44 protein-coding genes, 9 tRNA genes and 6 rRNA genes (2 of these 59 only partly in view) are annotated in these 57671 nt (G+C 40.6%); 3 read left to right on the plus strand and 56 right to left on the minus strand.

The annotated features are described in order from the left end of the window. The 46 genes from rlmB to OC533_RS07455 form a co-directional block, all read right to left on the minus strand. Window positions 1–257: the 5' portion of a 23S rRNA (guanosine(2251)-2'-O)-methyltransferase RlmB gene (gene rlmB, locus OC533_RS07230; RefSeq protein ID WP_194323110.1), read on the minus strand. 499 nt of this gene lie to the left of the window's left edge; the window shows 257 of its 756 coding nt (coding positions 1–257); the start codon lies at window positions 255–257; its stop codon lies off the left edge, out of view. Further along, complete coding sequence (locus OC533_RS07235) at window positions 257–667, minus strand: Mini-ribonuclease 3 (RefSeq protein ID WP_185590357.1); 411 nt, start codon at window positions 665–667, stop codon at window positions 257–259. Before OC533_RS07235 ends, rlmB begins: the two co-directional genes overlap by 1 nt. A gap of 3 nt (window positions 668–670) precedes the next feature. After that, on the minus strand, window positions 671–2086 hold the full coding sequence (cysS, locus tag OC533_RS07240) for a cysteine--tRNA ligase (protein ID WP_010990303.1): 1416 nt from the start codon (window positions 2084–2086) through the stop codon (window positions 671–673). A gap of 6 nt (window positions 2087–2092) precedes the next feature. Beyond that, window positions 2093–2707 (minus strand): serine O-acetyltransferase EpsC, encoded by a 615-nt coding sequence (gene epsC, locus OC533_RS07245; protein ID WP_003760085.1) that lies wholly within the window; start codon window positions 2705–2707, stop codon window positions 2093–2095. Window positions 2708–3106: 399 nt separating this feature from the next. Next, window positions 3107–4582 (minus strand): glutamate--tRNA ligase, encoded by a 1476-nt coding sequence (gene gltX, locus OC533_RS07250; protein ID WP_070752811.1) that lies wholly within the window; start codon window positions 4580–4582, stop codon window positions 3107–3109. 18 nt (window positions 4583–4600) lie between these two features. After that, the gene (ispF, locus tag OC533_RS07255; protein ID WP_003760080.1) at window positions 4601–5074 is read right to left on the minus strand and encodes a 2-C-methyl-D-erythritol 2,4-cyclodiphosphate synthase; all 474 of its coding nucleotides are present in this window, start codon (window positions 5072–5074) and stop codon (window positions 4601–4603) included. Further along, complete coding sequence (gene ispD, locus OC533_RS07260) at window positions 5067–5765, minus strand: 2-C-methyl-D-erythritol 4-phosphate cytidylyltransferase (RefSeq protein WP_003760078.1); 699 nt, start codon at window positions 5763–5765, stop codon at window positions 5067–5069. The genes ispF and ispD overlap by 8 nt, the downstream gene beginning before the upstream one ends. Window positions 5766–5784: 19 nt before the next feature. Then, entirely contained in the window at window positions 5785–6858 is a 1074-nt protein-coding gene (locus tag OC533_RS07265; protein ID WP_194323109.1) for a PIN/TRAM domain-containing protein, read from the minus strand. 133 nt (window positions 6859–6991) lie between these two features. Beyond that, on the minus strand, window positions 6992–8365 hold the full coding sequence (radA, locus tag OC533_RS07270) for a DNA repair protein RadA (RefSeq protein WP_003765058.1): 1374 nt from the start codon (window positions 8363–8365) through the stop codon (window positions 6992–6994). 155 nt (window positions 8366–8520) lie between these two features. Continuing rightward, window positions 8521–10983: an ATP-dependent Clp protease ATP-binding subunit gene (locus OC533_RS07275; protein WP_003770116.1), complete on the minus strand. Its 2463-nt coding sequence runs from the start codon at window positions 10981–10983 to the stop codon at window positions 8521–8523. Between the two features lie 28 nt (window positions 10984–11011). After that, the gene (locus OC533_RS07280) at window positions 11012–12034 is read right to left on the minus strand and encodes a protein arginine kinase (protein WP_194330329.1); all 1023 of its coding nucleotides are present in this window, start codon (window positions 12032–12034) and stop codon (window positions 11012–11014) included. Continuing rightward, window positions 12031–12549: a UvrB/UvrC motif-containing protein gene (locus tag OC533_RS07285; RefSeq protein ID WP_185343809.1), complete on the minus strand. Its 519-nt coding sequence runs from the start codon at window positions 12547–12549 to the stop codon at window positions 12031–12033. The genes OC533_RS07280 and OC533_RS07285 overlap by 4 nt, the downstream gene beginning before the upstream one ends. Window positions 12550–12561: 12 nt before the next feature. Beyond that, on the minus strand, window positions 12562–13020 hold the full coding sequence (locus tag OC533_RS07290; protein WP_003760062.1) for a CtsR family transcriptional regulator: 459 nt from the start codon (window positions 13018–13020) through the stop codon (window positions 12562–12564). Between the two features lie 144 nt (window positions 13021–13164). Continuing rightward, window positions 13165–13280 (minus strand): 5S ribosomal RNA (rrf, locus tag OC533_RS07295). Window positions 13281–13357: 77 nt separating this feature from the next. Continuing rightward, window positions 13358–16289: ribosomal RNA gene (locus OC533_RS07300) — 23S ribosomal RNA — on the minus strand. Between the two features lie 247 nt (window positions 16290–16536). Continuing rightward, window positions 16537–18086: ribosomal RNA gene (locus OC533_RS07305) — 16S ribosomal RNA — on the minus strand. Between the two features lie 277 nt (window positions 18087–18363). Further along, window positions 18364–18439 (minus strand) — tRNA-Ala (locus OC533_RS07310). Window positions 18440–18458: 19 nt separating this feature from the next. Continuing rightward, a tRNA-Pro gene (locus OC533_RS07315) sits at window positions 18459–18532 on the minus strand. 10 nt (window positions 18533–18542) lie between these two features. Further along, window positions 18543–18616: transfer RNA gene (locus OC533_RS07320), tRNA-Arg, on the minus strand. Between the two features lie 12 nt (window positions 18617–18628). Further along, window positions 18629–18714: transfer RNA gene (locus OC533_RS07325), tRNA-Leu, on the minus strand. Window positions 18715–18735: 21 nt separating this feature from the next. Next, a tRNA-Gly gene (locus tag OC533_RS07330) sits at window positions 18736–18807 on the minus strand. A gap of 11 nt (window positions 18808–18818) precedes the next feature. After that, window positions 18819–18900: transfer RNA gene (locus tag OC533_RS07335), tRNA-Leu, on the minus strand. Window positions 18901–18905: 5 nt separating this feature from the next. Next, window positions 18906–18978, minus strand: a tRNA-Lys gene (locus OC533_RS07340). Window positions 18979–19018: 40 nt separating this feature from the next. After that, a tRNA-Thr gene (locus OC533_RS07345) sits at window positions 19019–19094 on the minus strand. Window positions 19095–19102: 8 nt separating this feature from the next. Further along, window positions 19103–19175 (minus strand) — tRNA-Val (locus tag OC533_RS07350). A 12-nt stretch (window positions 19176–19187) separates the two neighbouring features. Then, a 5S ribosomal RNA gene (gene rrf, locus OC533_RS07355) occupies window positions 19188–19303 on the minus strand. A 77-nt stretch (window positions 19304–19380) separates the two neighbouring features. Next, window positions 19381–22312 (minus strand): 23S ribosomal RNA (locus OC533_RS07360). A gap of 247 nt (window positions 22313–22559) precedes the next feature. Then, a 16S ribosomal RNA gene (locus OC533_RS07365) occupies window positions 22560–24109 on the minus strand. Together the 16S, 23S and 5S rRNA genes with 9 tRNA genes alongside form the textbook arrangement of a ribosomal RNA operon. Before the next feature lie 448 nt (window positions 24110–24557). Further along, the gene (lysS, locus tag OC533_RS07370) at window positions 24558–26054 is read right to left on the minus strand and encodes a lysine--tRNA ligase (RefSeq protein WP_185511147.1); all 1497 of its coding nucleotides are present in this window, start codon (window positions 26052–26054) and stop codon (window positions 24558–24560) included. A gap of 114 nt (window positions 26055–26168) precedes the next feature. Then, window positions 26169–27164 carry a tRNA dihydrouridine synthase DusB gene (gene dusB, locus OC533_RS07375; protein WP_010990300.1) on the minus strand — a complete coding sequence of 332 codons (996 nt, stop codon included), beginning with the start codon at window positions 27162–27164 and terminating at the stop codon, window positions 26169–26171. A 75-nt stretch (window positions 27165–27239) separates the two neighbouring features. Beyond that, window positions 27240–27719 carry a 2-amino-4-hydroxy-6-hydroxymethyldihydropteridine diphosphokinase gene (gene folK / locus OC533_RS07380; protein ID WP_045552620.1) on the minus strand — a complete coding sequence of 160 codons (480 nt, stop codon included), beginning with the start codon at window positions 27717–27719 and terminating at the stop codon, window positions 27240–27242. After that, the gene (gene folB / locus OC533_RS07385; RefSeq protein ID WP_003760053.1) at window positions 27712–28086 is read right to left on the minus strand and encodes a dihydroneopterin aldolase; all 375 of its coding nucleotides are present in this window, start codon (window positions 28084–28086) and stop codon (window positions 27712–27714) included. The genes folK and folB overlap by 8 nt, the downstream gene beginning before the upstream one ends. A 13-nt stretch (window positions 28087–28099) precedes the next feature. Beyond that, window positions 28100–28915 carry a dihydropteroate synthase gene (gene folP, locus OC533_RS07390; RefSeq protein ID WP_185547545.1) on the minus strand — a complete coding sequence of 272 codons (816 nt, stop codon included), beginning with the start codon at window positions 28913–28915 and terminating at the stop codon, window positions 28100–28102. 896 nt (window positions 28916–29811) lie between these two features. Next, window positions 29812–30738, minus strand: a complete 927-nt coding sequence (cysK, locus tag OC533_RS07395) for a cysteine synthase A (RefSeq protein ID WP_010990298.1) — start codon at window positions 30736–30738, stop codon at window positions 29812–29814. Between the two features lie 115 nt (window positions 30739–30853). After that, entirely contained in the window at window positions 30854–31738 is an 885-nt protein-coding gene (gene hslO / locus OC533_RS07400; protein ID WP_003760045.1) for an Hsp33 family molecular chaperone HslO, read from the minus strand. Window positions 31739–31752: 14 nt separating this feature from the next. Further along, window positions 31753–32532, minus strand: coding sequence for a type III pantothenate kinase (locus OC533_RS07405; protein WP_003772472.1), 780 nt, complete (start codon window positions 32530–32532; stop codon window positions 31753–31755). Window positions 32533–32647: 115 nt separating this feature from the next. Further along, window positions 32648–34720, minus strand: a complete 2073-nt coding sequence (gene ftsH / locus OC533_RS07410; RefSeq protein ID WP_185501640.1) for an ATP-dependent zinc metalloprotease FtsH — start codon at window positions 34718–34720, stop codon at window positions 32648–32650. Between the two features lie 347 nt (window positions 34721–35067). Continuing rightward, window positions 35068–37014, minus strand: coding sequence for a bifunctional tRNA lysidine(34) synthetase TilS/hypoxanthine phosphoribosyltransferase HprT (locus OC533_RS07415; protein WP_194322840.1), 1947 nt, complete (start codon window positions 37012–37014; stop codon window positions 35068–35070). 110 nt (window positions 37015–37124) lie between these two features. Further along, window positions 37125–37553: a S1 domain-containing RNA-binding protein gene (locus tag OC533_RS07420; RefSeq protein WP_003718298.1), complete on the minus strand. Its 429-nt coding sequence runs from the start codon at window positions 37551–37553 to the stop codon at window positions 37125–37127. A 150-nt stretch (window positions 37554–37703) separates the two neighbouring features. Beyond that, the gene (locus tag OC533_RS07425; RefSeq protein WP_003760032.1) at window positions 37704–38090 is read right to left on the minus strand and encodes an FtsB family cell division protein; all 387 of its coding nucleotides are present in this window, start codon (window positions 38088–38090) and stop codon (window positions 37704–37706) included. Between the two features lie 224 nt (window positions 38091–38314). Beyond that, complete coding sequence (locus OC533_RS07430) at window positions 38315–38581, minus strand: RNA-binding S4 domain-containing protein (protein ID WP_003760031.1); 267 nt, start codon at window positions 38579–38581, stop codon at window positions 38315–38317. 34 nt (window positions 38582–38615) lie between these two features. Further along, window positions 38616–40205, minus strand: a complete 1590-nt coding sequence (locus OC533_RS07435; protein WP_112120360.1) for a polysaccharide biosynthesis protein — start codon at window positions 40203–40205, stop codon at window positions 38616–38618. A 30-nt stretch (window positions 40206–40235) separates the two neighbouring features. Continuing rightward, complete coding sequence (gene mfd / locus OC533_RS07440) at window positions 40236–43775, minus strand: transcription-repair coupling factor (RefSeq protein WP_194323762.1); 3540 nt, start codon at window positions 43773–43775, stop codon at window positions 40236–40238. 124 nt (window positions 43776–43899) lie between these two features. Further along, on the minus strand, window positions 43900–44454 hold the full coding sequence (pth, locus tag OC533_RS07445) for an aminoacyl-tRNA hydrolase (RefSeq protein WP_194323764.1): 555 nt from the start codon (window positions 44452–44454) through the stop codon (window positions 43900–43902). 106 nt (window positions 44455–44560) lie between these two features. Then, a complete protein-coding gene (locus tag OC533_RS07450; protein ID WP_194323766.1) occupies window positions 44561–45145 on the minus strand; it encodes a GNAT family N-acetyltransferase in 585 nt (194 codons plus the stop codon). Window positions 45146–45234: 89 nt separating this feature from the next. Continuing rightward, entirely contained in the window at window positions 45235–45858 is a 624-nt protein-coding gene (locus OC533_RS07455) for a 50S ribosomal protein L25/general stress protein Ctc (RefSeq protein ID WP_003760021.1), read from the minus strand. Between the two features lie 293 nt (window positions 45859–46151). Between OC533_RS07455 and OC533_RS07460 the strand changes: the two genes are divergently transcribed. The 3 genes from OC533_RS07460 (at window position 46152) to OC533_RS07470 (ending at window position 48242) form a co-directional block, all read left to right on the plus strand. Continuing rightward, on the plus strand, window positions 46152–47093 hold the full coding sequence (locus OC533_RS07460; RefSeq protein ID WP_003772488.1) for an L-lactate dehydrogenase: 942 nt from the start codon (window positions 46152–46154) through the stop codon (window positions 47091–47093). A gap of 76 nt (window positions 47094–47169) precedes the next feature. Next, window positions 47170–47844, plus strand: coding sequence for a DNA alkylation repair protein (locus tag OC533_RS07465; RefSeq protein ID WP_194323768.1), 675 nt, complete (start codon window positions 47170–47172; stop codon window positions 47842–47844). 65 nt (window positions 47845–47909) lie between these two features. Further along, window positions 47910–48242: a putative heavy metal-binding protein gene (locus OC533_RS07470; protein WP_003725735.1), complete on the plus strand. Its 333-nt coding sequence runs from the start codon at window positions 47910–47912 to the stop codon at window positions 48240–48242. A gap of 48 nt (window positions 48243–48290) precedes the next feature. Here the strand turns inward: OC533_RS07470 and OC533_RS07475 are convergent, their stop codons facing one another. From OC533_RS07475 to chbG, 10 genes are all read right to left on the minus strand, one after another. Beyond that, entirely contained in the window at window positions 48291–48752 is a 462-nt protein-coding gene (locus tag OC533_RS07475; protein WP_194322838.1) for a YehR family lipoprotein, read from the minus strand. Window positions 48753–49101: 349 nt separating this feature from the next. Then, window positions 49102–50058, minus strand: a complete 957-nt coding sequence (locus OC533_RS07480) for a ribose-phosphate diphosphokinase (protein WP_003764989.1) — start codon at window positions 50056–50058, stop codon at window positions 49102–49104. Window positions 50059–50108: 50 nt separating this feature from the next. Continuing rightward, on the minus strand, window positions 50109–51482 hold the full coding sequence (gene glmU / locus OC533_RS07485; protein WP_010990291.1) for a bifunctional UDP-N-acetylglucosamine diphosphorylase/glucosamine-1-phosphate N-acetyltransferase GlmU: 1374 nt from the start codon (window positions 51480–51482) through the stop codon (window positions 50109–50111). Window positions 51483–51870: 388 nt separating this feature from the next. After that, complete coding sequence (gene spoVG, locus OC533_RS07490) at window positions 51871–52179, minus strand: septation regulator SpoVG (protein WP_003722726.1); 309 nt, start codon at window positions 52177–52179, stop codon at window positions 51871–51873. Between the two features lie 118 nt (window positions 52180–52297). Continuing rightward, entirely contained in the window at window positions 52298–52606 is a 309-nt protein-coding gene (spoVG, locus tag OC533_RS07495; protein ID WP_003728886.1) for a septation regulator SpoVG, read from the minus strand. 686 nt (window positions 52607–53292) lie between these two features. Next, window positions 53293–54501, minus strand: coding sequence for an ABC transporter permease (locus OC533_RS07500; RefSeq protein ID WP_010990290.1), 1209 nt, complete (start codon window positions 54499–54501; stop codon window positions 53293–53295). Further along, a complete protein-coding gene (locus OC533_RS07505; RefSeq protein ID WP_185539058.1) occupies window positions 54498–55190 on the minus strand; it encodes an ABC transporter ATP-binding protein in 693 nt (230 codons plus the stop codon). Before OC533_RS07505 ends, OC533_RS07500 begins: the two co-directional genes overlap by 4 nt. Before the next feature lie 48 nt (window positions 55191–55238). Then, the gene (locus tag OC533_RS07510) at window positions 55239–55916 is read right to left on the minus strand and encodes an efflux RND transporter periplasmic adaptor subunit (RefSeq protein WP_010990288.1); all 678 of its coding nucleotides are present in this window, start codon (window positions 55914–55916) and stop codon (window positions 55239–55241) included. Window positions 55917–56088: 172 nt separating this feature from the next. Next, a complete protein-coding gene (gene purR / locus OC533_RS07515) occupies window positions 56089–56907 on the minus strand; it encodes a pur operon repressor (RefSeq protein ID WP_003759983.1) in 819 nt (272 codons plus the stop codon). Between the two features lie 163 nt (window positions 56908–57070). Further along, window positions 57071–57671: the 3' portion of a chitin disaccharide deacetylase gene (chbG, locus tag OC533_RS07520; RefSeq protein WP_010990287.1), read on the minus strand. The gene runs 137 nt beyond the window's last position; the window shows 601 of its 738 coding nt (coding positions 138–738); the start codon falls outside the window, past its right edge; the stop codon is at window positions 57071–57073.

Here is a 57671-nt window from a genome sequence, read left to right on the forward strand (position 1 = left end):
TCCAGTTCAGCATATTGATAGGCCGCAACTTGAGCTGCAACCCCTTGATGTGCGCCGCTTACAACCTTCTCAATTTTTTGTTTTGGTACAAATTGAACTTGAATTTTACGTTCTTTTGCTAAAGTTAATACTTGTTTTAAAACGCCTTTTTGCGAACCTTCTTGTACATAGATTTTGTGAATATCTCTATCAGATCGTAATACTTCAAGGACAGGATTTCTCCCACCAATCCACTCTTGCTCATTTTCTTGTTCCATTAGTTATTTCCCACTCCTTTTTCTACTATTTCTAGCGCTTTTTCCATCCATTCTTGAAGTCGTTCCATGTCACCTGCTAAATAAAGATAACCAAGTACAGCTTCAAAAGAAGTAGACATGCTATATGTCCCAGGATCTGTATTTTTCGGTATTGTATAAGATTTGGCATTTCGGCCACGCTTTGCAATCCGATCTTCTTCATCTGTCAAAAAACCTTCTGCAATCATAGCTTTAAGCGCTACAGCCTGCCCTTTTGCAGAAACGAATTTTGTCGCGGTTTTATGCAGTTGATTCGGCTTTGTTTTACCAGCAGCAAGTAAATATTCGCGGATAAATTTCTCGTACACCGCATCGCCCATGTAGGCAAGCGCGAGGCCATTAAGTTGCTTGTAGTCTTTCACTTCTGCCATGATTTACCCCCGTCTAAACCGCGTACCTTGCGCAGTATCTTCCAAAATAATATCTTTTTCTTTTAAAATGTCACGAATTTCGTCAGCTCGTGCAAAATTGCGTTCATTTCTCGCTTGCAGACGCTCTTCAATTAATGCTTCTACTTCGCTATCATCCAGTGAATCAGTTTGCGTATTTTCTAATTTCAAGCCTAGTACTTCTGCAAATAAACGCATCATACTTAAAAATTCACGCAAAACATTAATGGAAACTGTTTCTTTTGAAAGATAAATATTCGCACGTTTCGCAAGCTCATGGAAAGTAGTAATCGCATTGGCAGTATTAAAATCATCATCCATATCATCTTCAAATGCTTGTTTTAATTCTGTCAGTTGCTCCAACCATTCATCTTCGTGGGTTTCTTCCACGTATTCTCCGTCATCTGTTTGAATGCGGTGGTCAATATTTTGATAGGCAATCATCAAACGCTCTAGCCCATTTTTCGCATCTTCTAAAATAGCATCATTTAATGTAATCGGCTTACGGTAATGTACGGACAACATGAAGAAGCGAATCACATTTGGATCATTGTCTTTTAGCACATCATGAAGCGTAATAAAATTCCCAAGTGATTTAGACATTTTTTCCCCGTCAATATTTAAAAAGGCATTGTGCATCCAGTATTTTGCGAACGTTTTTCCAGTCGCCGCTTCGGATTGAGCAATCTCATCCTCATGGTGAGGAAATACTAAATCTTGCCCGCCCGCATGAATATCAATCGTGTCACCAAGATATTTTTTCGCAAGCGCCGAGCATTCTATGTGCCAACCAGGACGACCATTTCCAAACGGACTTTCCCAGAAAATTTCACCCGGTTTAGCAGCTTTCCAAAGTGTGAAATCAAGCTCATCTTGCTTACGCTCATTATATTCAACCCGCGCTCCGTGTTGTAGTTCCGATAATTCTTGCCCAGATAGTTTCCCGTAATCTTTGAATTTTTTCGTACGGAAATATACATCGCCAGCTGACTCATAAGCATAACCTTTTTCAATTAGCGTGCTGATTAATTGAATAATTTCATCCATATTTTCTGTTACACGCGGATTCACAGTCGCTTTCGCCACATTCAGTTGATCCACATCATCAAAGTAAGCCCCAATAAAACGATCCGCCACTTCTGGAACCGTCAACTTCAGCTCATTTGCCGCACGAATCAATTTATCATCCACATCCGTAAAATTAGACACGAATTTCACATCGTAGCCACGATACGTAAAATAACGTCGAACTGTATCGAAAACAATAATCGGCCGCGCATTTCCGATATGAATGTAGTTGTACACAGTCGGTCCGCAAACGTACATTTTCACTTCGCCATCTTTGAGTGGTTTAAAAGGCTCTTTCTCTCGTTTTAACGTATTAAAAATTTGTATCGACAATCAGATCTACTCCTTTTCCTTTAAAAGTTTTTCTACTATATTTTCTAATTCTGCAATTCGTAACGTCAGTTCATCCATTTTAGGAACCGCGTGCCCTACCGTACGCCCATTAAGCCGAACAACTTTAGCTGGAATGCCGACAACAGTTGCTCCTGGTGGTACGTCTTTTAAAACAACCGCACCCGCACCAATTCGCGCATCTGCTCCAATATCAACCGGCCCAAGTACTTTGGCTCCCGCTGAAACAAGCGCTCTATCGCCGACCGTTGGATGGCGTTTCCCGCAGTCTTTCCCGGTTCCACCAAGCGTAACTCCGTGAAATATCGTAACATCATCACCAATTTCAGCAGTTTCTCCAATGACAATCCCTGCACCGTGATCTATAAAAAGCCTTCTACCAATTGTTGCGCCGGGATGAATTTCTATATTAGTCCAGAAACGAGCAGTCTGCGATAATACTTTTCCAAACAAAACCATTTTGTGACGATAAAAAAAGTTCGCCACACGATGCCACCATAGTGCGTGCAATCCAGGATTCGTTAAAAAAGCATCAAAAAAAGTCTTCGTCGCAGGGTCATTCTTTATAATTGTTGCAATATCTTCTTTTAAGCGAGTTGGCATTTTGTTGCCTCCTTATTCAAGTTCGTACATTTTTTCATTGGAACCTACGCCAACAAAAAAAGCCCCTCTAATACAGAGACGCTTTGCGCGGTTCCACTCTGACTTGAGTATTGCTAATTTTAGCAGATACTCCAACTCTAGGGGTGGGGGTAACGACCCACATTTCGTCTGACGATACTAAATTTCCCATCAGAATTCAGGGAGGCATTTCAGGAGTGTTCAGCTAAGTCGCTTCCAGCCGCGGCGACTCTCTCTATAAGCTTAGAATTCCGTACTTCTTCCCATCAGCACTTTTTCCGTATATTTAGTTCTATTATAACAGCAATAAAATTCCTTGCAACTGAAATATATCAAAATAAAAAAGTGCCCCGTAAATAGCCGAGGCACTTTTATTTAAAATCAATTATTTTGCAACCATGTATCTAAACGATTTAGTACTTTTTCAAGACCAAGGACTTCGATTGCAAGTGGCAATTCAGGACCATGCATTTCGCCAGTTGTCACGATACGAATTGGCATAAATAAACCTTTACCTTTTACGCCAGTTTCTTTTTGAACACGTTTGATGGCAGCTTTTACTTCCGCCGCTTCAAGAACATCTAGCGCTTCTAATTCTTTTTTGAAGGCAGAAATAACTGTCGGCACTGTTTCTTCAGCAAGAACAGCCTTTTCTTCTTCGTCAAAAGTAATCGATTCAGCATCAGCGAAAAACATTTCTGAAAGTGGCACAATTTCAGCACCATAACTCATTTGCTCATGATAAAGCGAAACTAATTTGTGCACCCAGTCAAGTTCTGCTTGATCTAAATCAGTAGATACAACACCGGCTTTTTGTAAATGCGGTAAAGAAAGTTCCACTACATCATTTAGCGGTAATTTTTTCACATATTGGTTATTAACCCAAGTCAATTTAACATTATCGAACAATGCTGGCGATTTAGATAAACGCTTCGGATCAAACATTTTAATAAATTCTTCTTTAGAGAAAATTTCTTCTTCCCCTTCAGGAGACCAACCAAGCATTGCAATAAAGTTAAATAACGCTTCTGGTAAATATCCAAGGTCACGATACTGCTCGATAAATTGAATAATCGAACCGTCACGTTTACTTAATTTACGTCTGCTTTCATTCACAATAAGTGTCATATGACCGAAAATTGGAGGTTCCCAGCCAAAAGCATTATAAATTAAAATTTGTTTTGGTGTATTCGAAATATGGTCATCACCACGAAGAACATGCGAGATTTCCATTAAATGATCATCCACTGCTACAGCAAAATTATAAGTAGGAATTCCATCTTTTTTCGCAATAACAAAATCACCAATACCATTCGATTCAAAAGAAACATCATCTTTAACCATATCGTTAAAAGTAATTGTTTCATTAGCTGGTACTTTGAAACGAATACTTGGTTTAAAACCTTGTGCTTCTTTTTCTGCTTGTTGCTCTTTTGTTAAATGACGGCATTTCCCGCTATAACGCGGCATCTCACCATTTGCTTTTTGTTTTTCACGTTCTGCTTCTAATTCTTCTTCCGTACAATAACATTTGTACGCCAAGCCTTTATCTAAAAGTTGTTGAATTAATGGTTCATAAATTGATTGACGTTCTGATTGACGGTAAGGACCATATTTCCCAGGAACATCAACACCTTCATCCCAGTCCATACCTAGCCATTTTAGGTTTTTCATTTGACTTTCTTCGCCGTCAGCTACGTTACGTTTCGCATCCGTATCTTCAATTCGAATAATAAAGTCTCCATCATTATGTCTTGCAAATAAATAGTTAAATAAGGCAGTACGCGCATTCCCAATATGCAAAAATCCAGTTGGACTAGGCGCATAACGTACACGTACTCGTTTTGTTTCACTCACAATTATTCACTCCTTTAATTATTTTTCAAGTAAGACTACCGCTAAACTAGCGATTCCTTCTTCTCTACCTGTAAATCCTAATTTCTCCGTCGTGGTTGCTTTTACATTTACTTGGGATGGTTCTGCGTGAAGTAACTCAGCAATCCGGCGTTTCATCAACTCCACATAAGGAGCCATTTTCGGTTTTTCAGCGATAATAGTCGCATCTAAATTTCCAAGCTTGAACCCCTCTGCTTCCACCTGTCGCCAAATTTCCGCAAGAAGCTCTGCTGAATCCGCGTCTTTATAAGCCATATCCGTATCCGGGAAAAAATGACCAATATCCAAAGCACCAATTGCACCAATGATGGCATCTGTAACTGCATGAAGTAGTACGTCGGCATCACTATGACCTAGCAGACCTTTTTCGTAAGGAATCTTAATCCCGCCAATAATCAGTTCACGGTCATAATCAAGTTTATGTACGTCATATCCTTGGCCAATCCTAATCATTTAATTTCCCTCCAAGTTCTCCTAAAATCGCCTTCGCAAGTGGCATATCTTCAGGAGTTGTCAGCTTTATATTATAATAGCTTCCTTGGACAATAGCAACAGGGTATGGAATCCGCTCGACCAAACTAGCTTCATCAGTTCCTAGAAATTGGTCTTTTTTTGCGAGACGATGTGCCTTTTGTAAAATGTGTAATTCAAAAGCTTGTGGCGTTTGAATCTGCCAGAGATTATCACGATCAACTGTTTCCTTTACAACATCGTGAATAACTCGCTTTACAGTATCTTTCACTTGAACAGCACAAATAGCAGCTTTATTTTGTTTCACACCTAATAACAGACGATCAATAATATCTAGCGTCACAAAAGGCCTAGCTCCGTCATGCACAAGTACTACGCTCTCTAAACCACAACATTCAAGTCCAGCAGCTACACTATACTGACGCTCACTTCCGCCTTTTACGACCTCGACTCTATCTTCTGCAACATCAAGTTGTTGCATCAACTTTCTCACATGTTTTCTTTCCGTTTCTTGGCACACGACAATCACCTTCGAGCAACGATTATCCGCCAAAAAAGGACGCAGAGCATGAATGAAAATTGGTTCACCAACTAAATCCAGCCACATTTTATTTTTTTCCGCATTCATACGTTTGCCTTGTCCTGCTGCTAAAAAAATCAGCTCATAATTCATGCTTGTTTACTCCTTCCAATCAGGATGGTTTAGCAAAAATCATTCTTCCTGCTGACGTTTGAAGCACACTTGTTACTTCTACTTGAATGGTTTCATTAATAAATTTACGTCCATCTTCTACAACAATCATCGTTCCATCATCTAAATATGCAACGCCTTGATTATGCTCCTTACCATCTTTCACCATAAGAACAGTCATTTTTTCACCTGGTAATACAACTGGTTTTACTGCATTAGCCAAATCATTAATATTTAAAACAGGTACATTTTGAAATTCGCATACTTTGTTTAAATTATAATCATTGGTTACGACAATCCCGCCCATTACTTTAGCAAGTTTTACAAGTTTGCTGTCCACTTCTGGCGTATCCTCAAAGTCACTTTCATACATTTCCACTTGGATAGAGTCTTCTTTTTGAATTCGATTTAAAATATCTAATCCGCGTCGACCTCTTGTCCGTTTTAAAGTATCAGAAGAGTCAGCGATGTGTTGAAGCTCAGCTAATACAAAAAGTGGTATAACAACAGTTCCATCTAAAAATCCGGTAGCTAAAATATCGGCAATACGACCATCAATAATAACACTCGTATCCAAAATTTTATAGGTTTTCTTAGATTTCTCTTCAGTTTGCTCTTCTTCCGGCGTTTTCTTCTTCGCATTTCTGTTGTTAACAAAATTCCCAAATTCATTGCGACGACTAATTCCAATACGGAACCCTAAATAACCTAGTACTAATGTTAAAATAACTGGTACTACCGAATTTAAAAGCGGTATATTTGTTTGACTTAAAGCATTGCTCGCGAAAAACGCAATAACTAAACCAACAAATAAACCTAAACCTCCGTAAATAAGCGTTGCAATAGCAATTTTAGCTAATTTTTCCTCTAACCAATTAAGTGCGGCTTCTACATATTTCACCGCCCAGAAAGTAATAAGATAAAATATAAGTGCACCAATCAAAGCATCAGTATAAGGATTGTTAATTAGCAAAATGTGTCCTATCCCAAGTTTCACCCATAGTGCTGGTAGTGAAAAGACTCCCGTAGTCCCGCCAAGGATTAAAAAACACACTCGAATTACCCATGTAAGCATTTAGTTTCCCCCTTTCCATTTTTATATTTATACATATAATCGGGCTATTACCAAACATACATATAGCACTATTCTACACTATTAAAAGACTATACCGCAAATAGTACTCATGGAATCGCTGAAGTATTTATTTTCAGTCTGGTAAAGCCTTCTTCAATGCTTCTCCAATCGTTTCTACGCCAACCACTTGCACGTCTTTTGGTATTTTCCAAGTGCCTTCATTATTTTTAGGGATAAAAATTCGTTTGAAGCCCAGTTTGGCAGCTTCTTGTACGCGTTGTTCAATTCTTGCAACACGGCGAATCTCACCAGTTAGACCAAGTTCTCCAATAAAACAATCCGTACTTCTTGTTGGTTTATCACGATAACTAGAAGCCACACTAACTGCTACCGCCAAATCAACTGCTGGTTCATCTAATTTAACTCCACCAGCTGCCTTCAAATAAGCATCTTGATTTTGTAACATTAAACCTACTCTTTTTTCTAAAACAGCCATAATCAAAGAAACTTTATTATAATCAATTCCAGTTGCCATCCGTTTTGCATTCCCAAACATGGTTGGCGATACAAGTGCTTGAATCTCTACAAGCACAGGACGAGTCCCTTCCATCGAAGCTACAACTGTTGATCCCGAAGCTCCTTCTAAACGTTCCTCTAAGAAAACCTCAGATGGATTGGCGACCTCCACAAGACCAATATCACGCATTTCAAATATCCCCATCTCATTTGTGGAGCCAAAACGGTTTTTTACTGCGCGTAAAATTCGATAAGCATGATGACGTTCTCCTTCAAAATAAAGCACTGTATCTACCATATGTTCAAGTAAACGCGGTCCAGCAATCGCGCCTTCTTTCGTCACATGACCAACGATGAAAATAGCAATATTTTGCATTTTAGCAATCCGCATTAAAGCAGCCGTACATTCTCGAACCTGTGATACACTTCCCGCAGCACTCGTGACATCAGGGTGATAAACCGTTTGAATAGAGTCAATGACAACAAAATCTGGTTTTACAAAGTCGATTGTTTCTTGAACCGCTTCTAAGTTAGTTTCTGCATAAACATACAAATTATCACCGGAAACTTGCAGTCGCTCCGCACGAAGTTTTGTTTGCTTAATTGATTCTTCCCCGGAGATATATAATACTTTCTTATTAGTAAGTGTAAGTTGTGCCGACACTTGTAGTAAAAGCGTGGATTTACCAATACCAGGATCGCCACCAACAAGCACCATGGATCCCGGAACAACTCCGCCACCAAGCACTCTATTTAATTCAGGCATATTAGTTTCTACCCGAGCTTCTTCTTCACTTGCAATTTGAGTTATTGGAGTCGCCTTTGATGGTTCTCCTGTATGATTAAAAGCTGAGCGTGATTTTTTCGATGGCTCTAATGCCTCTACCATCTGATTCCACTCATTGCAATTCGGACATTTACCCATCCATTTTGCCGATTCATACCCACATGACTGACACACAAATTTGGTCGTCCTTTTTGCCTTAGCCATTTCTACATCCCTCCATACATATGCTTCATTTTACCACAGATCATCTGTTCGCGTTAAGCCTTTTAGCCAAATTCGTATTTTCAAGCTTCTTTCTATATTTTTAGCCCTTATTCAGAAAAAACCTCCCTTAAATATTTAAGGAAGGTTCATCATTTTTATTTCGATTTTACTTTTTTAGGAGCAGCTTTCTTTTTAGTTGCTGCTTTTTTCCTAACTTCTAATTTTCCGTCTTTCACACCAATTTCAACGTTATCGCCTACTTTGATATTGCCACGAAGTAATTCTTCAGAAAGCATATCTTCTACTTCTTTTTGAATTGCTCGTTTCAAAGGACGCGCCCCGTATTCTGGGTCATAACCATCTTTCGCAATTTTAGCTTTTGCACCTTCTGTTAATTTCACATGAATATCACGTTCAGCTAGGCGTTTAGTTAATTGAGAAGTCAGAAGCGTAACAATTTGTTTCAATTCTTTTTCTTGTAGAGAATGAAATACAATTGTTTCGTCAATCCGGTTAATAAATTCTGGGCGGAAAGCTTGTTTTAAATCTTGTAAAACACGATGTTCCATTGCTTTATGATCTTTAAGTGGATCAATCACATTAAAGCCCATGGATTTATCTTGTTTCATTTCTTGAGCGCCGATATTAGAAGTCATAATAATAACTGTATTTCTAAAATCAACCACGCGACCTTTAGAATCAGTTAAACGACCATCATCAAGCACTTGTAATAGCATATTAAATACGTCAGGATGTGCTTTTTCAATTTCATCTAAAAGCACTACAGAATAAGGTTTTTGACGAACTTTTTCTGTCAGCTGACCGCCTTCTTCATAACCAACATAACCTGGAGGAGCCCCAACTAAACGAGCAGTTGAGAATTTCTCCATGTACTCGGACATATCAATCCGAATCATTGAATCCTCATCACCAAACATGGACTCAGCAAGTGCACGTGCAAGTTCCGTTTTACCAACCCCAGTAGGACCAAGGAAAATGAAGGAGCCAATCGGACGTTTCGGATCTTTAAGCCCCGCACGAGCTCGGCGAACAGCGAGTGATACGGCTTTTACCGCTGCATCTTGGCCAATAACTCGCTCATGTAAAAGTTTTTCCATATTAAGAAGTTTGTTTGTTTCCGTTTCAGCCAGTTTAGCAACCGGAATTCCAGTCCAACTAGCAACTACTTCAGCAACAATATCTTCTGTTACTTCGCTATGATCAAGACCTTGCTTCTCTTGCCAGTTTGCTTTTGTTTCTTCTAATGATTTCTTGAGTTTCTGTTCTTTATCACGTAATGCTGCTGCTTTTTCAAACTCTTGCCCTTGTACAGCGGCATCTTTTTCTTTTTTCAATTCTGATAAATTGTTTTCCATTTCTTTTACATTTTTTGGAGTTGTAAAAGATTTTAAACGAACTTTTGAGCCAGATTCATCAATAACATCAATCGCTTTATCAGGTAAGAAGCGGTCTGAAATATAGCGATCAGATAAACGAACAGCAGCCTCAAGAGCTTCATCCGTAATCGCAACTCGGTGATGCGCTTCATAACGATCACGCAACCCATGTAAAATTTGGATAGACTCTTCTACAGTCGGTTCATCAACTTTAATCGGTTGGAAACGTCTTTCAAGCGCTGCATCTTTTTCAATGTATTTGCGATATTCATCTAAGGTTGTTGCACCAATACATTGCAATTCACCACGAGCTAGAGGTGGCTTCAAAATATTGGATGCATCAATCGCACCTTCCGCCCCACCAGCGCCAATTAACGTATGCAGTTCGTCAATAAATAGAATAACATTACCAGCTTGACGAATTTCATCCATTACTTTTTTCAAACGGTCTTCAAATTCACCACGATATTTTGTACCTGCTACAACGGTCCCCATATCAAGCGTCATAACACGTTTTCCGCGCAAGGTTTCAGGTACTTCATTGCGGACAATTTGCTGTGCTAGACCTTCTGCAATGGCTGTTTTACCAACACCAGGTTCACCAATAAGAACTGGGTTATTTTTTGTCCGACGACTAAGCACCTCAATCACACGTTGAATTTCCTTAGAACGACCAATCACTGGATCCAAATTCTCTTCCCGAGCAATAACCGTTAAATCACGTGCCAAACTATCTAAAGTTGGTGTCGCTTGCGTATTTGTTTGTCGACCAGCACCTGTAGCATCTCCGCCACCAAGAAGCTGTAAAACTTGTTGACGCGCTTTATTTAAACTAATACCCAGATTACTTAAAACGCGAGCTGCAACGCCCTCTCCTTCACGAATAAGCCCAAGTAAGATATGTTCTGTTCCAACGTAAGTATGCCCTAGTTTCCTAGCCTCATCCATCGAAAGTTCAATTACTTTTTTCGCGCGAGGAGTATATTGAATCGTTGTCACAGCTTTTTCCCCATGACCAATTAAGCCTTCCACCTCTTGCTGCACTTTTTCAGAACTAATCCCAAGTTCATAGAGTGCTTTCGCCGCAATTCCTTCACCTTCTCTTACAAGGCCTAGAAGTATATGTTCCGTTCCTAAATTACTATGATTCAAACGCATCGCCTCTTCTTGTGACAACGCGAGTACTTTCTGAGCTCTTTGCGTAAACCGTCCAAACATCATTGTTGTTTCCTCCTTATCATAAGCCTAATTATTTATCGCCCAAAATCTCGCGAATCACTTTGGCCCGTATTACTTTCTCTTCTAATTCATCCATATCTCGTCCTGCTTCTTTTCTCAAAAAAGCTGGTTGCGAGAATAGTACCAATTCATTCATTTTTTGGCGAGAAATATGCTCGAAAAACCCTAATTCCACACCAAGTCTAATATCAGAAATAGCATCCGAAGCTTCTTGCATAGATATAATTCGACAATTCATCAATAAACCATATGATCTAAAAACTCTATCTTCAAGTGCAATGTGAAACTTTTGCTTCAAAGTAGTCCTAGCCACACGTTCTTGCATAATGATTTGTTCCATGACTTGCGTTAAATCTTCCACGATTTCCGTCTCAGTTTTGCCTAAAGTCACTTGATTAGAAACTTGAAAAATACTACTAGCGGGCATGCTACCTTCCCCGTATATACCTCTTACCACAAAACCGAGGCTCCTAATCGCTTCAATCACACTTTTAATTCTTTTCGTAGTAACAAGCCCTGGCAAATGCACCATTACAGAAGCTCTCATCCCAGTTCCAATATTCGTCACACAACTCGTTAAATAACCAAACTGTTTATCAAAAGCATAAGTTAATTTTTCTTCCACATATCCATCAATTTGCAATGCTGCCTCTAAAGCATCAAACAACCTTAACCCTGGTGTCATGCATTGTATCCGCAAATGATCTTCTTCATTTAACATAATACTCACATTTTCTTGTTCATTTAAGAGAACTGCACCATATTCACTTTTATTCATCATATAAGGACTAATTAAATGCTTTTCAACTAAAAGAGCCTTTTGCAACTTAGAAATCTGATTCATTTTGATTAAAGTGAAATTATCATCAAATACCTCCGCGATATTATCAACAACCTCTTCCTTTTGTTCATAAATAGGAAACTGCTCATCTTTTAAATTTCTAGCAAGTCTAATACGTGAACTCAGGACAACATCATCGTCATCACCAGCATTTTCTAACCAAGAACTGAGCCGAGGTTCGAATACATTCATTTATCCTCACCCCCAGCTTTCAAAGCCCTTATTTCATCACGAATAATTGCGGCTTCCTCAAATTCTTCATTTTTTACTAAGTCTGCTAACTTATCTTGAAGACGGTTTATCTCATTCTGCACATCTTCCGCACGTTCAATTTCCACAGGTACTTTTCCAATATGCTTTTTATAACCATTTTGCACCCGACCAATAATCGGAACTAATTGCTCCTCAAAAGCTGAATAACACTCCGCACAACCAACCCGATTAGTTTGTAAAAACTCCTCAAAGCTTAGATTGCAATTTTCACAAACCACTTTTTTCTGAGCAGATTCTTCTTTTTGTAATAACGTCAAAAAATCCAGAGCTACTTCACTAAAAGTATCCATTGCTTTAACAAGGTCTTTTTCAGAAGCAAGCGCCTCCTTAGTAGCACAATTCTCGCACAAGTATAACGACTCCACTTTCCCAGCTTCATTTAACTGTTGAAGCGCAATTATCGCCTTGTTTTCCCCACACTTTTGACAAATCATAGCCATCACACCTTAATCATATTTCAAAGCAACTAACATTGATTCGAGTATCCTACTACGCAAAATATCTCTATCTGGCAGAGGTAAAATTAAAACCTCACGATCAAGTGCAGCAACCATCAGTCTTGCTTCTTTCTTCGTTATAACATCTTCTTCAAGTAACCTTAAAATTACATCTTCAGAAAAAGATTGAGATACCTTTTTATCATGAACCATAGATATAATAGCTTCTAATAATTGAAGCTTATCATTCATTTTCACTTTGATAATCCGAATATATCCGCCGCCACCGCGTTTACTTTCAACAATATACCCGCGTTCCATTGTAAATCTAGTATTGATTACATAGTTGATTTGAGAAGGCACACATTCAAACTTATCCGCAATTTCACTTCTCTTAATTTCAACAGCTTCACTAGACTCCAGTACTTGCTTTAAATAAGCTTCTATAATATCAGAAATATTTTTCATTATAAGGAATCTCCTTTCCATATTTTCCAAATCACTGACTTTGACTATTTTTGACTTTAATTATACTAGATACCTGTACCTTTTAGCAATTTATTTATCTTTTTATAACAAAAAAAGCCCTAAATAATTAGGACTTTTAATATTGCCCGGCAGCGACCTACTCTCGCAGGGGGAAGCCCCCAACTACCATTGGCGCAGAGAAGCTTAACTACCGTGTTCGGGATGGGAACGGGTGTGACCTTCTCGCCATAACTACCAGACAATATGAAGTTGTTGAAAGATTGCTCTCTCAAAACTAGAGAAGAAAGGGTTCAGTTAGGTAACTTCGTTTCATTTTTTGGTTAAGTCCTCGATCGATTAGTATTTGTCCGCTCCATGTATCGCTACACTTCCACTCCAAACCTATCTACCTGATCATCTTTCAGGGATCTTACTTTCCGAAGAAATGGGAAATCTCATCTTGAGGGGGGCTTCACGCTTAGATGCTTTCAGCGTTTATCCCTGCCACACATAGCTACCCAGCGATGCTCCTGGCGGAACAACTGGTACACCAGCGGTGTGTCCATCCCGGTCCTCTCGTACTAAGGACAGCTCCTCTCAAATTTCCTGCGCCCGCGACGGATAGGGACCGAACTGTCTCACGACGTTCTGAACCCAGCTCGCGTGCCGCTTTAATGGGCGAACAGCCCAACCCTTGGGACCGACTACAGCCCCAGGATGCGACGAGCCGACATCGAGGTGCCAAACCTCCCCGTCGATGTGGACTCTTGGGGGAGATAAGCCTGTTATCCCCGGGGTAGCTTTTATCCGTTGAGCGATGGCCCTTCCATGCGGAACCACCGGATCACTAAGCCCGACTTTCGTCCCTGCTCGACTTGTCAGTCTCGCAGTCAAGCTCCCTTGTGCCTTTACACTCTGCGAATGATTTCCATCCATTCTGAGGGAACCTTTGGGCGCCTCCGTTACTCTTTAGGAGGCGACCGCCCCAGTCAAACTGCCCACCTGACACTGTCTCCCCACGCGCTTAGCGTGGCGGGTTAGAATGGTCATACAGCCAGGGTAGTATCCCACCATTGCCTCCTCGTATGCTAGCGCACACGTCTCTTCGGCTCCTACCTATCCTGTACAAGCGGTACAAACATTCCATATCAGGTTGCAGTAAAGCTCCACGGGGTCTTTCCGTCCTGTCGCGGGTAACCTGCATCTTCACAGGTACTATAATTTCACCGAGTCTCTCGTTGAGACAGTGCCCAGATCGTTGCGCCTTTCGTGCGGGTCGGAACTTACCCGACAAGGAATTTCGCTACCTTAGGACCGTTATAGTTACGGCCGCCGTTTACTGGGGCTTCAATTCGTACCTTCGCCGAAGCTAAGCACTCCTCTTAACCTTCCAGCACCGGGCAGGCGTCAGCCCCTATACGTCACCTTACGGTTTTGCAGAGACCTGTGTTTTTGCTAAACAGTCGCCTGGGCCTATTCACTGCGGCTCTCTCGGGCTTGCACCCTAATAGAGCACCCCTTCTCCCGAAGTTACGGGGTCATTTTGCCGAGTTCCTTAACGAGAGTTCTCTCGCTCACCTTAGGATTCTCTCCTCATCTACCTGTGTCGGTTTGCGGTACGGGCAGTACTACTCTTCCTAGAGGCTTTTCTTGACAGCGTGAAATCAGGAACTTCCGTACTTAATTTCCTTCCCCATCACAGCTCATGCTTCGCAAGAAGCGGATTTGCCTACTTCTCACACTCACTGCTTGGACGCACATTTCCATTCGTGCGATTCCCTATCCTTCTGTGTCACCCCATCGGTTAAACAATTAGCACTGGTACAGGAATCTCTACCTGTTGTCCATCGCCTACGCCTATCGGCCTCGGCTTAGGTCCCGACTAACCCTGAGCGGACGAGCCTTCCTCAGGAAACCTTAGATATTCGGTGGAAGGGATTCTCACCCTTCTTTCGCTACTCATACCGGCATTCTCACTTCTAAGCGCTCCACCAGTCCTTCCGGTCTGACTTCACCGCCCTTAGAACGCTCTCCTACCACGAACCTCCGAAGAGGTTCATCCACAGTTTCGGTAATATGTTTAGCCCCGGTACATTTTCGGCGCGGGGTCACTCGACCAGTGAGCTATTACGCACTCTTTCAATGGTGGCTGCTTCTAAGCCAACATCCTGGTTGTCTAAGCAACCCCACATCCTTTTCCACTTAACATATATTTGGGGACCTTAACTGGTGGTCTGGGCTGTTTCCCTTTCGACTACGGATCTTATCACTCGCAGTCTGACTCCCGAGTATAAGTACATGGCATTCGGAGTTTATCTGAATTCGGTAACCCGAGAAGGGCCCCTAGTCCAAACAGTGCTCTACCTCCATGACTCTTTACCTCGAGGCTAGCCCTAAAGCTATTTCGGAGAGAACCAGCTATCTCCAAGTTCGATTGGAATTTCTCCGCTACCCACACCTCATCCCCGCACTTTTCAACGTGCGTGGGTTCGGACCTCCAGTAAGTATTACCTTACCTTCATCCTGGACATGGGTAGATCACCTGGTTTCGGGTCTACGACCTGTTACTTATGCGCCCTATTCAGACTCGCTTTCGCTACGGCTCCGCTTTTTCCGCTTAACCTTGCAACAAATCGTAACTCGCCGGTTCATTCTACAAAAGGCACGCTATCACCCATTAACGGGCTCTAACTACTTGTAGGCACACGGTTTCAGGAACTGTTTCACTCCCCTTCCGGGGTGCTTTTCACCTTTCCCTCACGGTACTGGTTCACTATCGGTCACTAGGGAGTATTTAGCCTTGGGAGATGGTCCTCCCGGATTCCGACGGAATTTCACGTGTTCCGCCGTACTCAGGATCCACTCTGGAGGGAAAGCCATTTCAACTACCGGGCTGTTACCGTCTTTGGCGGGCCTTTCCAGACCGCTTCATTTATAACTTTCTTTTGTAACTCCGTATAGAGTGTCCTACAACCCCAAGAAGCAAGCTTCTTGGTTTGGGCTCTTTCCGTTTCGCTCGCCGCTACTCAGGAAATCGATTTTTCTTTCTCTTCCTCCAGGTACTTAGATGTTTCAGTTCCCTGGGTCTGCCTTCCTCACGCTATGTATTCACGTAAGGATACTATCCGACTAAAGATAGTGGGTTCCCCCATTCGGAAATCTCTGGATCAACGCTTACGTACAGCTCCCCAAAGCATATCGGTGTTAGTCCCGTCCTTCTTCGGCTCCTAGTGCCAAGGCATCCACCGTGCGCCCTTTCTAACTTAACCAATTTACTTCTACGAAGTAAAGGTTGTTTTTCTGATGTTCCGTATCAGCGATGATACTTCTTATCAGATGAAAGATTCACTTTCAGATGATTCTCGGTTACTTGTGTCATAAATAATAAATTATCTATGCTAACTTTACTAACTTTCTTATCTAGTTTTCAAAGAACAAACATACTTGAGAAGTACTAACCTCTCAAAACTGAACAAATAGAGAAGAACGAAAACTCACAGGTTTCCTTTTCCTTAGAAAGGAGGTGATCCAGCCGCACCTTCCGATACGGCTACCTTGTTACGACTTCACCCCAATTATCTGTCCCACCTTCGGCGGCTGGCTCCATAAAGGTTACCCTACCGACTTCGGGTGTTACAAACTCTCGTGGTGTGACGGGCGGTGTGTACAAGGCCCGGGAACGTATTCACCGTGGCATGCTGATCCACGATTACTAGCGATTCCGGCTTCATGTAGGCGAGTTGCAGCCTACAATCCGAACTGAGAATGGTTTTATGGGATTGGCTCCACCTCGCGGCTTCGCGACCCTTTGTACCATCCATTGTAGCACGTGTGTAGCCCAGGTCATAAGGGGCATGATGATTTGACGTCATCCCCACCTTCCTCCGGCTTGCACCGGCAGTCACTTTAGAGTGCCCAACTAAATGCTGGCAACTAAAATCAAGGGTTGCGCTCGTTGCGGGACTTAACCCAACATCTCACGACACGAGCTGACGACAACCATGCACCACCTGTCACTTTGTCCCCGAAGGGAAAGCTCTGTCTCCAGAGTGGTCAAAGGATGTCAAGACCTGGTAAGGTTCTTCGCGTTGCTTCGAATTAAACCACATGCTCCACCGCTTGTGCGGGCCCCCGTCAATTCCTTTGAGTTTCAACCTTGCGGTCGTACTCCCCAGGCGGAGTGCTTAATGCGTTAGCTGCAGCACTAAGGGGCGGAAACCCCCTAACACTTAGCACTCATCGTTTACGGCGTGGACTACCAGGGTATCTAATCCTGTTTGCTCCCCACGCTTTCGCGCCTCAGCGTCAGTTACAGACCAGAGAGTCGCCTTCGCCACTGGTGTTCCTCCACATATCTACGCATTTCACCGCTACACGTGGAATTCCACTCTCCTCTTCTGCACTCCAGTCTTCCAGTTTCCAATGACCCTCCCCGGTTAAGCCGGGGGCTTTCACATCAGACTTAAAAGACCGCCTGCGCGCGCTTTACGCCCAATAAATCCGGACAACGCTTGCCACCTACGTATTACCGCGGCTGCTGGCACGTAGTTAGCCGTGGCTTTCTGGTTAGATACCGTCAAGGGACAAGCAGTTACTCTTATCCTTGTTCTTCTCTAACAACAGTACTTTACGATCCGAAAACCTTCTTCATACACGCGGCGTTGCTCCGTCAGACTTTCGTCCATTGCGGAAGATTCCCTACTGCTGCCTCCCGTAGGAGTCTGGGCCGTGTCTCAGTCCCAGTGTGGCCGATCACCCTCTCAGGTCGGCTATGCATCGTTGCCTTGGTAGGCCATTACCCTACCAACTAGCTAATGCACCGCGGGCCCATCTGTAAGCGATAGCCGAAACCATCTTTCAAGAGCGTGGCATGCGCCACACTCTATCATTCGGTATTAGCCCCGGTTTCCCGGAGTTATCCCCAACTTACAGGCAGGTTGCCCACGTGTTACTCACCCGTCCGCCACTAACTTTGGAAGAGCAAGCTCTTCCTCCGTTCGTTCGACTTGCATGTATTAGGCACGCCGCCAGCGTTCGTCCTGAGCCAGGATCAAACTCTCTTTAAAATATAAATTGAATTTGAATACTTATTCAACACCGTGAATAAGATTCCTTGCGTCAAATTGACTTCGCTAGCAATTAAATTACTAGTTTGTTTTTGTTGAAAACAGCTTTCTGTTTTCTGCCCTGCGATTACCAGTGAGACTTTACGTCTCATTGCTTTTCGTCTTCTTCTTTGTTCAGTTTTCAAAGGTCACTTTTTCTTCGTTGCCGTGTTTAGCAGCAACTCTTATATCTTACTCTATTTCTTTGACAATGTCAACACATTTTCAAAAAAATAATTGGTGGAGCCTAGCGGGATCGAACCGCTGACCTCCTGCGTGCAAAGCAGGCGCTCTCCCAGCTGAGCTAAGGCCCCATTATAAAAGATGAAACAATCGGGAAGACAGGATTCGAACCTGCGACCCCTTGGTCCCAAACCAAGTGCTCTACCAAGCTGAGCTACTTCCCGTTTAATAAAGTGCGCCCAAGAGGAGTCGAACCTCTAACCGCTTGATTCGTAGTCAAGTACTCTATCCAGTTGAGCTATGGGCGCATATGAAAATAATGCCGAGGACCGGAATCGAACCGGTACGGATATCACTATCCGCAGGATTTTAAGTCCTGTGCGTCTGCCAGTTCCGCCACCCCGGCATATTGGAACTTTTGAAAACAAGCGGAAGACGGGGTTCGAACCCGCGACCCCCACCTTGGCAAGGTGATGTTCTACCACTGAACTACTTCCGCATATTTATAAGTGCGGGTGAAGGGACTTGAACCCCCACGCCTCGCGGCGCCAGATCCTAAATCTGGTGCGTCTGCCAATTCCGCCACACCCGCAAAAGTGAGCCGTGCTGGGTTCGAACCAGCGACCCTCTGATTAAAAGTCAGATGCTCTACCAACTGAGCTAACGGCTCTCTACAATAAAAATATGTATTATTATAAAGATAATATTAATGGTGCCGGCTGCAAGAGTCGAACTCGCGACCTACTGATTACAAATCAGTTGCTCTACCAACTGAGCTAAGCCGGCATAAAAAATGGAGGTTAACGGGATCGAACCGCTGACCCTCTGCTTGTAAGGCAGATGCTCTCCCAGCTGAGCTAAACCTCCAGAAATAATATTGCCCGGCAGCGACCTACTCTCGCAGGGGGAAGCCCCCAACTACCATTGGCGCAGAGAAGCTTAACTACCGTGTTCGGGATGGGAACGGGTGTGACCTTCTCGCCATAACTACCAGACAATATGAAGTTGTTGAAAGATTGCTCTCTCAAAACTAGAGAAGAAAGGGTTCAGTTAGGTAACTTCGTTTCATTTTTTGGTTAAGTCCTCGATCGATTAGTATTTGTCCGCTCCATGTATCGCTACACTTCCACTCCAAACCTATCTACCTGATCATCTTTCAGGGATCTTACTTTCCGAAGAAATGGGAAATCTCATCTTGAGGGGGGCTTCACGCTTAGATGCTTTCAGCGTTTATCCCTGCCACACATAGCTACCCAGCGATGCTCCTGGCGGAACAACTGGTACACCAGCGGTGTGTCCATCCCGGTCCTCTCGTACTAAGGACAGCTCCTCTCAAATTTCCTGCGCCCGCGACGGATAGGGACCGAACTGTCTCACGACGTTCTGAACCCAGCTCGCGTGCCGCTTTAATGGGCGAACAGCCCAACCCTTGGGACCGACTACAGCCCCAGGATGCGACGAGCCGACATCGAGGTGCCAAACCTCCCCGTCGATGTGGACTCTTGGGGGAGATAAGCCTGTTATCCCCGGGGTAGCTTTTATCCGTTGAGCGATGGCCCTTCCATGCGGAACCACCGGATCACTAAGCCCGACTTTCGTCCCTGCTCGACTTGTCAGTCTCGCAGTCAAGCTCCCTTGTGCCTTTACACTCTGCGAATGATTTCCATCCATTCTGAGGGAACCTTTGGGCGCCTCCGTTACTCTTTAGGAGGCGACCGCCCCAGTCAAACTGCCCACCTGACACTGTCTCCCCACGCGCTTAGCGTGGCGGGTTAGAATGGTCATACAGCCAGGGTAGTATCCCACCATTGCCTCCTCGTATGCTAGCGCACACGTCTCTTCGGCTCCTACCTATCCTGTACAAGCGGTACAAACATTCCATATCAGGTTGCAGTAAAGCTCCACGGGGTCTTTCCGTCCTGTCGCGGGTAACCTGCATCTTCACAGGTACTATAATTTCACCGAGTCTCTCGTTGAGACAGTGCCCAGATCGTTGCGCCTTTCGTGCGGGTCGGAACTTACCCGACAAGGAATTTCGCTACCTTAGGACCGTTATAGTTACGGCCGCCGTTTACTGGGGCTTCAATTCGTACCTTCGCCGAAGCTAAGCACTCCTCTTAACCTTCCAGCACCGGGCAGGCGTCAGCCCCTATACGTCACCTTACGGTTTTGCAGAGACCTGTGTTTTTGCTAAACAGTCGCCTGGGCCTATTCACTGCGGCTCTCTCGGGCTTGCACCCTAATAGAGCACCCCTTCTCCCGAAGTTACGGGGTCATTTTGCCGAGTTCCTTAACGAGAGTTCTCTCGCTCACCTTAGGATTCTCTCCTCATCTACCTGTGTCGGTTTGCGGTACGGGCAGTACTACTCTTCCTAGAGGCTTTTCTTGACAGCGTGAAATCAGGAACTTCCGTACTTAATTTCCTTCCCCATCACAGCTCATGCTTCGCAAGAAGCGGATTTGCCTACTTCTCACACTCACTGCTTGGACGCACATTTCCATTCGTGCGATTCCCTATCCTTCTGTGTCACCCCATCGGTTAAACAATTAGCACTGGTACAGGAATCTCTACCTGTTGTCCATCGCCTACGCCTATCGGCCTCGGCTTAGGTCCCGACTAACCCTGAGCGGACGAGCCTTCCTCAGGAAACCTTAGATATTCGGTGGAAGGGATTCTCACCCTTCTTTCGCTACTCATACCGGCATTCTCACTTCTAAGCGCTCCACCAGTCCTTCCGGTCTGACTTCACCGCCCTTAGAACGCTCTCCTACCACGAACCTCCGAAGAGGTTCATCCACAGTTTCGGTAATATGTTTAGCCCCGGTACATTTTCGGCGCGGGGTCACTCGACCAGTGAGCTATTACGCACTCTTTCAATGGTGGCTGCTTCTAAGCCAACATCCTGGTTGTCTAAGCAACCCCACATCCTTTTCCACTTAACATATATTTGGGGACCTTAACTGGTGGTCTGGGCTGTTTCCCTTTCGACTACGGATCTTATCACTCGCAGTCTGACTCCCGAGTATAAGTACATGGCATTCGGAGTTTATCTGAATTCGGTAACCCGAGAAGGGCCCCTAGTCCAAACAGTGCTCTACCTCCATGACTCTTTACCTCGAGGCTAGCCCTAAAGCTATTTCGGAGAGAACCAGCTATCTCCAAGTTCGATTGGAATTTCTCCGCTACCCACACCTCATCCCCGCACTTTTCAACGTGCGTGGGTTCGGACCTCCAGTAAGTATTACCTTACCTTCATCCTGGACATGGGTAGATCACCTGGTTTCGGGTCTACGACCTGTTACTTATGCGCCCTATTCAGACTCGCTTTCGCTACGGCTCCGCTTTTTCCGCTTAACCTTGCAACAAATCGTAACTCGCCGGTTCATTCTACAAAAGGCACGCTATCACCCATTAACGGGCTCTAACTACTTGTAGGCACACGGTTTCAGGAACTGTTTCACTCCCCTTCCGGGGTGCTTTTCACCTTTCCCTCACGGTACTGGTTCACTATCGGTCACTAGGGAGTATTTAGCCTTGGGAGATGGTCCTCCCGGATTCCGACGGAATTTCACGTGTTCCGCCGTACTCAGGATCCACTCTGGAGGGAAAGCCATTTCAACTACCGGGCTGTTACCGTCTTTGGCGGGCCTTTCCAGACCGCTTCATTTATAACTTTCTTTTGTAACTCCGTATAGAGTGTCCTACAACCCCAAGAAGCAAGCTTCTTGGTTTGGGCTCTTTCCGTTTCGCTCGCCGCTACTCAGGAAATCGATTTTTCTTTCTCTTCCTCCAGGTACTTAGATGTTTCAGTTCCCTGGGTCTGCCTTCCTCACGCTATGTATTCACGTAAGGATACTATCCGACTAAAGATAGTGGGTTCCCCCATTCGGAAATCTCTGGATCAACGCTTACGTACAGCTCCCCAAAGCATATCGGTGTTAGTCCCGTCCTTCTTCGGCTCCTAGTGCCAAGGCATCCACCGTGCGCCCTTTCTAACTTAACCAATTTACTTCTACGAAGTAAAGGTTGTTTTTCTGATGTTCCGTATCAGCGATGATACTTCTTATCAGATGAAAGATTCACTTTCAGATGATTCTCGGTTACTTGTGTCATAAATAATAAATTATCTATGCTAACTTTACTAACTTTCTTATCTAGTTTTCAAAGAACAAACATACTTGAGAAGTACTAACCTCTCAAAACTGAACAAATAGAGAAGAACGAAAACTCACAGGTTTCCTTTTCCTTAGAAAGGAGGTGATCCAGCCGCACCTTCCGATACGGCTACCTTGTTACGACTTCACCCCAATTATCTGTCCCACCTTCGGCGGCTGGCTCCATAAAGGTTACCCTACCGACTTCGGGTGTTACAAACTCTCGTGGTGTGACGGGCGGTGTGTACAAGGCCCGGGAACGTATTCACCGTGGCATGCTGATCCACGATTACTAGCGATTCCGGCTTCATGTAGGCGAGTTGCAGCCTACAATCCGAACTGAGAATGGTTTTATGGGATTGGCTCCACCTCGCGGCTTCGCGACCCTTTGTACCATCCATTGTAGCACGTGTGTAGCCCAGGTCATAAGGGGCATGATGATTTGACGTCATCCCCACCTTCCTCCGGCTTGCACCGGCAGTCACTTTAGAGTGCCCAACTAAATGCTGGCAACTAAAATCAAGGGTTGCGCTCGTTGCGGGACTTAACCCAACATCTCACGACACGAGCTGACGACAACCATGCACCACCTGTCACTTTGTCCCCGAAGGGAAAGCTCTGTCTCCAGAGTGGTCAAAGGATGTCAAGACCTGGTAAGGTTCTTCGCGTTGCTTCGAATTAAACCACATGCTCCACCGCTTGTGCGGGCCCCCGTCAATTCCTTTGAGTTTCAACCTTGCGGTCGTACTCCCCAGGCGGAGTGCTTAATGCGTTAGCTGCAGCACTAAGGGGCGGAAACCCCCTAACACTTAGCACTCATCGTTTACGGCGTGGACTACCAGGGTATCTAATCCTGTTTGCTCCCCACGCTTTCGCGCCTCAGCGTCAGTTACAGACCAGAGAGTCGCCTTCGCCACTGGTGTTCCTCCACATATCTACGCATTTCACCGCTACACGTGGAATTCCACTCTCCTCTTCTGCACTCCAGTCTTCCAGTTTCCAATGACCCTCCCCGGTTAAGCCGGGGGCTTTCACATCAGACTTAAAAGACCGCCTGCGCGCGCTTTACGCCCAATAAATCCGGACAACGCTTGCCACCTACGTATTACCGCGGCTGCTGGCACGTAGTTAGCCGTGGCTTTCTGGTTAGATACCGTCAAGGGACAAGCAGTTACTCTTATCCTTGTTCTTCTCTAACAACAGTACTTTACGATCCGAAAACCTTCTTCATACACGCGGCGTTGCTCCGTCAGACTTTCGTCCATTGCGGAAGATTCCCTACTGCTGCCTCCCGTAGGAGTCTGGGCCGTGTCTCAGTCCCAGTGTGGCCGATCACCCTCTCAGGTCGGCTATGCATCGTTGCCTTGGTAGGCCATTACCCTACCAACTAGCTAATGCACCGCGGGCCCATCTGTAAGCGATAGCCGAAACCATCTTTCAAGAGCGTGGCATGCGCCACACTCTATCATTCGGTATTAGCCCCGGTTTCCCGGAGTTATCCCCAACTTACAGGCAGGTTGCCCACGTGTTACTCACCCGTCCGCCACTAACTTTGGAAGAGCAAGCTCTTCCTCCGTTCGTTCGACTTGCATGTATTAGGCACGCCGCCAGCGTTCGTCCTGAGCCAGGATCAAACTCTCTTTAAAATATAAATTGAATTTGAATACTTATTCAACACCGTGAATAAGATTCCTTGCGTCAAATTGACTTCGCTAGCAATTAAATTACTAGTTTGTTTTTGTTGAAAACAGCTTTCTGTTTTCTGCCCTGCGATTACCAGTGAGACTTTACGTCTCATTGCTTTTCGTCTTCTTCTTTGTTCAGTTTTCAAAGGTCACTTTTTCTTCGTTGCCGTGTTTAGCAGCAACTCTTATATCTTACTCTATCCAGTAGTTAAAGTCAAGAAGTTTTTTCAAAAAAATTTAATTTCCTGAAGAACATTTTGTCTTTGTTTAACTGGAACGTTTATAAATATATCATGTTTTTATAGGTATTGCAAGCATATTTTAAGAAAAAGTTTCTCTTTGGCAAATTTGTTTTTTTCTAAAAAAATAGCAAAATCCAGAACTGGTAAAATCAGCTCTGGATTCGTTGTTAATCGCGATGTTTCATTGTTGGGAATAATAATATATCCCGGATAGATGGAGCGTCTGTTAATAGCATTACTAGGCGATCTATACCTATACCTAGTCCACCTGTTGGCGGTAGACCATATTCTAATGCTTCAAGGAAATCTGCATCCATTCCGTGAGCCTCATCATTTCCTTGTTCGCGTTCTTTCATTTGTGCTTCAAAACGTTCTCTTTGATCAATTGGATCATTTAATTCTGAGAACGCATTAGCATGTTCACGACCAACGATGAATAATTCAAAACGATCAGTGAAACGCTCGTCTTCTTTGTTTTTCTTAGCTAAAGGAGAAATTTCCACTGGATGACCATATACAAATGTTGGTTGAATTAGTTTCTCTTCTACGTATGTTTCAAAAAATTCATTAAGAATATGGCCATACGTCATGTGTTCTGTTACTGCTACATCATGTTTTTTAGCTAGTTCGTGTGCTTCTTCATCAGATGTTACATTCCAGAAATCTACGCCTACATATTCTTTTACTGCGTCTGCCATGTGGATACGACGCCAATTTGGAGTCAGATCTACATCGTATTCGCCGTATGTTATTTTTGTTGTTCCATTTACTTGTTCACATACTGTTGATACTAAGCCTTCCACTAAGTCCATAACATCTTCATAATCTTCATAAGCAGCGTATGATTCTAGCATAGTGAATTCAGGGTTATGGCGTGTGGAGGTTCCTTCATTTCGGAAAACACGGCCGATTTCATAGACTTTATCCATCCCGCCGACGATTAGGCGTTTCAGATGTAGTTCTAATGCGATTCGTAAGTATAATTCCATATCAAGAGCATTATGATGTGTAATAAATGGTTTTGCAGCAGCTCCTCCAGCAATGGTATGGAGTACTGGTGTTTCTACTTCTAAGAAACCTTGATTATCCATGTAATCACGAGTGTATTTCAAAATTTTACTACGCATAACAAAACGGTTTTGACTTTCTTCATTTGTAATTAAATCTAAATAACGTTGACGATAGCGTTGTTCTACGTCTTTTAAACCGTGATATTTATCAGGAAGTGGGCGTAATGATTTAGAAAGCAAAGTGAACTCTGTTGCTTTTACGGATAACTCCCCTGTGTTAGTGCGGAAAATAGTTCCTTTTATACCAATAATGTCTCCTAAATCAGCTAATTTAAAAATCGCATAGGCATCTTCGCCAATAGCATCTTTACGAATGTAGATTTGTAATTGATGGAAACGGTCTTGAATATGCGTGAAACCTACTTTACCTTTGACACGCTTCGTCATGATTCGTCCTGCTACAGAAACTTCAATCGCAGCTTCTTCAAGGTCTTCTTTTGATTTATCAGCAAATTTTGTTTCAATTTCTTCCGGGCTGATGGAACGGATGAATTTCTCACCAAAAGGATCTATGCCTTCTTCGCGCAATGTGTCCACTTTTTCTCGACGGACGATGAGTTGGTCATTTAGTTCTTCATGATTCTCGTTACTCATATAGGTACACTCCTATTCTATTCATTTCTACAGATGTTTCCATTATACGCTTTTTTGGTCTTGTTTTTCTAGTATAAATTTAAAAATTGCCCCGAAATCTCGAGGCAACAATGATTAATCTTGTTTTGCTAATGCTTTTTCTTCGTATTGAAGAACAAATTCATTTAAAATTGCTTCCATTTCTGATTGTTTTGTTGCTTGGTTAGCAGCTACTTTTGCACGGGTACTACCGCGAGCTCCTTTTAAATAGTATGCTGCGTGTTGTCTAAATTCGCGTACAGCAATGTTTTCGCCTTTTAATTCGACTAAACGGTTTAAGTGAAGCATAGCTGTTTCCATTTTTTCGCGTGGTTCTGGTTCTGGTAGGAGTTCTCCTGTTTCCAAGAATTTCACGGTTCTGTAAATCATCCACGGGTTTCCTAGAGCAGCACGGCCAATCATTACGCCATCAGCTCCTGTATGTTCTAGGATTCGTTTGGCATCTTCAGGTGTTCTTACGTCACCATTTGCCATGAACGGGATTTTTAGCTCGCGTTTAACATCTCTAAGCACATCCCAGTTTGCACTACCTTCGTACATTTGGACACGAGTACGACCATGCATTGCAACAGCTGCAGCGCCTGCACGTTCAGCTGCGAGAGCATTTTCGATAGCAAAGACATGTTCTTCGTCCCAGCCAATACGCATTTTAACTGTTACAGGTTTATCAACAGCATCCACAACAGCAGCTACCATATCATAAACTTTATTTGGGTCAAGTAACCATTTTGCTCCAGCTTCACATTTGATAATTTTGTTTACAGGGCAGCCCATATTAATATCAATAATATCTGCTGTAGTGTTTTCAGCCACAAACTTCGCAGCTTCTACAAGCGTTTCTTTCTCGCCACCAAAAATTTGTAAGCTTAGTGGTTTTTCTTTTTCATCAATATATAGCATATCAAGTGTTTTAGCATTACGGTATGCGATTCCTTTGTCACTAATCATTTCACAGCAAACTAGGCCTGCTCCGAATTCTTTGACTGTTAGACGAAATGCGGAATTGGATATACCGGCCATTGGCGCCACAACTACTTGGTTTTTAATTTCTACGTTACCGATTTTAAACATTATTGGTAAACCCCTTCCTCTTAAATTGCGCTAGTGATATGTTATCATAATCAGTTTTTTCTGCAAGTGCCAATTTTACCAGTTCACTTGATTTTTTATTTTTCGAACGCCTTGTTCTTCTAAAATTGCTGGATTCTCTAAAAGATTGCTTTTTTCTGGTGAAATTTCTATTAAAGGTATCATTACAAAAGCGCGTTCTTTCATATAAGGATGTGGGATTTTTAGCTTTTCTGTATCGATTTTAACATCGTCGTATAATAGAATATCAATATCGATTAAGCGCGGCCCCCATTTGAATAATCGAACTCGCCCCAATTCAAGTTCGAGCGCAAGGCAAAAGTCTAGTAATTCATTTGGCGTAAAGTCCGTTTCGACTTCCGATGCGATATTTAAAAATGCTGCTTGATCTTCATAACCTACTGCATCTGTTTCATATACGCTAGAAACATTAGTAATTTTGATTTTTTCAGAATCAGCTAGGCCTCTTAGCGCATCATTTAGATTATCTAAACGCTCCCCTATGTTTGTACCAATCGACAAAAAAGCTTTAGCCATCCAAATCACTTCTCTTACGTTTAATTTCGACTGCAACAGAATCATAGTGGCCTGGAATTGGCGGATTTGGTTTAATAAGCTTGACCGTAATCTCTTCTAAAAGCGGATAGTCTGTTAAAACTTCCGATGCGATTTTTTCAGCAAGAGCTTCAATTAGTTTAAACGGCGTACCTTCTACTATTCCTTTCACGGTTTCATAGACGTCCGCATAACTTACAGTGTCATCTACACTATCTGATTGACCTGCTTTTTTTGTAGAAAGTCCAAGGATTAGAGATACTCTAAATGTTTGACCTAATTTTGTTTCTTCTTGTAAAACTCCATGATAACCATAAAACGCTAATTCATTTAAATAAATTTTATCCAATCAAAGCACCTCTTTATAATTTTGTAATATCTAATTTACCAGTAATTGCATCTGTCATCCGTACCATGCGAGCTATCGGAAGAACATCATGTACACGAGTAATTGTACATCCTTTCGCAAATCCGTAAACTGTTGTTGCGCCGGTTCCTTCCATTCTATCTAGAGGAGTAGTTCCAAGCACCAATCCAATAGTTGATTTTCGACTCGTTCCAAGTAAGACTTCATAGCCAAGTGCGACAATTTCATCAATACGGCGTAATACCTCTAAATTTTGAGCTGGTGTTTTAACGAATCCAAAGCCTGGATCTAAAATGATATGTTCATCTGGCACAGCTGCTGCTTTGGCAATTGCAACGCTCTCTAATAAATCGTTCTTCACATCTTCTAAGAAATCTTCATAGTGCGTATTTTCTCGGTTATGCATTAAACAAATTGGTATATCATACTTCGCTGCAACTTCAGCAATTTTCGGTTCTTTTTTCGCACCCCATTGATCATTTATCATATCAGCTCCAGCTAAAACGGCTTGTTCCGCTACTTCCGCTCGCCAAGTATCAACTGAAACCCATATATTTGGAAGGGTTTCTCTAACAGCTTTAATAACCGGAATAATTCGTGCAAGTTCTTCTTCTGGTGTAACTTCCGAAAAACCTGGTCGAGTAGAAATTCCACCAACGTCGATAATTTCCGCTCCATCTTTCGCCATTTGCACAGCTCGAGCTACAGCTTCTTCTACTTGCATATATTTTCCGCCGTCTGAAAAAGAGTCTGGCGTAACATTCAATATTCCCATGACCATACCTAGGTGATCCCTTTTCCACTTCTTCAAGCACCAACACCTCTTTCCGAGATTTATTATAGCAGAATTCAGTGATTTTAGCGCACAAAAAAACCGATGCGGAAAAGGGAGTAAACCGCATCGGTCAAAAAAAGGGAGTTTAGGGTTTTCATTCTAATAGGGGGGAGAAGAATGAAAATGTTTTGCTTGTTGTTAGCTTATGAATATATATTAACCAAGTTTTTGGTGGATACACTGTGATTTTTGTTAAAGTTTCATGAGATTTCTCGGTTTTTCTTTTCATTTTTTGCATTAAAAAACCAGTGTGGAAAAAGGGAGTAAACCACACTGGTCAAAAAGGGAGTTTAGGAATTTCATTCTAAAAAGGGGAAAGAATGAATTGTTTTGCTTGTTGTTAGCTTATGACTATATATTAACCAAGTTTTCGGTGGATACACTGTGATTTTTGTTAAAGTTTCATGAGATTTTCCGGTTTTTCTTTTCATTTTTTTGCATTAAAAAACCAGTGTGGAAAAAGGGAGTAAACCACACTGGCTAAAAAGGGAGTTTGGGATTTTCATTCTAAAAGGGGGAAGAATGAAAATGTTTTGTTGTTGTTAGCTTATGACTATATATTAACCAAGTTTTCGGTGGATACACTGTGATTTTTGTTAAAGTTTCATGAGATTTTCCGGTTTTTCTTTTCATTTTTTTGCATTAAAAAACCAGTGTGGAAAAAGGGAGTAAACCACACTGGCTAAAAAGGGAGTTTGGGATTTCCATTCTAAAAGGGGAAAGAATGCAAATGTTTTGTTGTTGTTAGCTTATAAATACATATTAACTAGAAAAAGAAAATTTACGCTGTGCATTTGATTAGAAAATAGTAAGAAATACATTTATTTCTTATCATAAAAAAAGAACCTAGAAAATCTAGGCTCTCTGGATTACTAATCTTCAAAATTATAAAGCGGTGTGCTTAAGTAGCGTTCGCCGTTACTTGCAACGATTGCGAGTACTTTTTTACCAGCACCAAGTTCTTTTGCAAGGTCTAGAGCGGCTTTAATAGTTGCTCCGGAAGAAATACCTACTAGGATACCTTCTTTTTTCGCTACTTCGCGTGCTGTTTCAAGCGCATCTTCACTTGAAACTTTCAAAATGCCATCATAAACTTTTGTATCTAATGTATCTGGTACAAAACCAGCTCCGATACCTTGGATTTTATGAGGCGATGGAGAACCACCGCTAAGTACTGGGGATTCTTCTGGTTCAAGAGCATAGATTTTAACATCTGGGTAGTTCTTTTTAAGTACGTGTCCTACACCAGTTACTGTTCCGCCTGTTCCTACTCCTGCGATGAAAGCATCTAAGCCATCTTTACCGAAAGCTTCAACGATTTCTGGTCCAGTTGTTTCTTCATGGACAGCTGGGTTTGCTGGATTGTGGAATTGTTGAGGAACGAAATAATTATTTTCTTTTGCAAGCTCTTCTGCTTTAGCAATTGCGCCTTTCATGCCATCTGGCCCTGGAGTTAACACTAATTTTGCACCATAAGCTTGAAGTAATTTACGACGTTCTATACTCATTGTTTCTGGCATTACGAAGATTGCTTGGTAACCTTTTGCTGCTGCTACCATTGCTAGTCCGATACCAGTGTTACCACTAGTTGGTTCGATAATTGTATCTCCTGGTTTTAATGCACCTGATTTTTCAGCGCTTTCGATCATCGCATTAGCAATACGATCTTTTACGCTACCACCCGGGTTTTGGAATTCTAATTTCACATATACGTCGGCGCTACCTGCTTCTGGCAAACGATTAAGTTTCACAATAGGTGTCTTTCCAATTAAATCAGTGATCGAATTTACAATTGTCATTTTTAAAGCACTCCTATCTTTTTTAGGTCTTTCATATAGTTTAATTAATTCCGACCTATTTTGTCAAGTTTAATCACTTTTAAAAAAAGAGCACCCAGTCAGGCGCTCTTTTTCATCATTTTGCTTCTTCGTATAGTTTTTCTAATTCTTCTTCTGAGAAATCGTAGGTGTTACGGCAAAAATGACATTCTGCTTCGGCGCCGTGATCTTCTTCTATCATCGAACGTATTTCTTCTTTTCCAAGTGAAATAATCGCACTGCCAAAACGTTCTTTGGAGCAATTACACTCAAAAGCTACAGGGATTTTTTCTAAAATTTGTAGTTTATCTTCGCCACCTGCGAGTTTAGCTAGAATAGTTTCTGGTGTTTCTCCGGCTTCAATCATTCTTGAAACTGTTGGTAATGTAGAGAGATTTTTTTCAATTTCATCAATGATTTCGTCTGTTGCACCTGGAAGAAGTTGCAGCATGAAACCGCCTGCTGCTTCGATTGTATCATCTGGATTAACAAGAACTCCAACACCCACTGATGAATTGATTTGTTCAGATGTTGCTAAATAGTAAGTAAAGTCTTCGCCAATTTCACCTGAAACGATCGGTGTTTGACCAGTGAAATTTTCTCCAAAGCCTAAATCTTTTACTACTGAAAGCATACCAGACGTTCCTACACCGCGGCGGACGTCTAGTTTTCCAGCTTCATTTAGTTCGCTGAAGTGGACGTGTGGATTTGTTACGTAACCTCTAATTTGACCTTGTGCGTTACTATCAGCTACGATTGGACCGATTGGGCCGTCGCCTTCGATTTTCACGGTTATTTTTTGGTCTTCTTTTTGCATTGCTCCAAGGAAAAGTGTTCCAGTCATCGTTCTACCAAGTGCGGCAGAGGAAACTGACCATGTATCATGTCTTCTTTGTGCTTCCTTGATTGTTTCTGTTGTTACTGCTGCATATACGCGCGCCATGCCATCGTAGGCTAACGCTTTAACTAAATAATCGCTCATTATATAAAACTCCTTTATTTTTCTGTGGTTGGCTTGTTTCTTCTATAGAGAAGTTCCAAACCTTTTAATGTTAAAAACGGATCTAAAATGTCTACTGCGGAAGATTTTTCTGTTATCATCCGAGCTAGCCCGCCAGTCGCTACTACAACCGGACTTGTATTAGATTGCTTTTTCATTTCTGCGATAATTCCTTCGCATTGACCGATGAAACCGTAAAAAATACCCGCTTGCATCGATGCCACGGTAGATTTACCAATAATTTGGCTTGATTCTGCAATGTCTACCCGCGGAAGTTTTGCAGCACGATTGTATAGGGCTTCGGTTGAAATCATAATACCGGGAGCAATTGCGCCTCCTTGGTAGACTCCAGCCTCGTCAATATAGCAAAAAGTGGTTGCAGTTCCAAAATCAACTACAATTACCGGAGTTCCGTACTCTTCTGAAGCAGCGACAGCATTTACGATTCGATCAGAACCAATTTCTCGAGGGTTATCGACTTTTAGGTTTAAGCCTGTTTTTATTCCTGGACCAACGATTAGCGGTCGAATATTGAAATAGCGTACACACATTGTTTCCATTGCGTGCATGATTGGTGGAACGACGGACGAAATAATAATTCCTTGAATATCAGAAGGCGTTAAATTTGCATACGAAAAAAAGTTCAAGACTGTCATTCCTAATTCATCGGAAGTACGATGACGATCAGTTGTCATCCGCCAATGTCTTAGAAGTTTCTGTTCTTTATAAACTCCGACAGTACAGTTAGTGTTTCCCACGTCTATTACAAGTATCATAAGTTTAAATACCGTCCTTTAGAAGATTTTTCTAACGTATCATAACATGTTTTACTTAAAAATCCGAATAATATAGCTTCAAAAAAGAGACTGGGAAAGCCCAGCCTCTTTGATCTTATTCGTCTTTTTTATCGTTTGGAGTTTGCTCAATGTTTGGAGCATCTTCCGAAGTTACTTCTTTTGGTTCATCTTGTGTTTCTTCGACTTTTTCTTCTTTCAAGTCTTCTTTTTCTTCTTCAAAAGATTTACCTGCTACTTCTTCGTCTTTTTCGGAAGGATATTCTGCTTCTACGTCAATCGTATCGATATCTGGAGGCATTACACCGTCATCAAATAGGGAACGAATTTGGCGAGCATCTAATGTTTCTACTTTTAGTAATGTTTCCGCGATAAGTTTATGTTGCTCTTGGTGTTCTGTAATGATTGTTTTAGCGCGGTCATAACAGTAGCGGATTAAGCTTTGAACTTCTGTATCAATTTCGTAGGCGATTTTATCGGAATATCCTTTGTCGCTACCGAAATCGCGGCCCATAAATACTTGACCGTTACCAGAAGTGAATTGAAGTGGTCCAATCTTGTCACTCATACCCCATTCAGTTACCATGCGGCGAGCGAGTTCAGTTGCACGTTCAAAGTCGTTACTTGCACCAGTTGTTACTTCACCAAAAGTAACTTCTTCGGCTACGCGTCCACCGAGTAAACCAGTAATACGGTCCATTAACTCAGCTTTCGTCATTAGGAAGCGATCTTCTTTTGGTAACATTACAGCATAACCACCAGCTTGTCCACGAGGAACGATGGTAACTTTATGCACAACTTCCGCTTCATCAAGTACCATTCCGACGATAACGTGACCACCTTCATGATATGCGACTGTGCGGCGTTCTTTTTCAGATATAACTCGATTTTTCTTAGCTGGTCCAGCAATTACGCGGTCACTAGCTTCATCGAGATCACTCATGTCTATTTCTTTCTTATCGGAACGAGCGGCAACAAGTGCAGCTTCATTCAGTAAGTTTTCTAAATCGGCACCAGAGAACCCTGGTGTACGTTGAGCGATTGCTTTTAAATCAACACTTTTAGCAAGTGGTTTGTTACGAGCATGAACACGAAGTACTGCTTCACGGCCTTTTACGTCTGGACGATCAACCATAATTTGACGGTCAAAACGACCTGGACGAAGAAGTGCTGGGTCAAGTACGTCTGCACGGTTAGTTGCTGCAATAATGATGATACCTTCATTGCCGCCGAAACCATCCATTTCAACTAGTAATTGGTTTAGGGTTTGTTCACGTTCATCGTGACCGCCGCCCATTCCTGCTCCACGTTGACGACCAACTGCATCAATTTCATCAATGAAAATGATACATGGCGCATTTTTCTTCGCATTTTCGAATAAATCACGGACACGGCTTGCACCGACACCGACAAACATTTCTACAAAGTCTGAACCTGAGATTGAGAAGAATGGCACGCCTGCTTCACCGGCAACTGCACGAGCTAGCAAGGTTTTACCAGTACCCGGAGGTCCTACTAAAAGGACACCTTTTGGAATACGAGCGCCAAGTTCCGCAAATTTACGCGGATCTTTTAGGAATTCTACTACTTCAACAAGTTCTTGTTTTTCCTCGTCTGCTCCAGCTACATCTGTGAAGCGAACTTTCTTCTTGTCGTCGTTGTAAAGTTTGGCTTTACTTTTACCAAAGCTCATAACTTTACCGCCTCCACCACCTTGAGACTGGCTCATTAGGAAGAAGAAGAGGATGAAGATAATTACAAAAGGTACAATAGAAGTTAGGAATGTAACCCAACCGCTGTTTTGTTTGGCAGGTACTACTGTTGTTTTCACGTCTTCTTTATCAAGCGTTTTTTGCAAATCGCCAAGTGAAGTATCGCTATTTAAAGCGTATGTTGTGAAAGCAGTGCTGCTTGTTTTACTTTGGCCAAGACCGGTTTTTTTGTCGTCGGAGCTTTTATCGCTTGATTTAAATTCTCCTTCGATTGTATAAACACTGCGGTCTGGCTGTATTTCTACGGATTTAACTTTACCATCTTCTAATTTACTCACAAATTCTGAATAGCTAATATCTTTGGCTGCCTCTTTATTTGAATTAAATGAAGCAACAATCCCAATAATAACAAGGAATATTATGACATAAAATATCGCATTTCTAAAAAACCTGTTCATTCCTTACCTCCTCCCACGTAAGAGCTTGGATTCTTACTTTCTCTGGACTTTTACCCCTTTAAAAGTTGTTTTTTACTAATAGCAGATTTAGAAACAATGTTTTCTTCCCCTGATTATTAAAAACATATCCGTTTCGCTTTTTCTCTCACGAAGTTATTCTATTATTAATTTAGATTTTTTAATATTTATTGATACAATTTTCACCTTCGAAAACTAAGACTAATGATAGCATACCGAATCTAGATTGCCCACTATTTTGCATGTTTGGCAGCAATTTTTTTCTTTTTGTTTTCGAAAAAGGTATCTATTACATTTTAACAAAAAATAGTTCTGTTTGTTAATTATTTTCACTCGCTATAAATTTCTGGTTTTAAAATACCGATATATGGTAGATTACGGTAACGTTCAGCATAGTCTAGGCCATATCCAACTACAAATTCATTAGGTACAACAAACCCTACATAGTCAGCTTCAATTGCCACATTTCTTCCAGCTGGTTTATCAAGCAAAGTAACCAGTTTAACTGATTTTGCTTTGCGATATTTGATTAGGTCTACTAGGTAACTAAGTGTACGACCGCTATCAATAATATCTTCAATTATAAGTACATCGCGACCTTCTACTGAAGCATTCAGGTCTTTAATAATTTTCACTTCACCCGATGATACTGTACCATTTCCGTAACTGGAAACATCCATGAAGTCCATCTCTAAGTATGTGTCTATTCTTTTAAGTAAATCAGTCATAAAAGGGGTTGCGCCTTTTAACACGCCTACCACTAATGGGTTACGTCCTTCATATTCCGCTGTCAACTCACGACCAAGTTCACGAATTTTCTCTTGTAATTCGTCCTCCGATATCAGTACTTTCTGAATATCATTATGCATGCTCTCGTTTCCTCCTATATTTCGAGTGTACCTAATAATGTATTGCTTTTTGCTACGACTAAATTCTCGGTCATATGCAGACTTTTTCACGCCGGGCACCCAAAGGATTTTTCCAGTATAGTCTGTAATTACGGGTAAATTGTCGCGTTCTTGCCTTGGTATTTTGGCATCGATGAAAATATCTTTTAGTTTTTTACTACCTGCTTGTCCTTTCATCGTCATCCTGTCGCCGTTCACACGGTTTCGGACGATTAATGGAAGTGTGATGTCTTCTGCATCCAGTAGCATTCCATTTAGCCCATTTGTTTGAACAACAGAACTTTTTAACTTTAAACGGATGCTTGCTTTATTGTCTAATTCAATGCGGTCATTTAGTTCTAATTGATGATAAAACTCAGGAGGAGCATGTCTTTCTCCAAATTGAAAATGGAGTTCGTTGTATGATCTTATAACAGTGAGTTTTTTTGGTAAATCAATAGAGCTTGATGGATTTTCGCTTTGAATCATCTGGATAATCTGGTAGATGTGATTGACTGTAATAACACGGCCATCATCATTGTACAGATACATCAATAGTAAATGAATTGCGCGACGTTGTAAAGGATTCGCTTCATTTTTAAAGTCACTGAGTAAAAGTGTTGATTGTTTGCCGTTTTGAATGAGATTTTTCTTTAATAAATTGCTCGCTAACTCTTCTAAAAACTGAAAATCTTCGCTTGTTTCTTCGGAAAACCTTTTGAAGTGATCATAAACGGCGGGATTTTCTTTAGATAGAAAGGGCAGCAGCTGTGTACGATAACGATTTCTAGTGTATTCTTGGCTGGTATTTGATTCATCGATTTCATATGGCAAAGTGTGTTTGTTTGCGTATTCGATGATTTCGGCTTTTGTAATTGGTAAGAAAGGGCGAATGGCATAACCGCCTCTCACTTCACGTTTTGGTTGTATGCCTGACCAACCGATACTAGAACTACCACGAACTAACCTCATGAGAATTGTCTCGATTTGATCATCCGCGTGATGCGCCAGCACAAGTTTATTTATATTGTTCTCGGCCATTACTTTTTCAAAGAAGTCATATCTGACAATGCGGGCTGTTTCTTCAATGCCTTTTTGCAGCTTCTCCGCGCGTTTTTTTACATCTACTTCTTCTATAAAAAATGGAATATCCCGCTCTTCGCAAAAAGTCTGAACGGCGAGTTGCTCTTTTTCTGCATTTTCTCGTAAATGGTGATTTAGATGAGCAACAGCGATAGCTTCTTTTGGAACTAACTTAGCTGACCATAAAAAATGGAGCAACGCAAAAGAATCCGGCCCACCAGAAACTGCCACAAGCAATTTATCATCGGATCGGATTAAGTCATGTTTCTCGATATATTTATGTATTCGTTTTTTGGTGTCATCCATTCAAGAAACCCTTCCTTCGAAATTCGGCTCTCACATTTTATCAAAAAGTGCACCGTATTATGATCCAATACGGTGCATCCTTCTATACTTTACAATTAGTTTTTAGCGTTTTAGCCGCGTTTTGCTCCTCGGCCGCCACGTTTAGATTCTGTTTGGCGTTTGATAGTAGTAAGTCTTTCATCACTATCTTTCAAGAATTTAGACATTATATCTTCAAAGCTCTCGGCTGGTTTCACATAGTTTCCAGCAGGTTTTTTGCTGTATTTTGGCTTACGATCATAACTTTTTTCTGGGCGGTCCGGACGATCGACTGCTTTACGAATGGACAGACCAATCTTGCCATCATCACCAATATTCATTACTTTGACAGTAACTTCATCCCCTACAGTTAAGATGTCATTAATGTCTTTAACATAGTTATCTGCTACCTCACTAATATGGACTAAACCTGTTTTGCCACCTTCTAGCTCCACAAATGCTCCAAAATTAGTAATTCCAGTAACCTTCCCTTGTAACTTGTTGCCTACTTCGATCGACATAAAAAAATGCGTCCTCCTTAAAATATCACTCTATTGCTTAATTATAGCTATAATAAAAAGAGTGTCAATCAGTCAAACTCGCAAACTCCAAAAATACTCAACTATATTTTCCCTTTGATTTACCATGGAGAATGACGGCTCGGCTTTGACTTACTCTTTTTGTTTCGAATTTTCTTCGGGAATATTAAAAATAATTTCTCCATCTTTGGATAAATAATATTCACTTCTTGCTAATTTGGCTATGTACTCATCATCATGAAGTTTTTTGATTTGGTCATTTAGCGCTTCTTCTTCATCCTTCATTGCAACCATTTTCTTATCTACTTGCACTTGTTTTTCTTTTTTGTCTTTGAGGGCTAAAACTTGTTTGGTATACGTAATAGTTAGTAGTCCACCAACGACTGCAAAGATAATGGCCATAAAAGCAAGTCTACGGAACAGGGCAATGCGGCGACGATTACGAGTTTTTTTCATTGTTGCGGTATCTTTAATATAGCGGTTTTCTATTCTCGCTACTTTTGATTCGGCTTTTTTCATACATCGTCCCTCCCATGTTCTTATTTGCTCTTATCTGTGAAATTCGGTAGAGAAAAAAACGTTTCTTGCTTAAAATAATATCAATAAATCAGGCATTTGTCTATTGGAATCCGCTTTTTTTATGATATTTTTCTTGACTTTTTTGCAAAAAATTGTTTGTACTTTATTATACGCATTAAAAAATCGTTTGAAATCGGCTATTGTGCGCGATTTCAAACGATTTTTTATCTACTTTCGTCTGTGCGTTCTTCTTTTAAAATTGTATACATTTCTGTTGCTTGTTCTTTCTTTGCATTTTCTTCTAAGCGTTCAATTTTTGCTGTAACGATTTTTGGACCAAAGCGAATCACAAGTTCGTCACCAGATTTTACATTTGTTCCTGGTTTAGCTGTTACTCCATTGACAGCGATGCGTCCTTTTTCAGCTACTTCTTTTGCTACTGTTCGTCTTTTAATTAATCTTGAAACTTTTAAATATTTATCTAAGCGCATAGTTGTTGCCATTTTATTCACCTACTTTATATTATTATTTCCGTGCAACAAACTTACTAAGTGCGAGTAATTTGGAGCCAAACGGAAGGAAAACGAAATCTTTCGGGCCGAGCAATTTGTACCTCAGAGCAAAAACAAGAAAAACGCTTCCGCCAATAGCAGCACTTGTTATAGCTTGGAATGCACTTCCGAGTCTAGTACTTAACGGTGCGAACCATTCGAACAAACACGGAACTACTGCCATTAAAGCTAACGCAGCAACTAATCTTAAAATCATTGTTTTCTCTACAAATGGTACACGAATGGTCTGTTTTAACGAAACGTAACAGATGATTAGGACTATCAGTAGGCCAATACACGTTGAGATTGACGCGCCAATAGTTGCAAGTCGTGGTATTAGTATGCTGCCTGTAATCCATTTTACAATAAGACCGATTCCAACACCAACTGCGGGCACGATGATTTTTCCGAAGCCTTGTAAAATACTACTCAGCATTACAATTAATGAACTTAGGAAAACGGCGGGCATGAATAATTGTAAGACAAAGGTTCCATCTGGCGTTTGAAATAGCATTTGATTTAAAGGGCGCATAATAACGATTAATCCAACAGTTTCTGCTCCCGATAAAATCAAAGTAATTTTAACCGCTAATAAAATGGAGCGTTTGAGTTCTTTTTGTTGATTTTGAACCCTTGCCGCAGTAATCATTGGAACAAGCGCAAGAGCGAGCCCCGTTGATAACACAAGTCCTAATTGCAAAATTGGCTGCCCGCGGTCGTATATACCTTTGAGTGATTTAGCGATAAATTCCGGAATTCCCGAATCGCTCATTAACCGGTAAACTTGAAAAGAATCCACTAATTGAAATAAAATCAGCATGGAACTGACCACACAGATCGCTACACTTTGCCGTAAAAAAGCCCGGCCAATCCCCACTTTTTCTTCTTTATTTGCAAATACAGCAGGTTGTAATCCTCCTCCAAGCGCGACTTTTTTATTATAAAAGTGGCGCAAAATAAAGATTCCGGCAACCCCGCCAAAAAATGCACCGCTCATCGCCATCGAGCCTGCATCATATAGATTAAGTCCCAAATTGAGCGCAAGTCCTGCACCAATTAAAATAATAGCTACTCGAATTATTTGTTCGACTGTTTGAGAAATGGCGGTTGGTATCATGTCTCCCTCGCCTTGAAAAAATCCGCGCATGAACGCGAGTTGTGGCATAAGTAAAAACACAAAACTAATAACGCGAATCAACTCAGAAAGGGCTGGATCGCCCATCATGATTGCAATCAAACCTGCAAATATGAACAAGAAAGCAAAAATCACGATGCTTACAATTCGAAGCATCCGGGAGACAGCGCGCATAATTATTTGCTGTCTTCTTAAGTCGCCCTCTGCTTCTGCCAGCATTTTAGAAATAACAACCGGGAAGCCTCCAAGCGCAAGTGTCATCGCAATTCCATATATTGGATATACTTGTTGAAAAATATAAAATCCAACATCCCCCACCATATTTTGAAAAGGTACTCGGTAAACTGCACTAAGTAATTTAGAAATAAACGAGGCAGCGGTTAGCCAAGCCGCTCCTTTCATTAGTCCCTTCATGGAACGTTCTGACATCCCGCCACCTCCTTTCGTCTTAATAATGTACTACTTTTCGGTAGATACTTGTTCTTTCATAGCTCCACGAAGTTTTTCAGCTAAACTTTTCACTTGATATAGCCATTCTTTTAAAGGTTTATTTTGGACATTTATAGTGATTTTCAGCTGTGTTCCTTCCATGCCGACTCCAACCATACGACCAAATTCGCCAATAATTTGCATGACGATGTCTCCGCGAATTCCAGCTGTTCCGCTTTCTGAGAATAACATCGTAATTTTATTTTGTTCTTGTTTAACTGACTCAATTCCAACTTCAAGCGCATGTACTTTGAGCTCTGTCATCGTAAATAAATATTCAACTTCTTCTGGATACTCACCGAAACGGTCAATCATATCGCTTTGCAAGTCTTCTAGGTCGAGTAACGATTCAATATTTCGGAAACGTTTGTACATCTCAATTTTTTGGCGCCCGTCAGTAATATAATATTCCGGAATGTAGGCATCTGCTTGAATGTCGATTTCGACTGGAACGATTTGTTTTTGTTCTTCTTTCGGTTTTTTCGCTTCAATTGCTTCTTTTAGCATTTGCGAGTATAGATCGAAGCCGACCGAATCAATAAAGCCGTGTTGTTGCGCTCCAAGGATATTTCCAGCCCCACGAATGGATAAGTCGCGCATTGCAATCTTAAATCCAGAGCCTAACTCGGTAAACTCTTTAATGGCTGATAAGCGTTTTTCAGCTTCCTCACGCAAAATTTTATCTTTTTGATACATAAAGTAAGCATATGCGATTCTGTTCCAGCGTCCTACCCGTCCGCGCAATTGGTACAGTTGTGATAGTCCCATACGGTCAGCATCTTGCACGAAAAGCGTATTAACGTTCGGAATATCTACTCCGGTTTCAATAATAGTTGTCGTAACAAGTACATCGAATTCTCCTTCAAGGAAACTTAAAATAACCGATTCTAATTCCGATTCACCCATTTGACCATGAGCCGTTGCAACGCGTGCATCCGGAACCATTGCAGAAATTTCATCAGCTTTTTGTGTAATTGATTCAACACGGTTGTAAAGATAATAAACTTGTCCATCCCGCGCCAACTCACGTTCAATTGCCTCGCGAACTAAAACGTTATTTTGCTCTGCTACGTATGTTTGAACTGGAAAACGGTTCGCTGGAGGCGTTTCGATAACAGATAAGTCACGAACGCCGAGCATAGACATGTGAAGTGTTCTTGGAATTGGTGTTGCAGTAAGAGTTAGCACATCTATTTTTGAACGCATTTGTTTAATTTTTTCTTTGTGAGTTACGCCAAATCGTTGTTCTTCGTCGACTACAAGCAAGCCTAAATCTTGATACTCAACGTCTTTTGATAATAGGCGGTGCGTTCCGACCACAATATCAACTGTGCCATTTTTCATTCCTTTTAACGTCTCTGTTTGTTGTTTTTTTGTACGGAAACGGCTTAAAAGTCCGATTTCGATTGGGAAACCTTGGAACCGTTCTTTCATTGTTTCATAATGTTGTTGCGCCAAAATAGTCGTTGGGACTAAGAACGCAACTTGCTTGCCATCCATAATTGCTTTGAAAGCAGCTCTTAAAGCCACTTCGGTTTTCCCGTAACCAACATCTCCAACCAAAAGTCGATCCATCGGGCGCGGGCGTTCCATGTCTTTTTTAATTTCTGAAATTGAGCGCAATTGGTCGTCGGTTTCTTGGTACGGAAAGGCTTCTTCAAATTCGCGCTGCATTTCGTCATCCGCACTAAACGCATAACCTTTTTCAGCTTCTCGTTCGGCATATAGTTTGATTAAATCATCGGCAATATCTTGGACAGAAGCTTGTACTTTTTTCTTCACACGCTTCCATTCAGCGCCGCCTAGTTTGTTGAGTCTAGGTGATTTCCCTTCTGCACCAACATATTTTTGAACTAAATCAAGTTGATCCACTGGAATGAAAAGTTTATCCTCACCTTGGTAAACAAGTAGCAAATAATCTTTGTGCACGCCGTTAATATCTAGTGTTTCCATCCCCACATAACGGGCGATACCATGATTAACGTGAACCACATAGTCGCCAACTTTTAATTCAGAATAACTTTGTATTCGTTCTGCATTAGAAAGTTTTTGGCGTTTTTTCACCTTTTTGATTTTTTTATTAAAAAGTTCAGTTTCACTAATAATGGCTACTTTTGCAAGCGGAAGTTCAAAACCGTTTTGGAACGTTCCGATGACAAATTGAACCATACCATATTTCGGTACATCCGATTCTTTTTTCAAAATCGTGCTTTCCATATCGTAATCAGCTAAAGTTTGCTGCATTTTTTCAGCGCGTTCTAAGTTTGGCGCTAAGATAACTACGGCATAATTATTTTTGTGCCAACTTTCTATTTCTGTTTTTAAAACATTCATTTGACCGTGAAATTGCTGCATTTGTTTATAAACGATATTGGTCGTTTTTGACACGCGCATACTTGCCATTTGTTTTTGGAAAAGCGTTAAGTATATTTTGGGCGAATGGTTTTCATCTAATAATTTTTTGAATGAATGGCTTACTTGAACGTCGCGAACTGTTTCCATACGACTTAATGTTTCAGTCTGCCACTCAGCTTCTTCCCGCTCCAAACTTTCTTCGGTTTCTAAAATCCGCGCAAATTCATCGAGTAATATAGCAGTGTTTTTTGGCAAATAATCAAAAAGTGAAGCTGGATCTGGATAAGCTAAACCAATATATTTAAAGAACATGTCTGGTTTTACGCCAGAACGCAGCTTTTCTAAATCTTCTTCTAAATTTTCAACGAGCGCTTGTTTATCTTCGTTTTCTTTTAGTTCATTTAACGTAAGCGTCATTTTCTTTTCTAAACGGGTAACAATGTCAGGATAATAGCTTTGACCTAAGATGATTTCTGTCGCGGGAAGCAAACGGAATTCTTCAACACGTGTTGTCGAACGCTGCGTCTCCACATCAAAGAAACGAAGAGAATCCACTTCGGTATCGAAAAGTTCTATTCTAATCGGAAATTCTTCTGTAATCGGATAAATATCAATGATGCCACCGCGAACACTGAATTCTCCTGGGGTGTTCACCATTCCACTCATCGTGTAACCCATAGTGACTAATTTTTGGCGCAATACATCTGGATCGATTTCTTCGCCTTCAACGATAGATATATTAAAATGTTTCCATAACGAGACAGGTGGAAGCATTTTTCTAAGTCCTGCAACTGGAACAATTACAATTCCTGGTTTGCCAGATAATAAGAAGTCGAGCGCCTCAACACGTTGACCACGCAATTCTGGACTAGAAATACTTAACTCTGAAGAAATTAATTCATCTGCTGGATATAAAAACAATCTATCCACATCTATTAAAGAAAGTAAATCGTCGTATAATTTTTGCGCATGGTACAAATTATGCGTTACAAACACAACTGGCCGCTTAGATGCGCCTTCCACGACACTCGCAAAAAGTGCGCGCGAAGAACCTGTCAGCCCTGTGACAAGTTGTGATTTTTCTTTTTCATCAAGCGCGTTTAAGACCGCGCGAATATCTTTTTGTTCATATATTAATTGTTGTAATCCTTTCAAGGGAAAACAGCTCCTTTTTTGTCAGAAAATTCATTCTATGCAATGCAAGATTAAATCACACGCTAGAAGAAAGACCGAAATACGTGGCAAAAGCATTGCCACGCCTCTCGGATAGTCTATTTTTTTAATTATACTTATTCATTACTTCAATAAATGGTGTTTGCGCAAAATCTTCAATAGCATCTGCGCTTTTTTGAATTGCTGCGATAATATCAGGTTGTTCCGCTTTTGGAAAATCTCCTAATACATAATGGATGACTTCCCCTTTTAAAGGACGACTGACACCCACACGGATACGATTAAACTCTTGCGTCTTGAGGTGTTGAATAATTGATTTCATCCCATTATGACCACCTGCGCTACCTTTTTGGCGCAATCTAATTTTCCCAACTGGTAAATCTAAGTCATCATATACAATTAGAACGTCTTCTATCTGGATATTGTAGTAATCCATTAGCGGACGAATGCACTCACCAGAAGCGTTCATGAAAGTCAGTGGTTTAACTAGAATCATTTTCTCGCCGCCCACATTAATTTCACTTACCATACCGTTAAATTTTGATTTTTTCCAAGGGGTTTGATGGCGAAAACTCAGCTCATCTACTACCATAAAACCGACATTATGCCGGGTACGTTCATATTTTTTGCCCGGATTTCCGAGTCCTGCGATTAATTTCATAAAAGCTTCTCCTTACATGAACTAAACCACTTCACGAATGAACTGGTTTTTGTTTCGATGTTTTTTTGATTATAACACGGATTTCCATTGGTTGAAAGTTTTCCAACTAAGCCTTGTATTCCGCAATTTTATTTTCAATTATTTGCCAAGCTTTTTCGTTTTCTGCTTGAAAGTTTTCTGTTTTCCAATTTTCAGGAGTTTCACCCACGAATTTTTCAAAGCCAAATTTTTGATAAAGATAAATAGCTTGGTAACTTCCTGTCTGCGTTGTTAGATAGAGGAAATCACTTTTGTTTAAGCCGAGAATTTTAGATAACAAGGCTTTGGCGATACCTTTACCGCCGTGCGAGTCGAGTACAGCGACCCAATGAATGCGGCTTGCCATCTCGCCAAATGTATTTCCATCCCAAAGCATTGCGGTCCCGATAATTTCGCCGTCTGGGGCTTCTACAAAGACGCAGCGCTTGGCTAATTTTTCTTTTTCATTTCCAAATTCTGTATTAAAACGCATCCGAATACTTTCCATCGATGGAACTTGGCCAGTTTCTAGTTGCAATCTGCACCAATCTTCCTCCAGCCCATCTCTATAAAAACGAAACGAATAACCTTCTGGCAAACTGAACTCAGGATATTTGGTAGCACTATGATTTACCATTGCAACAGAAATATGTGGTACTGATTTATCAAGCATGAAACCGCCTCCTTCATACAGCTATTATAACAAAAAAAATGGAAGATATCGCAAACAAATGCGAATCTTCCATCCTTATTTATAAAAAATTATTCTACTGGTTCTTCATCATTACCATGTACAGCTTCTGGTTCTGGTGCTTCCGTAGTCGTTGGTTCTTCTTCAGCACGTGGAGCAGAAACGGTAACAACTGTTTCTTCTTCCTCTGCTTGCACGACATAATCTTTGTTTTCAGGAAGGTCGTTTGTAGTTAAAACATCACCGATTTCTAATGAAGAAATGTCTAATTCAATTGTTTCTGGTAATTTTTCTGGTGTTGCTGAAACTTTTACATCATGGATAATTTGTTGAAGTACACCGCCAGCTTTAACGCCTGGAGCATCACCAACTAATACCACGCGAACATCAGTCTCAACTTCTTCATTCATATCAACAGCTAGTAAATCAACGTGCACTAATACGTCTTTTAACGGATCCACTTGATATTCATGTAATAAAACGTTTAATTTCTTGCCGTCTACAGTAACTGAAAATACGGCGTTTCGACCATTGTCACGAACTGCTTTGATTAATTCCAAAGAATCAACGGAAACTGGAACATTTTCCGATTTGTAACCATAAATAATTCCAGGCACTTTTCCTTCACTACGCAATCTCGTTACTTCTGAATGTTGCGTTGTTTCTCTTTTCTGGACCTCTAATGTTGTTGCCATAAAAAATCACTCCACTCATTCAATTTTGGTACATCTATATTATATCTACCCTTTAGAAAAATAGCAAAACAAAGCAAAAGCCTTATTTCTCTTTAAAAGGTTTATAATTCTCAATAAAAGGTAAACAGAAAATAGCGAACCGCTCCTAATGCAGACGCTTTCAAACTGTACTACAGCGTTTTCATAAATTTATTATAACAACTTTTTAAAATTTAGGACGTTCAATGCTTCACAAATGAAAAATACATGTTATACTGTACTAGTAAATAGATTTTTTATAGGAGGAATTCGAAATGAAAGATCATCAAAAAATTATTTTAGTTGGCGACGGAGCAGTTGGTTCTAGTTATGCATTTGCTTGTGTAAACTTAAGTATCGGACAAGAATTCGGCATTATTGACATAGATAAAGACAGAACAATCGGGGATGCGATGGATTTAAGCCACGCCGTTCCATTTTCCACACCGAAGAAAATCTACTCAGCAAATTATAGCGACTGCCATGATGCAGACTTAGTTGTTGTCACTGCTGGGACTGCACAAAAACCTGGTGAAACTCGTTTAGACCTAGTAAACCGCAATATCAAAATCATGAAAGGCATTGTGGATGAAGTTATGGCGAGCGGATTTGACGGTATCTTCTTAATCGCTTCTAACCCAGTAGACATCTTAACTTATGCTACATGGAAATTCTCAGGTCTTCCAAAAGAACGCGTTATCGGTTCTGGAACAAGCCTTGATACAGCACGTTTCCGTATGTCGATTGCCGATTACTTAAAAGTGGATGCTCGTAACGTCCATGGTTATATCCTCGGCGAACACGGCGACACAGAATTCCCAGCATGGAGCCACACAACAGTTGGTGGCCTTCCAATCACTGAATGGATTAACGAAGACGAACAAGGTGCAATGGATACTATTTTCGTAAGCGTTCGTGATGCAGCTTATGAAATTATCAATAAAAAAGGCGCTACATTCTACGGCGTTGCTGCGGCTCTTGCTCGTATTACAAAAGCGATCCTAAATAACGAAAATGCGATTTTACCACTTTCTGTTTATTTAGATGGCCACTATGGTATGAACGATATTTACATCGGCGCACCAGCAGTAGTTAACCGTCAAGGAGTTCGCCACATTGTTGAAATGAACTTAAACGATAAAGAAAAAGAACAAATGAAAAACTCCGCAGATACACTTAAAAAAGTTCTAGACGACGCAATGAAACAAATCGACTAATATTCTCAATTCCTAAAAGCATGCGATTTTGCATGCTTTTTTGTTATACTTAATTTATTCGAGAGGAGTGACGCGTATGATTACTTTTGACCAACTTGACACCGAGCTACAAGCCTTAGAAAACCCCAATACGATTAAAATTTTTCGTAATCACGGTTGTCCGGATTCATTAGATCTTTACGGACTAAAAATTGGAGACTTAAAGAAAATTATCCGCCGTGAAAAATTAACTAAAAACCATGAACTGGCCGTAGAGCTAATCGAATCAAATAACAGCGACTTAATTTATCTTGGTTTACTTGCGGTCAATCCAAACAAAGTAACTACCGAGCAAATCGAAAAATGGAATGTAGCTTTTCGCGAAACATGGTCACAACTCACCTTTGGACTAGCATCGATCGTAAGCAAACGTGATGATGCACTCCTTTTTGCAAAGAAGTGGATTGAGAGCGAGTATGATTTAACTAAATCCATGGGCTGGCAGATTTATAGCGAGCATATTAACAACTTGCCTGAAGCAGAGGCATTACTACAACGCGCGAAAGAAACATTACAATCCGAATCAAACAGAACTCGTTATTCGATGAACGGCTTTATTATCACTTGCGGAATTTGCAAAGACGATTTGCATGAAAAAGCAATTGAAGCCGCAAAATCAGTTGGAAAAGTTCACGTAAATCTAGGAAAAACTTCTTGTAAAGTTCCAGATGCAATTTCTTATATTGAAAAAGCGCGAAATCGGGTAAATTAAGCGGATATCCTTTGACTAGAAAAAGTACTAAGAGGTATGATAAAAGAAAACTGGAGGGATAACTCATGATTGTAACAACCTCACCAAATATTGAAGGCAAACAAATTATTGAGTATAAAAAAATTGTTTTTGGCGAAGTCATTACTGGTGTTAATTTTATGAAAGACATCGGAGCCGGACTTAGAAATTTCTTCGGGGGCCGTTCGCAAGGCTATGAAGATGAACTTATTAACGCTCGCGAGGAAGCAATTCGCGAAATGGAACAACGCGCGAAAGATATTGGTGCAAATGCCGTTATTGGTGTTGACATTGATTATGAAGTGCTCGGTGCAGATAATGGCATGTTAATGGTTACTGCTTCCGGTACTGCCGTTGTTATTGAAGCGCAAGATTATTAAGCAAAAAGAAGTATCCGACTGGTCGGATACTTCTTTTTTACTACTAGCTTATTTTTCGACTTCTTTAAAGCCTTGAGATTTCAACATTTTTTCAGATTCTTTCATACTAATACCTTTAGATACATCGCCAGTTGCTGCCATGCCCGGTAATTTCTTAAGGTCTTCAGAAGATATTTTCGTGTAATCTACTTCTAATGTTTCAATAGCTTTATCATCTTTATAATCAATGCTTTCTTTCAATCCTTCAATATTTTGGAATTTCTCACTTGTTTCTTTAAGCATTTTTTCTGCTTCTTCTTTTGTTTTAATGCCCATTGAAGTATATAACATTGTGTTTTCAGCAGTTTGTTTAGTAACTTTGTCCCCTTTATAAGTGTATGTTAATTTCGAATCTACACCATTTTGAGAAAGCGCAAAGGTCTTACTTTCTTCCTTATCCCCACACGCTACTAACATAACCGCCATAATCATTACAAATAATACTGTAGTTCCCTTTTTTAGCATTTTCATAGATGCTCCTCCTAATTAGTCTTTTGTACTATTATAAGGGTACCTAACAAACAGAGCCATTACAATAGACATTCTGTGAACTTTATCCTCCAAAATCCTTGCGAAAAACTTGTAAGAATCTTCTCGAAAAACAAGTTCAAAACCATTCTAGATACTGCTTTCCGCAACCATTTATCCCGAATTAAAGTTATCACATCTTCATCTAAAACAATGATAAAAATAGACTTTCTCGCCGTTTTCAAAAGGGAGATTTTATATAATGAGTATATTTTCTGTCTTCATAATTGGTTTAATTTAAAAAAGGATTTTTCTATGATAATCACAGAAAAATCCTTTTTAGTTTTAAATTTTATTCAAATAAAGAACTTACAGAAGCATTTTCATGAACGCGAACGATTGCTTCACCAAGAAGAGCTGCTACAGAAAGTTGCTCCATTTTATCGATCCATTTTTCTTCTGGAAGAGCGATGGAGTTTGTTACAACTAGTTTTTCGATTGGTGAATCTTCAATGCGTTTCATTGCTGGGCCAGAAAGAACTGGGTGCGAACAACATGCGTATACTTTTGTCGCGCCAGCTTCACGTAATGCTTTTGCAGCAAGCGTGATTGTTCCAGCTGTGTCGATAATGTCGTCAATGATAATACAAACTTTTCCTTCAACATTTCCAACGATGTTCATTACTTCAGCTACGTTTGGACGCGGACGACGCTTATCAATGATAGCAATCGGCGCTTTCAAACGGTCAGCCATTTTACGAGCACGTGTAACCCCGCCGTGGTCAGGTGAAACTACAACTAAATCATCACCTAAATGACGTTCGCTGAAATAGTCACTTAGAAGGCGAACTGCATTCAAATGGTCAATTGGAATATCAAAGAAACCTTGAATTTGCGGTGCATGCATATCAAGTGTAATCATTCTAGTTGCACCAGCAGTTTCGATTAAGTTTGCTACTAATTTCGCTGTGATTGGTTCACGACTTCTTGCTTTACGGTCTTGACGTGCATAACCATAGTAAGGCATAACAATATTAATTGTTGCTGCGGAAGCGCGTTTCAACGCATCAATCATGATCAAAAGTTCCATTAAATTCTGGTTTACAGGATTACTCGTTGATTGAATAACATATACATGACAACCACGGATACTTTCTTCAATGTTAATTTGGATTTCTCCATCACTAAAATGAGTAACGCTTGATTTCCCTAACTCAATACCTACTTCTTTCGCAATCTCTTCAGCTAGTTCACGATTAGAATTTAGCGAGAAAATCTTCAACTTTGGATCAAAATACTCGTTTGACATAATCAGCCTCCACTATTTTTTATTAAAATTTTAAACTTTCCAATAGGAAATTATTTACCGTGATTCAAATGTTTCGCGTAGCCAAGTTTGTTATCTTGTTTCGCGCGAGCAATACCTAACGCATCTTCAGGAACATCTTTTGTAATTGTGGAACCCGCTGCTATGAAAGCACGATCTCCCACTTTGACAGGTGCAATCAAATTCGAATTACATCCAACAAAGACATTATCACCAATGATGGTTTTTGCTTTATTTTTGCCATCGTAATTAACAGCAATACTTCCGCAACCAACATTGACGTTTTTACCAATTTCCGCATCTCCCATGTAAATGAAATGAGGTAATTTAGTTCCTTCACCGACAACTGCTTTTTTGGTTTCGACGTAATTTCCGATTTTCACATGATTATGAATATCAGATTCTGGTCTTAAGTGAGCGTATGGTCCGATTTGAACATCATCACCGACTTTACTTTCAAAAATCGAGGAATTTCTGACGTGCACGCGTTCACCGATTACACTACTTACGATTTCTGAACCGCTCGTTACCACGCAATCATCACCAATTACAGTCTTGCCACGAAGCATTACTCCTGGCTCAATAACTGTATCTTGACCTATTTTTACATCTATATCAATATACGTGTTTTCCGGATTAACAAGTGTTACTCCATTACGCATATGATTCTCATTGATTCGACGTTGCATTAATTTGGAAGCTTCAGCTAAAGCAATTCGATCATTTACTCCAAGTGACTCTTCGAAGGACTCCATTTTGTAAGCTGCAACAACTTCGTCCGCATCTTTTAAAATTTTAATAACATCTGGTAAGTAATATTCGCCTTGCACATTATCATTAGAGACATTTTCTAAAGCTTCAAAAAGAGCTTTATTATCAAAGCAATATGTGCCGGTGTTAATTTCTGAAATGCGTTGTTCTTTTTCTGTCGCATCTTTATGTTCAACGATTTTTTCGACAATACCAAGATCATCACGGATAATACGTCCGTATCCTGTAGGGTCTTCAATAACGGTTGTAAGAATAGTTGCTTTTGCTCTTTTTTCATGGTGATATTTTAATAAAGCTTCCATTGTGCTAGCTTCGATTAAAGGTGTATCTCCACAAACAACTAACGTCACACCATCTTTTCCTGCAAGTTCTGATTTCGCTTGAAGTACTGCATGCGCCGTTCCAAGTTGTTCATCTTGTTTCACGAATTCGCTCTTACCTGCTAAATGCTCTTGGACTTTCTCAGCACCATGACCTACAATTGTAACCACTTTATCAACATCAAGCGTCGAAATTTGGTCTACTACATGTTCGACCATTGGTTTTCCACAAACAGGATGTAATACTTTGTATAATTTTGATTTCATCCGTGTGCCTTGGCCAGCAGCAAGCACTACAGCATATCGTTTTGACATTATATAGAACCTCCAATATTCACTATTCATCCACTATGAATGATAACGTAAAATTTGCTTTTTTTCAAGAATGCGCCCAAATAAAAACCCCTACCTACGTTTTTTAGGTAAAGAGGAAATTTAAAGTTTTATTTGTTTGAAAATTCCGAAAGATACAGTGTGGTTATTTATTTGCTTACTAAAAGAGGATTTTACACTTGTGCTACAAAAATGTTTGCTTGAATACATCTGTTTTTGCAACATCACTTAAAATCTCCTCCCTGTTTTTACAATCTGCTTTTAATTATACCATAGCCAAAATAGAAGACCAAGGCTATTTATGATTTTTTTCATAGTTATTCTACACAAAAAGGGCTAGCACTAAGCTAGCCCTTGGAAATTTTTTTAATTATTCAGCAGAAACGGATTCAGATTCTTCTTCTGTTACCGCAGTTGCTTCTTCTTCACCAACGCGCTCATATTCAGCTAAAACAACTTCTTGAATTTTTGCACGAGTATCGGAATTAATTGGGTGAGCGATGTCACGGAATTCACCGTCAACACCACGTTTACTTGGCATAGCTACGAATAATCCGTTATTCCCATCAATAACGCGAATATCATGAACTACAAATTCCTCATCTAAAGTGATTGAAGCAATCGCTCTCATTCTTCCATCAGTTTCTACACGACGTAATCTCACATCTGTTACTTGCATTATTAGTCACTCCTTATCCCATTTGCCTCTCTCAAAAAGAATCTGCTTATCCCAGCTAAAATCTCAGGTAAGTATCCCCCAGCTGTTCCCAACAACGTTCTTCCTAACCGAGGATTTTTTAGTTTTCTTCTACAACACTTTCGTCTGCAGAACTTTCTTCGTTTACTGCTGGCTCGTCCGCTACTTCATAAGCAGCTAAAACGGCTTCTTGAATTTTTGCACGGGTGCCTGAGTTAATCGGATGAGCAATATCTCTAAACTCACCATCCGGCGTACGTTTACTAGGCATAGCTACGAATAAACCCTCGTTGCCATCGATGACACGAATATCGTGAATAACAAACTCACCATCAATCGTAATTGAAGAAATAGCTTTCATTCTCCCATCTGTCTCAACACGTCGTAATCTCACATCTGTAATCTCCATTATCTTCACCACCTTATTCTAGTTGCGCTGCTAGTAAACAATGCTCACATGCAACATAAGTACACACTCGAGAAAAATTCCCCCATAGAAAAAATCACTTTTATAAGCAAGCAATATTAACGTAAAATTCTTCCCTATGAACATAATAATAAAAAAAACTAAATTTGACAACTTTGTGAATTGTAAACCAAAAAAAATAGTTTTTCTTTGAAAATCATTGACATTTTCAGATTGTTTCTTCAAGTTTTTGTTTTGTATACAATTTTTATCACTAAAGTAACAAAAACGCCGAAACCATTGCTAGCACAGTATCAAGATGTAATCATCATACTATTTTATGGGCAAGAACGCTAGTAAAATGGTGTTAAAATTATGATTTCTCAAAAATAATTGTATACAATTTACGGAGAATTTATGATTTTTCTGAGATCATATATTTACAATTTTAGATGTCTCTATTCATCTCATCTGAATAAGTCAATAAATAGTGTATACCCTGAAAATCCTATTCTAATGCATGATTCAAGAACTTTTTTCTTTTTTCTAGTAAAAAAAAGAACTAAATCCCGATTTGAAAACGCTTAATTGTGACAAAAACATTAAATATAGATGACAAGACAACTTAAAGCACTAATTTTAGTTAAAAAAAGAAATCCGAAATACACAATTCCGGATTTCTTTTTTCGTTACTCTGATCTTAAAGCGTCGATTGGTCTTAATTTAGATGCTTTATTCGCAGGGGCGATACCAAATATTACGCCGATGCATAAGGAGAATACAAACGAGAAGATAATGGTTCCAGCTGTTATTCCTGACGATATGCCAGCAACCGAGCCGAATATCAATGCGCCTGAAACGCCGATAAGAATTCCAATAATCCCGCCGCAAACACTAATAACAATAGATTCTATTAGGAATTGTAGCAGAATTGCTCGTTTTTTAGCTCCTAACGCTTTTCTTATACCTATTTCTCTCGTTCTTTCACTAACAGAAACAAGCATAATATTCATAATTCCAATCCCACCTACTACAAGCGAAATGGCCGCAATTGCACCAAGCGCAGTAGTTAATGTAGTGCTGATTGTATTGAACGCGTTGAGAATTTCTTGTTGATTAATGACTTGATAAGATGGTCCCATTTGAGCAGAAGAAGCATTTTCTTCTTGTTCTTTTTCATTGCCAAACTTAATAGCGAGGCGAGATTCTAATGTATTTACTACAAAATCAACATCTTCAGCAGATTTTGTTTCTACGTAGATAGTACGGACATTTGTATCTTTTAGTAATCGTTGAGCCGAAGAAATCGGGATAAAGATTTGGTCGTCACTCGAGCCCATCATAGAAGCGCCTTTTTCTTTAAGAACGCCAACTACTTTGTAAGGCATACCATTCAATCTAATTGTTTCACCGATTGGATTACCAAAACCAAATAGATCACTGGCTACCGTAGAGCCTATTACAGCTACTTTCTGGCCATATTCCGTATCAATCGGTAGTAAGAAGCGCCCCTCCTTCATTTCTAAGCTACGAGCCGCTTTGTACTGGTCATTCGTCCCAATGACTTTATTGCTTGAACTTTTATAATCGTATGTTGCATTCACTTGACCAGATAGCTCTGGAGATACACTTTTTACGCCATCGATGTTTTGATATTTCATTACTTCATCATAAGTATACTTGTCATTTGGATTCACCGAACTATTAACTACTGTGATTAAATTGGAGCCTAAATCGCCCATTTGGTCGTCTACTTCTTTCGTCACACCATTACCTAGTGAAACCAACAGAATAACAGAGGCAACCCCAATAATAATACCCAACATCGTTAAAAATGATCTAAGTTTACTTGCTTTTAATTGTTTCCACGCCATTTTCATACTTTGGAGAACATTCATGCTTGTGTCGCCTCCTCGTGGAATAGCTTACCATCTTGAATACGAATACTTCTTGTTCCGTAAGAAGCGATGGTTGGATCATGGGTAATCATAACGATGGTGTTCCCTGCTCTGTTTAATTCCTGTAAGATACCCATTACTTCTTTACCTGTTTTTGAATCAAGAGCTCCTGTTGGCTCATCTGCTAAAAGGATTTGTGGGTTACCGGCAAGTGCGCGCGCAATAGCTACACGTTGTTGCTGCCCGCCTGATAGTTGAGTTGGTAAGTTTTTTCGTTTTTCTAGTAAACCAACTTTTTCTAAGCATTCGATTGCTGCTTTTTCGCGTGCTGAAACACTTAGCCCAGCATAAATTAAAGGTAATTCTACATTTTCAAAAGCAGATAATTTAGGGAGCAAGTTAAACTGCTGAAAAATGAAACCGATTTTCTTATTTCTAATTTCGGATAATTTGTTGTCACTTAATTTAAATACATCTACATTATCAAGGTGATAACTGCCTTCATCTGGAACATCCAAACAACCTATCATATTCATTAAAGTTGATTTACCGGATCCAGATGGACCAACGATGGATAAAAACTCACCTTTTTCAACGGTAAAAGTAACATCGTCTAATGCTTTAAACGTTTCTCCGCCTAGTGTATATGTTTTCGTTAAATTTTTCATGTCAATTAGCGGTTTTGGCATGTTTATCCCTCCTTCATACTATTTATCTAATACGTATATACAAAAAACTTAGCTAGGAGCACCTGGAACTGTGGAAGTTTCTTGTGTAGGAAGGATTACTTTTTGGTCTTTTTTAACGCCGTTAGTGATTTCGATATTATCTTCGTTGTGAAGACCAGTTTCTACAAATTTCTTCACTTTTTTCGTTTTGCCATTTTCTTGTTCTTCTGGAACTAGTACATAATATTTATCATCGCTGTCTTTTTGAACAGCTTCAATCGGTACGTAAAGTGCATCTTTTTTCTCTTTTACTAAAATTGAGGCATCAGCAGTCATACCGGCCTTCAAATCGTCTGTTTTATCAAGAGAAATAATCACAGAGAAGCTAGACACGCCATTTTGGACTTGACCTTGTTCTGCAATTTCTTTTACTTTTCCTGTGTATGTTTTGTCAGGAAGTGCTGTTACTGTGATTTTAACTTCTTGGTCTTTCTTGATGTTAGGAATATCCAGTTCATCCATTTGCGCTACTAGTTGAAGCTCATCATAATCTGGAACTTGTGTGTTTTGCGGCGAAATCGCACCTGTTCCTGTAGCGTTGATTTTCATATCCCCTTGTTTCACTTTGGCTGTAACTAATTTTTCTTGTGTTACGGAACCGCTATTTTTTGACAGCAAGAAAACCGCACCCGCGGCAACCACTGCGATAATTACGATAACAATTAACCATTTAACCCATTTTTTCATGAATGTTCTCCTCCTGCTTCTTATGAATAGAAGCCCTGTATTTTATGTAGCAATGATAGGTTTCATTCTACCACAAAAGTTAACTGAGTGAAGTACATCGCAAGTCTGATTTGTTTTTAGTATCACTTAAAGAAAATAAAAAACCCTAGAAAATTTTTCTAGGGTTTATCAATTAGTTATTAAAGTAATTTCCGTCAACTACTTCAATTTGTTTTTCTTTCATGTTGACGTTTTTAATTTTGACAAGTGAAACGTAATCATCGACTAAACGTTCCTCTGCATATTCAGATTCAACTAGAACGCCAATACCAACTAAATGCGCATTGAATTCTTCTAGTAAATTCTTCATCCCATTAATCGTACCGCCAGCTTTCATAAAGTCATCCACGATTACTACGTTGGATCCTTCTGCTAAGCTTCGTTTGGATAGTTCCATTTTTTCGATTCGTTTAGATGAGCCTGAAACATAGTTAATGCTCACTGTAGAGCCTTCAGTAACCTTACTATCTCGGCGCACGATAACGAAAGGTACACTCAAATGCTCAGCAACAGCTTGTGCAATAGGAATCCCTTTTGTTGCCACAGTCATAATTGCATCTATTTTTTGGTTGTTAAATTTGGTAGCTAAAATTTTACCAATTGCTTTAAGCGTCACTGGCTCCCCAAGTAGGTCTGAAAGGTACAAATACCCTCCTGGAAGTAGACGGTTAGGTTCCGCGATTCGGTTACACAACGTATGTACAAAATCAAGCACATCATCATTCCCCGCTATTGAAATATACTGCACTCCACCAGCAGCACCCGGAACAGTTTCAAGTGTCCCAATCCCTCTATCTTCAAATGTTTTCTTTATGATAACCAAATCTTCACTAATAGAAGACTTAGCTGAGCCATAACGTTCAGCAAACATCGTAAGCGGCACTAACTTTCGCGGATGCGATAATAGAAACTGCGTCATATCAATTAATCGTTCACTGCGACGAATCTTCATAATCTCTCTCCCTTTGATAAAATTCCGTATATTAAAAAGCTATTTCACGTATTTTGTCCGTATTTTCTCTATTATAAAACGTTTTCTATAAAATTGACAACTTTTATTCTTTTAAAGTATTAAAAAGCCTGTCAAATAAACATCCTTTGACAGGCCAATGCTTTTATAAATCACGGAAACTAATAATTTCTACTTCTTGTTGGCCTAAATATGCTTGTAATTCTCTTGAAGTTAGAATGGAAACTTCTTTGATGCGCGGCTCTACATAACTGGATATTTCTCGCAGCGTTTCATCGATATACGCTGGATGAGTCATCACTTCCACGACATCGTTTGTTCCGATATGCTCTTGTACTATTTTTTTAATTGTTTCAAAAGATACTCCATCTGCATAGAAAGATGTATCGAATAAATCTGGTGTTTTAATAGCGCCAAAATCAGAAACATCTGAATGACGTCTAATACTTACACCATATTTTTCTGCCAACTTATGCTGAACTGGATAAATTAACGGTTCGATGGAATGATGTGTATCAAAGTGCGAAATAGTGATTCCTGCACCCAAAATTTTCTCGATTTGCGCTGTTAATTCGCGCTCCACTTCTTCCATATCCACGTTAGCTAAACCAGACTCAAGCGCTGTATAATTTTTGCGAAAACGCCCGTTATCATCCGTTAAAGTTTCTAAACCTTGAAGTAACGGGTAACCGAATGTAAGGGTCAAATGAGCACCAATATCCAGTCCAGGATTTTCTTTCGCTACT

The organism is Listeria sp. Marseille-Q6474 (assembly GCF_946902005.1).
Classification (GTDB): Bacteria; Bacillota; Bacilli; order Lactobacillales; family Listeriaceae; genus Listeria; species Listeria innocua.

Bases quoted from the DNA above. Each gene is read 5' to 3' on its own strand.
- OC533_RS07275 (WP_003770116.1), bottom strand. From the start codon at position 10,983: ATGATGTTTGGACGGTTTACGCAAAGAGCTCAGAAAGTACTCGCGTTG.
- ftsH (WP_185501640.1), bottom strand. From the start codon at position 34,720: ATGAACAGGTTTTTTAGAAATGCGATATTTTATGTCATAATATTCCTT.
- OC533_RS07510 (WP_010990288.1), bottom strand. From the start codon at position 55,916: ATGAAAAAATGGGTTAAATGGTTAATTGTTATCGTAATTATCGCAGTG.
- OC533_RS07505 (WP_185539058.1), bottom strand. From the start codon at position 55,190: ATGCCAAAACCGCTAATTGACATGAAAAATTTAACGAAAACATATACA.
- OC533_RS07430 (WP_003760031.1), bottom strand. From the start codon at position 38,581: ATGCGCTTAGATAAATATTTAAAAGTTTCAAGATTAATTAAAAGACGA.
- OC533_RS07480 (WP_003764989.1), bottom strand. From the start codon at position 50,058: ATGTCAAACGAGTATTTTGATCCAAAGTTGAAGATTTTCTCGCTAAAT.
- pth (WP_194323764.1), bottom strand. From the start codon at position 44,454: ATGAAATTAATCGCAGGACTCGGAAATCCGGGCAAAAAATATGAACGT.
- OC533_RS07420 (WP_003718298.1), bottom strand. From the start codon at position 37,553: ATGTCGATCGAAGTAGGCAACAAGTTACAAGGGAAGGTTACTGGAATT.
- OC533_RS07265 (WP_194323109.1), bottom strand. From the start codon at position 6,858: ATGCTTACATGGGTAATTCGAGTGTGTTTTTTAATCCTTGGCGGGACT.
- folK (WP_045552620.1), bottom strand. From the start codon at position 27,719: ATGGCTAAAGCTTTTTTGTCGATTGGTACAAACATAGGGGAGCGTTTA.
- OC533_RS07235 (WP_185590357.1), bottom strand. From the start codon at position 667: ATGGCAGAAGTGAAAGACTACAAGCAACTTAATGGCCTCGCGCTTGCC.
- OC533_RS07415 (WP_194322840.1), bottom strand. From the start codon at position 37,014: ATGGATGACACCAAAAAACGAATACATAAATATATCGAGAAACATGAC.
- OC533_RS07425 (WP_003760032.1), bottom strand. From the start codon at position 38,090: ATGAAAAAAGCCGAATCAAAAGTAGCGAGAATAGAAAACCGCTATATT.
- OC533_RS07450 (WP_194323766.1), bottom strand. From the start codon at position 45,145: ATGCTTGATAAATCAGTACCACATATTTCTGTTGCAATGGTAAATCAT.
- OC533_RS07435 (WP_112120360.1), bottom strand. From the start codon at position 40,205: ATGTCAGAACGTTCCATGAAGGGACTAATGAAAGGAGCGGCTTGGCTA.
- OC533_RS07475 (WP_194322838.1), bottom strand. From the start codon at position 48,752: ATGAAAATGCTAAAAAAGGGAACTACAGTATTATTTGTAATGATTATG.
- radA (WP_003765058.1), bottom strand. From the start codon at position 8,365: ATGGCTAAGGCAAAAAGGACGACCAAATTTGTGTGTCAGTCATGTGGG.
- OC533_RS07455 (WP_003760021.1), bottom strand. From the start codon at position 45,858: ATGGCAACAACATTAGAGGTCCAGAAAAGAGAAACAACGCAACATTCA.
- OC533_RS07405 (WP_003772472.1), bottom strand. From the start codon at position 32,532: ATGATACTTGTAATAGACGTGGGAAACACTAACTGTACTGTCGGAGTT.
- purR (WP_003759983.1), bottom strand. From the start codon at position 56,907: ATGAAGATTCGTCGCAGTGAACGATTAATTGATATGACGCAGTTTCTA.
- OC533_RS07460 (WP_003772488.1), top strand. From the start codon at position 46,152: ATGAAAGATCATCAAAAAATTATTTTAGTTGGCGACGGAGCAGTTGGT.
- dusB (WP_010990300.1), bottom strand. From the start codon at position 27,164: ATGTTTAAAATCGGTAACGTAGAAATTAAAAACCAAGTAGTTGTGGCG.
- OC533_RS07280 (WP_194330329.1), bottom strand. From the start codon at position 12,034: ATGAATGTATTCGAACCTCGGCTCAGTTCTTGGTTAGAAAATGCTGGT.
- OC533_RS07465 (WP_194323768.1), top strand. From the start codon at position 47,170: ATGATTACTTTTGACCAACTTGACACCGAGCTACAAGCCTTAGAAAAC.
- hslO (WP_003760045.1), bottom strand. From the start codon at position 31,738: ATGAGCGATTATTTAGTTAAAGCGTTAGCCTACGATGGCATGGCGCGC.
- OC533_RS07290 (WP_003760062.1), bottom strand. From the start codon at position 13,020: ATGAAAAATATTTCTGATATTATAGAAGCTTATTTAAAGCAAGTACTG.
- cysK (WP_010990298.1), bottom strand. From the start codon at position 30,738: ATGACAATTGTAAATTCGATCACTGATTTAATTGGAAAGACACCTATT.
- OC533_RS07285 (WP_185343809.1), bottom strand. From the start codon at position 12,549: ATGATTTGTCAAAAGTGTGGGGAAAACAAGGCGATAATTGCGCTTCAA.
- ispF (WP_003760080.1), bottom strand. From the start codon at position 5,074: ATGATTAGGATTGGCCAAGGATATGACGTACATAAACTTGATTATGAC.
- spoVG (WP_003728886.1), bottom strand. From the start codon at position 52,606: ATGGAGATTACAGATGTGAGATTACGACGTGTTGAGACAGATGGGAGA.
- epsC (WP_003760085.1), bottom strand. From the start codon at position 2,707: ATGCCAACTCGCTTAAAAGAAGATATTGCAACAATTATAAAGAATGAC.
- spoVG (WP_003722726.1), bottom strand. From the start codon at position 52,179: ATGCAAGTAACAGATGTGAGATTACGTCGTGTAGAAACTGATGGAAGA.
- ispD (WP_003760078.1), bottom strand. From the start codon at position 5,765: ATGAATTATGAGCTGATTTTTTTAGCAGCAGGACAAGGCAAACGTATG.
- lysS (WP_185511147.1), bottom strand. From the start codon at position 26,054: ATGAGTAACGAGAATCATGAAGAACTAAATGACCAACTCATCGTCCGT.
- OC533_RS07470 (WP_003725735.1), top strand. From the start codon at position 47,910: ATGATTGTAACAACCTCACCAAATATTGAAGGCAAACAAATTATTGAG.
- OC533_RS07500 (WP_010990290.1), bottom strand. From the start codon at position 54,501: ATGAATGTTCTCCAAAGTATGAAAATGGCGTGGAAACAATTAAAAGCA.
- glmU (WP_010990291.1), bottom strand. From the start codon at position 51,482: ATGTCAAAACGATATGCTGTAGTGCTTGCTGCTGGCCAAGGCACACGG.